General features: G+C 61.6%; 50 protein-coding genes and 3 pseudogenes. 26 read left to right on the top strand and 27 right to left on the bottom strand.

From position 1 onward, the window contains the following. Nucleotides 1-365: 365 nt before the first annotated feature. Nucleotides 366-1,391: a DMT family transporter gene (locus tag AC1DRN_RS22085; RefSeq protein WP_223463534.1), complete on the bottom strand. Its 1,026-nt coding sequence runs from the start codon at nt 1,389-1,391 to the stop codon at nt 366-368. Between AC1DRN_RS22085 and AC1DRN_RS22090 the strand changes: the two genes are divergently transcribed. Beyond that, complete coding sequence (locus AC1DRN_RS22090; RefSeq protein ID WP_223463535.1) at nt 1,386-1,949, top strand: helix-turn-helix domain-containing protein; 564 nt, start codon at nt 1,386-1,388, stop codon at nt 1,947-1,949. The genes AC1DRN_RS22085 and AC1DRN_RS22090 overlap by 6 nt on opposite strands. A 14-nt stretch (nt 1,950-1,963) precedes the next feature. After that, complete coding sequence (locus tag AC1DRN_RS22095; RefSeq protein WP_223463536.1) at nt 1,964-3,370, top strand: FAD/NAD(P)-binding protein; 1,407 nt, start codon at nt 1,964-1,966, stop codon at nt 3,368-3,370. 7 nt (nt 3,371-3,377) lie between these two features. On the opposite strand, the pseudogene AC1DRN_RS22100 reads toward AC1DRN_RS22095, so the two are convergent. Continuing rightward, a pseudogene (locus AC1DRN_RS22100) lies at nt 3,378-3,872 on the bottom strand (hypothetical protein); the annotation flags it as partial. A 280-nt stretch (nt 3,873-4,152) separates the two neighbouring features. On the opposite strand from AC1DRN_RS22100, the gene AC1DRN_RS22105 reads away from it, so the two are divergent. From AC1DRN_RS22105 to AC1DRN_RS22125, 5 genes are all read left to right on the top strand, one after another. Beyond that, nucleotides 4,153-5,598 (top strand): sensor histidine kinase, encoded by a 1,446-nt coding sequence (locus AC1DRN_RS22105; protein ID WP_223463539.1) that lies wholly within the window; start codon nt 4,153-4,155, stop codon nt 5,596-5,598. A gap of 185 nt (nt 5,599-5,783) precedes the next feature. Beyond that, nucleotides 5,784-6,086 carry a hypothetical protein gene (locus tag AC1DRN_RS22110; RefSeq protein ID WP_411740722.1) on the top strand — a complete coding sequence of 101 codons (303 nt, stop codon included), beginning with the start codon at nt 5,784-5,786 and terminating at the stop codon, nt 6,084-6,086. Nucleotides 6,087-6,103: 17 nt separating this feature from the next. Then, the gene (locus AC1DRN_RS22115) at nt 6,104-7,201 is read left to right on the top strand and encodes an SCO family protein (protein WP_223463540.1); all 1,098 of its coding nucleotides are present in this window, start codon (nt 6,104-6,106) and stop codon (nt 7,199-7,201) included. A 102-nt stretch (nt 7,202-7,303) separates the two neighbouring features. Beyond that, nucleotides 7,304-8,797 (top strand): sensor histidine kinase, encoded by a 1,494-nt coding sequence (locus AC1DRN_RS22120; RefSeq protein ID WP_223463541.1) that lies wholly within the window; start codon nt 7,304-7,306, stop codon nt 8,795-8,797. Then, complete coding sequence (locus AC1DRN_RS22125; RefSeq protein ID WP_223463542.1) at nt 8,766-10,208, top strand: sigma-54-dependent transcriptional regulator; 1,443 nt, start codon at nt 8,766-8,768, stop codon at nt 10,206-10,208. The genes AC1DRN_RS22120 and AC1DRN_RS22125 overlap by 32 nt, the downstream gene beginning before the upstream one ends. Before the next feature lie 29 nt (nt 10,209-10,237). Here the strand turns inward: AC1DRN_RS22125 and AC1DRN_RS22130 are convergent, their stop codons facing one another. Further along, complete coding sequence (locus AC1DRN_RS22130) at nt 10,238-10,615, bottom strand: hypothetical protein (RefSeq protein ID WP_223463543.1); 378 nt, start codon at nt 10,613-10,615, stop codon at nt 10,238-10,240. A gap of 171 nt (nt 10,616-10,786) precedes the next feature. On the opposite strand from AC1DRN_RS22130, the gene AC1DRN_RS22135 reads away from it, so the two are divergent. Next, a complete protein-coding gene (locus AC1DRN_RS22135; protein WP_223463544.1) occupies nt 10,787-11,593 on the top strand; it encodes a class I SAM-dependent methyltransferase in 807 nt (268 codons plus the stop codon). Nucleotides 11,594-11,727: 134 nt separating this feature from the next. Here AC1DRN_RS22135 and AC1DRN_RS22140 read toward each other — a convergent pair whose 3' ends face one another. From AC1DRN_RS22140 to AC1DRN_RS22225, 18 genes are all read right to left on the bottom strand, one after another. After that, a complete protein-coding gene (locus AC1DRN_RS22140) occupies nt 11,728-11,892 on the bottom strand; it encodes a helix-turn-helix domain-containing protein (RefSeq protein ID WP_223463545.1) in 165 nt (54 codons plus the stop codon). Between the two features lie 168 nt (nt 11,893-12,060). Beyond that, nucleotides 12,061-12,840, bottom strand: coding sequence for a ChbG/HpnK family deacetylase (locus AC1DRN_RS22145; protein WP_223463546.1), 780 nt, complete (start codon nt 12,838-12,840; stop codon nt 12,061-12,063). Next, a complete protein-coding gene (locus AC1DRN_RS22150; RefSeq protein ID WP_457266165.1) occupies nt 12,812-14,023 on the bottom strand; it encodes a GNAT family N-acetyltransferase in 1,212 nt (403 codons plus the stop codon). Before AC1DRN_RS22150 ends, AC1DRN_RS22145 begins: the two co-directional genes overlap by 29 nt. Nucleotides 14,024-14,027: 4 nt before the next feature. Beyond that, nucleotides 14,028-14,714 (bottom strand): N-acetyltransferase, encoded by a 687-nt coding sequence (locus AC1DRN_RS22155; protein ID WP_223463548.1) that lies wholly within the window; start codon nt 14,712-14,714, stop codon nt 14,028-14,030. Between the two features lie 82 nt (nt 14,715-14,796). Continuing rightward, nucleotides 14,797-16,716 carry a hypothetical protein gene (locus AC1DRN_RS22160; protein ID WP_223463549.1) on the bottom strand — a complete coding sequence of 640 codons (1,920 nt, stop codon included), beginning with the start codon at nt 16,714-16,716 and terminating at the stop codon, nt 14,797-14,799. Further along, nucleotides 16,713-18,017: an oligosaccharide flippase family protein gene (locus tag AC1DRN_RS22165; RefSeq protein WP_223463550.1), complete on the bottom strand. Its 1,305-nt coding sequence runs from the start codon at nt 18,015-18,017 to the stop codon at nt 16,713-16,715. The genes AC1DRN_RS22160 and AC1DRN_RS22165 overlap by 4 nt, the downstream gene beginning before the upstream one ends. Next, nucleotides 18,014-19,012 carry a polysaccharide deacetylase family protein gene (locus AC1DRN_RS22170; RefSeq protein ID WP_223463551.1) on the bottom strand — a complete coding sequence of 333 codons (999 nt, stop codon included), beginning with the start codon at nt 19,010-19,012 and terminating at the stop codon, nt 18,014-18,016. Before AC1DRN_RS22170 ends, AC1DRN_RS22165 begins: the two co-directional genes overlap by 4 nt. A gap of 12 nt (nt 19,013-19,024) precedes the next feature. Next, nucleotides 19,025-20,161: a glycosyltransferase gene (locus tag AC1DRN_RS22175; RefSeq protein ID WP_477786797.1), complete on the bottom strand. Its 1,137-nt coding sequence runs from the start codon at nt 20,159-20,161 to the stop codon at nt 19,025-19,027. After that, entirely contained in the window at nt 20,154-21,122 is a 969-nt protein-coding gene (locus AC1DRN_RS22180) for a glycosyltransferase family 2 protein (RefSeq protein ID WP_223463553.1), read from the bottom strand. Before AC1DRN_RS22180 ends, AC1DRN_RS22175 begins: the two co-directional genes overlap by 8 nt. Then, on the bottom strand, nt 21,119-22,486 hold the full coding sequence (locus tag AC1DRN_RS22185) for an O-antigen ligase family protein (protein ID WP_223463554.1): 1,368 nt from the start codon (nt 22,484-22,486) through the stop codon (nt 21,119-21,121). Before AC1DRN_RS22185 ends, AC1DRN_RS22180 begins: the two co-directional genes overlap by 4 nt. Beyond that, nucleotides 22,483-23,577: a glycosyltransferase family 4 protein gene (locus tag AC1DRN_RS22190; protein WP_223463555.1), complete on the bottom strand. Its 1,095-nt coding sequence runs from the start codon at nt 23,575-23,577 to the stop codon at nt 22,483-22,485. The genes AC1DRN_RS22185 and AC1DRN_RS22190 overlap by 4 nt, the downstream gene beginning before the upstream one ends. Further along, nucleotides 23,574-25,199, bottom strand: coding sequence for a GumC family protein (locus tag AC1DRN_RS22195; protein WP_477786798.1), 1,626 nt, complete (start codon nt 25,197-25,199; stop codon nt 23,574-23,576). Before AC1DRN_RS22195 ends, AC1DRN_RS22190 begins: the two co-directional genes overlap by 4 nt. 15 nt (nt 25,200-25,214) lie before the next feature. Beyond that, nucleotides 25,215-26,246, bottom strand: coding sequence for a polysaccharide biosynthesis/export family protein (locus AC1DRN_RS22200; RefSeq protein WP_223463557.1), 1,032 nt, complete (start codon nt 26,244-26,246; stop codon nt 25,215-25,217). Nucleotides 26,247-26,268: 22 nt separating this feature from the next. Then, nucleotides 26,269-26,916, bottom strand: a complete 648-nt coding sequence (locus tag AC1DRN_RS22205; RefSeq protein ID WP_223463558.1) for a CpsD/CapB family tyrosine-protein kinase — start codon at nt 26,914-26,916, stop codon at nt 26,269-26,271. After that, complete coding sequence (locus AC1DRN_RS22210) at nt 26,917-27,663, bottom strand: sugar transferase (RefSeq protein ID WP_223463559.1); 747 nt, start codon at nt 27,661-27,663, stop codon at nt 26,917-26,919. A 129-nt stretch (nt 27,664-27,792) separates the two neighbouring features. Next, on the bottom strand, nt 27,793-29,145 hold the full coding sequence (locus tag AC1DRN_RS22215; RefSeq protein WP_223463560.1) for a UDP-glucose dehydrogenase family protein: 1,353 nt from the start codon (nt 29,143-29,145) through the stop codon (nt 27,793-27,795). Between the two features lie 356 nt (nt 29,146-29,501). Then, entirely contained in the window at nt 29,502-30,542 is a 1,041-nt protein-coding gene (locus AC1DRN_RS22220) for an AraC family transcriptional regulator ligand-binding domain-containing protein (RefSeq protein ID WP_223463561.1), read from the bottom strand. 357 nt (nt 30,543-30,899) lie between these two features. Next, nucleotides 30,900-31,817 (bottom strand): LysR family transcriptional regulator, encoded by a 918-nt coding sequence (locus AC1DRN_RS22225; protein ID WP_223463562.1) that lies wholly within the window; start codon nt 31,815-31,817, stop codon nt 30,900-30,902. A gap of 97 nt (nt 31,818-31,914) precedes the next feature. Between AC1DRN_RS22225 and AC1DRN_RS22230 the strand changes: the two genes are divergently transcribed. Next, nucleotides 31,915-32,814 carry an AraC family transcriptional regulator gene (locus AC1DRN_RS22230; RefSeq protein WP_223463563.1) on the top strand — a complete coding sequence of 300 codons (900 nt, stop codon included), beginning with the start codon at nt 31,915-31,917 and terminating at the stop codon, nt 32,812-32,814. On the opposite strand, the gene AC1DRN_RS22235 is transcribed toward AC1DRN_RS22230, so the two are convergent. Then, nucleotides 32,815-34,242: a mechanosensitive ion channel family protein gene (locus tag AC1DRN_RS22235; RefSeq protein ID WP_223463564.1), complete on the bottom strand. Its 1,428-nt coding sequence runs from the start codon at nt 34,240-34,242 to the stop codon at nt 32,815-32,817. It abuts the gene before it with no gap. A gap of 200 nt (nt 34,243-34,442) precedes the next feature. After that, entirely contained in the window at nt 34,443-35,462 is a 1,020-nt protein-coding gene (locus AC1DRN_RS22240) for an alpha/beta hydrolase (protein ID WP_223463565.1), read from the bottom strand. 159 nt (nt 35,463-35,621) lie between these two features. Here AC1DRN_RS22240 and AC1DRN_RS22245 point away from each other — a divergent pair, with 159 nt between their 5' ends. After that, on the top strand, nt 35,622-36,518 hold the full coding sequence (locus tag AC1DRN_RS22245; protein ID WP_223463566.1) for a LysR family transcriptional regulator: 897 nt from the start codon (nt 35,622-35,624) through the stop codon (nt 36,516-36,518). A gap of 82 nt (nt 36,519-36,600) precedes the next feature. On the opposite strand, the gene AC1DRN_RS22250 is transcribed toward AC1DRN_RS22245, so the two are convergent. The 3 genes from AC1DRN_RS22250 to gspG form a co-directional block, all read right to left on the bottom strand. Beyond that, a complete protein-coding gene (locus tag AC1DRN_RS22250; protein WP_457266166.1) occupies nt 36,601-37,152 on the bottom strand; it encodes a hypothetical protein in 552 nt (183 codons plus the stop codon). A 155-nt stretch (nt 37,153-37,307) separates the two neighbouring features. Beyond that, nucleotides 37,308-38,495: a type II secretion system F family protein gene (locus tag AC1DRN_RS22255; protein WP_477786799.1), complete on the bottom strand. Its 1,188-nt coding sequence runs from the start codon at nt 38,493-38,495 to the stop codon at nt 37,308-37,310. Nucleotides 38,496-38,509: 14 nt separating this feature from the next. Further along, nucleotides 38,510-38,944 carry a type II secretion system major pseudopilin GspG gene (gene gspG / locus AC1DRN_RS22260; protein ID WP_223463928.1) on the bottom strand — a complete coding sequence of 145 codons (435 nt, stop codon included), beginning with the start codon at nt 38,942-38,944 and terminating at the stop codon, nt 38,510-38,512. A 195-nt stretch (nt 38,945-39,139) separates the two neighbouring features. On the opposite strand from gspG, the gene AC1DRN_RS22265 reads away from it, so the two are divergent. From AC1DRN_RS22265 to AC1DRN_RS22340, 16 genes and pseudogenes are all read left to right on the top strand, one after another. Continuing rightward, nucleotides 39,140-39,748, top strand: coding sequence for a lytic transglycosylase domain-containing protein (locus AC1DRN_RS22265; RefSeq protein ID WP_223463927.1), 609 nt, complete (start codon nt 39,140-39,142; stop codon nt 39,746-39,748). Between the two features lie 322 nt (nt 39,749-40,070). Then, nucleotides 40,071-40,364, top strand: a pseudogene (locus tag AC1DRN_RS22270) (hypothetical protein); the annotation flags it as partial. Nucleotides 40,365-40,391: 27 nt separating this feature from the next. Next, complete coding sequence (locus AC1DRN_RS22275) at nt 40,392-41,048, top strand: SCO family protein (protein ID WP_223463926.1); 657 nt, start codon at nt 40,392-40,394, stop codon at nt 41,046-41,048. Between the two features lie 2 nt (nt 41,049-41,050). Next, nucleotides 41,051-41,353, top strand: a pseudogene (locus AC1DRN_RS22280) (SCO family protein); the annotation flags it as partial. Nucleotides 41,354-41,362: 9 nt separating this feature from the next. Further along, nucleotides 41,363-42,646: an ABC transporter substrate-binding protein gene (locus tag AC1DRN_RS22285; RefSeq protein ID WP_223463925.1), complete on the top strand. Its 1,284-nt coding sequence runs from the start codon at nt 41,363-41,365 to the stop codon at nt 42,644-42,646. Nucleotides 42,647-42,659: 13 nt separating this feature from the next. Continuing rightward, the gene (locus AC1DRN_RS22290) at nt 42,660-42,812 is read left to right on the top strand and encodes a hypothetical protein (protein ID WP_223463924.1); all 153 of its coding nucleotides are present in this window, start codon (nt 42,660-42,662) and stop codon (nt 42,810-42,812) included. Nucleotides 42,813-43,034: 222 nt separating this feature from the next. Beyond that, nucleotides 43,035-43,568: a response regulator gene (locus AC1DRN_RS22295; protein ID WP_223463923.1), complete on the top strand. Its 534-nt coding sequence runs from the start codon at nt 43,035-43,037 to the stop codon at nt 43,566-43,568. An 84-nt stretch (nt 43,569-43,652) separates the two neighbouring features. Next, the gene (locus AC1DRN_RS22300) at nt 43,653-45,359 is read left to right on the top strand and encodes a GspE/PulE family protein (protein ID WP_223463922.1); all 1,707 of its coding nucleotides are present in this window, start codon (nt 43,653-43,655) and stop codon (nt 45,357-45,359) included. Then, nucleotides 45,340-46,143: a hypothetical protein gene (locus tag AC1DRN_RS22305; protein WP_223463921.1), complete on the top strand. Its 804-nt coding sequence runs from the start codon at nt 45,340-45,342 to the stop codon at nt 46,141-46,143. Before AC1DRN_RS22300 ends, AC1DRN_RS22305 begins: the two co-directional genes overlap by 20 nt. A gap of 1 nt (nt 46,144) precedes the next feature. After that, nucleotides 46,145-46,690: a PilN domain-containing protein gene (locus tag AC1DRN_RS22310; protein ID WP_223463920.1), complete on the top strand. Its 546-nt coding sequence runs from the start codon at nt 46,145-46,147 to the stop codon at nt 46,688-46,690. Further along, entirely contained in the window at nt 46,677-47,225 is a 549-nt protein-coding gene (locus AC1DRN_RS22315) for a type IV pilus inner membrane component PilO (protein WP_108218005.1), read from the top strand. The genes AC1DRN_RS22310 and AC1DRN_RS22315 overlap by 14 nt, the downstream gene beginning before the upstream one ends. Then, nucleotides 47,225-47,743 carry a hypothetical protein gene (locus AC1DRN_RS22320; protein WP_223463919.1) on the top strand — a complete coding sequence of 173 codons (519 nt, stop codon included), beginning with the start codon at nt 47,225-47,227 and terminating at the stop codon, nt 47,741-47,743. Before AC1DRN_RS22315 ends, AC1DRN_RS22320 begins: the two co-directional genes overlap by 1 nt. Next, nucleotides 47,740-49,569: a type II secretion system protein GspD gene (locus tag AC1DRN_RS22325; protein ID WP_223463918.1), complete on the top strand. Its 1,830-nt coding sequence runs from the start codon at nt 47,740-47,742 to the stop codon at nt 49,567-49,569. Before AC1DRN_RS22320 ends, AC1DRN_RS22325 begins: the two co-directional genes overlap by 4 nt. A 2-nt stretch (nt 49,570-49,571) precedes the next feature. Next, nucleotides 49,572-50,045: a type II secretion system protein gene (locus tag AC1DRN_RS22330; protein WP_223463917.1), complete on the top strand. Its 474-nt coding sequence runs from the start codon at nt 49,572-49,574 to the stop codon at nt 50,043-50,045. A gap of 4 nt (nt 50,046-50,049) precedes the next feature. After that, a complete protein-coding gene (locus AC1DRN_RS22335; protein ID WP_457266167.1) occupies nt 50,050-50,424 on the top strand; it encodes a type II secretion system protein in 375 nt (124 codons plus the stop codon). Further along, a complete protein-coding gene (locus tag AC1DRN_RS22340; RefSeq protein WP_223464021.1) occupies nt 50,399-50,938 on the top strand; it encodes a type II secretion system GspH family protein in 540 nt (179 codons plus the stop codon). The genes AC1DRN_RS22335 and AC1DRN_RS22340 overlap by 26 nt, the downstream gene beginning before the upstream one ends. 641 nt (nt 50,939-51,579) lie before the next feature. Here AC1DRN_RS22340 and AC1DRN_RS22345 read toward each other — a convergent pair. Further along, entirely contained in the window at nt 51,580-51,753 is a 174-nt protein-coding gene (locus tag AC1DRN_RS22345; RefSeq protein WP_477786800.1) for an integrase core domain-containing protein, read from the bottom strand. Between the last annotated feature and the right edge of the window lie 5 nt (nt 51,754-51,758).

The raw sequence follows: 51,758 nt of genomic DNA on the forward strand, positions 1-51,758 counted from the left end.
ACGGGCGTTGTGCGGCAACACGGCCGCCAAACAGCTGCCTATGAAAGGCAGAAGCAGTAGAACTATCAGGGACAGTAGAACTATCAGGGACATAGGCTTCTAATCTGCGGAAGTTTGTGAAGCATCATACGTGCCAGCTCCCGGATCACCAAACGCCAAGCTGTCGCAGAATCCTACACGGTAGACGGAAAAGCCCTGATTCAGATTGTTTCTGGTAGAGGGTTTTCGCCTGTGCTGACGCCATCGCGAGCAAGCTCGCTCCCACAGGTTTTGAGGTGTACATACAGTTTTGTGCGCAATACAAAACACTGTGGGAGCGAGCTTGCTCGCGATGGCGGCCTATCAGGTAATGCAGAATCCGCGGTTTATCGCTGAGTTTCCTCTTCCAACTCTTCCTCAGCCGTCGCAGCCTTACCCTTGGTCTTCAACTCACTGACTATCACCGCCGCCACAATCAACCCGGCCCCGAGCAGGGCAATCGCCGGCAGGCGTTCCCCGGCGATGCGCCCGACAATCCCGGCCCATACCGGCTCACCGGCATAGATCAGCGTGGCGCGGGTCGGTGACACGCTTTTCTGTGCCCAGTTCATCGCCACCTGAATCGCCGCACTCGCCGCCCCAAGGCCCAGCGCGCTACACAGCAGCAACCACGAGAAATCCGGTATCGCCTCGCTGGTCGGCACCACCATCAGGAACGACAGCACCGAAGTCACCGCCAGCTGCACCGCCGTCACCCGGCGTACATCGACCTGGCCGGCATAGGTGCTGATCAGGATGATCTCGGCCGCAATGGCCACGGCGCTGATCAAGGTAGCGATTTCACCGGGGCTGAAGTTGAACGACGCACCGGACGGCCCGGACAACAGCATCAACCCGGTAAAGGCCAGCATGATGCCGATGCTGGGCATCAATCCCGGTCGCCGCCCCAGCACCAGCCATTGCAGCAACGGCACGAAAGGGACATACAGCGCGGTAATGAATGCCGACTGGCTGCTGGGAATGCTTTGCAGCCCGACCGTCTGCAAGCCGTAGCCGAGCATGATCGCCACGCCGATAAATGCCCCGGCCTTGAGTTCGAACAAGGTCAGGTCGCGCAGTTGACGCCAGGAAAACAGGGCGACGATGCCAGCGGCGGCGGCAAAGCGCAGGCCGACGAAAAACATCGGGCCGCTGACGGTCATCGCATGCTGTACCAACAGGAAGGTACCGCCCCAGACCATCGTGATCAGCACCAGCACGCATTCGGCCTTGCTGAACCTTGTGAAACGGGAGGCAGCCTTTGGGGAGTTCACCGACGTCATGACCTTGCACGCTACTTGAGGGGGACGCACAATGCGCCGAATGTTGCGCAGTATACTGCCCAACCCCACCCAGTGAGCAATATAGTGCACAAAGATTCTACCCAACGGGCTTCGGTCCTCCAGCACGTCAGCCAAAACGTCCGTCGTTTGCGGCATGCCGCCGACCTGAGCCAGAGCGCGCTGGCGGAAAAGTCCGGTGTCAGCCGTCGAATGCTGGTGGCGATCGAGGCGGGGGAAAAGAACGTCAGCCTGACCACCCTCGACCGGGTGGCCGAAGCCCTCGGCGTTGCCTTCAGTGATTTGATCCAGGCCCCCGACGCCCGAGATCCCGGCCGTATCAATGAACTGGCCTGGACCGGCACGATCCCCGGCAGCAAAGCGGTGTTGCTCTCCAAGGCCCAGGCCAGCCGCGAAGTCGAGCAGTGGGAGTGGTGCCTGCAACCGGGCGAGGTGTATCCGTCGGAGCCGGACGCCGATGGCTGGAGCGAGCAGATTTATGTCTTCGAAGGTTGCCTGACCGTTATGCTCGGCGACCAGCCACAGCATATCGCCGCGGGTGAATTCTTCATGTTCGCCAGCAACCAGCCGCACTGTTATCGCAATGACGGGGCGGTGGCGGCGCGGTTTGTGCGTAATGTGGTGATCTGAACAGGGAGAGCACGATGGACCAGACCTTGACCAATGACGCTGACATCCTGATTGTCGGCGGTGGCCTCAGTGGCGCGATGCTGGCGGCGCAGTTGATGCGTTTGCCGGGCCGGCGCCGGGTGCTGGTGATCGAGCCCCGGACCGAGTTGGGGCGGGGCGAAGCCTACAGCGCGGTGGAACTGGGCCATACGCTCAACGGCAACGCGGCGCGGGTGAGTCTCGACCCGGACAACGCCGACGATTTTACCCAATGGCTGACCGAGTACATCGAGGCGGGCGGCTGGCCGGAATCGGATCAGCAGCACGTGCCGGTCAGCGAGCTGTTTGCGCCACGGGGAATTTTTGGCCTGTACGCCCGGCAGCGCCTGGCAGACGCGCAGGCACTGGGCGCATTGAACGGTTCGACGGTCGAGCATGTGCAGGCCGAAGTGGTCGATTTGCAAGCCGATGCAGACGTAGTGCGGTTGACCTTGAGTGATGGCCGAAGCTTGCAGGGCGCTTTTGCGGTCTTGGCCACGGGGGTGTTTCCCGCTGCGCGCACGCCACAAACCCGATCTTGTGGTTTGAACGCTGCAGCCCTTGATCCATGGGACGTGGGGGCTATGCAGCGACTCGACCCGCAATCGACGGTCATGATCATCGGCTCTGGCCTGACCATGGTCGACGCCGTGGTGTCCCTGGATCAGGCCGGGCATCGTGGGCCCATCGAAGTGTTTTCCCGCCATGGCCTGCGCCCCCATGTACGTCGCCAGCCACCGGCCTGGGTGGATTTTCTCGCGCAGGATCAGCACATCCGTACACCTCGCCAGTTGATGCGTGAACTGCGTCGGCACTGTCGGGACGCCATCGCCCAGGGTGTCGACTGGCAGGGGCCACTGAACACGGTGCGGGCACACATCAGCCGCTTGTGGCACCAGGCGACGGACGTGCAGCGTCGGCAGTTCGTGCGGCATGTGCGGCCGTGGTGGGAAAGCCATCACCACCGCTCGCCGCCCTTGAGCGCCGAACTGGTGGAGCGCTTATATAAAGAAGGGCGGTTACGTATTCACGCGGCCTCGTTCAAGGGGCTTGAGCCTTCGTTGAATGGCGAGGTGAGTATCTGCCTTCGACGGCGCGGCGAGGCGCAGACCAGTGTGGTCAGCGGTGCCGCCCTGATCAACTCCAGCGGTATCGAATACGATTGGCGCCGGGTCGCGCGACCACTACCCCGGCAATTGCTCGCCCGCGGCCTGGTGCGGCCGGGGCCTTTGGCCTTGGGCATCGCGGCAGAGGTCGATGGCGCGGTACTGAACGCCGAGGGTCAGCCCGCCCGCCGCCTGTTTGCCATGGGCCCGCCATTGCGCGGCATGTGGTGGGAAAGTACCGCCGTCACCGATGTGGCGAGCCAGGCCAAGGCGTTGGCCGAGCGGCTGGTGCGCTAGCTGCCCCGACGCCGTAGGGGTGGGTGATAACATAGGTGCCGGCAGTGGGCACGTCGATGCGAATACGGATACGGGCGAAGCTGATCTGGTCGCCCTCCAGCGGATCATCGCCACTGAAGGCGGCTTCAAGCGCCGAGACATAGGTCAGGTCAATGCCTCGGGCGGCATCGACGATGGTGGTTTCGCCGGTGGCCCAGAACGCTTCGTCGGGGAAATTGGTCGGGAAGACCAACGGTTGGGTGTCGTCGAAAATGCCGGGATCAGGGATCAACGAACACATGTAAGTCGGGGCGCCTGGCGCGCTGGTAACCCTTGAACTGACAGCTTTTGACAAACACAGGTCAAGGGTTCGGCCGTGGGTGTCCTGATACCAGGCGGAGAAATTGCCATTGGCTGGCAGGTAGGGGCCGGGGTCTACGGCAAACAGCGCTGCCTGGGCAATACCTTGGGCTAGAGCGGTCACGACCAGGGCGGTCGCGGTTTTGCACAGTAAAGGGTGCATGAGTATTCCCTCTATCGAAGTACCTGCCCCTTGGGGACGGGTCAGTTGGCAGGGTGTTTGGCAACTGCCATACCAATCAGCGAAAACGCCCGTGAGAAGCTCGCAGTAAAGGCATTGGCRCAGTCACGGGTGATAGACCGGGAAGTTCGGGAGCGGGCAGCTGTCCCCAACTTTGGGGGGAGATGGGACGGCGGGGCGGGGGGGTATCGCAGTCCCCAGGTTCGGGCAAACGGCCATGAGTGGGCTATAAACCTATAGGGGGTTTCCGGGAACCGTGTCCATGAACTCAATGACCAAAGTGCTTGTGACCGAAAGCGAAGCCCGTTTGAACACGCGCAAGCGGCCGTTTGATCTGCTGCGCTGGTTTTCGCTGGTCAGCATGGTGGTGATCGGCATGGTGGCGGTGGCGCTGGGGGCGGTGACCTCGCGGTTCGTGATTACCGAAAGCGTGCAGCGCGATGCGCTATTGACCTCGCAATTCATTCAGTCGATTGCCTTGACCGAGTTGCGCCATGTGTCGATTCCCAACTCCCCGAGCATGGGTGAGTTGCTCGACCCACGAAATGACAAGTACTTTCCTGACGTCGACCCGCTGTCACGTGCCGATTTCCGTGATGATTTCATCGACCATGTCGAACATTTGCCGGACGTGATCCTGGCCAGCATCTATGCCCCCGACCGCAGGGTGATCTGGTCGACCAACCCGGCCTTGACGGGCACCACGATTTATGGCGACGAAGACCTCGACCGGGCGTTCAGCTCCAGGCTTCCCGTGTCGAGCAGTTACCACGATGTGGACAAATCCCGCATGGAACAGAAGTTCCTGGAACCACCCAAATTCATCTTCATCGAAAACTACGTTCCCTTGTTCGACGCCGAGGGTCGCAACGTCACGGCGATGGTCGAGATTTACAAGGAACCGCAGGACCTGATCAACCGCATGCAGCGCGGCCTGGTGCTGATCTGGCTGGCGACCGCCCTGGGCGGCAGTCTGATTTACCTGGGCCTGTACTGGATCGTGCGGCGGGCGGCGATCCTGCTGGTGACGCAGCAGAAGCAATTGATCACCAACGAAACCTTTGTGGCGCTGGGGGAGGTGTCCTCGGCGGTCGCCCACAGCCTGCGCAATCCACTGGCGAACATTCGTTCAAGCGCCGAGCTGGCGATGGAGTTCGACAGCGGTCCGGCACACGGGAACATCAACGACATCATTGCTCAGGTCGATCGCATGTCGAAATGGGTACGGGAGTTGCTCCAGTCCCTGCGACCGCTCAACGACGAGGCTGAACCGGTGAACCTGGTGGCGGCCCTGCATGACAGCCTGATGGCTTACGAGCAGCAGATCAGCAAGGCCAGGATCAACGTGGTGTTCGAGCCGGACCAGACGCCCATGGTCCTGGGTCAGCAGGTGCAACTGACCCAGATTCTCAACAGCCTGCTGTCCAACGCGGTGGAAGCCATGGACGGCGGCGGCACCCTGACCATCCTGATCGAACCTCACGATGCCCGGCGCGTCAGCGTGAGGGTGAGCGATACCGGAAAAGGCATGAGCGAAGAGCAGCGCGCCATGGCCTTCCGGCCATTCTTTACCACCAAGCAGGGCGGGCTGGGCGTCGGGCTGGTGCTGGTCAAGCGGATCATGGAACGTTTTGGTGGTGCGGTGACCCTGCAAAGCCGTGAAGGCGAGGGCACCACTGTCCGCCTGTTGTTTAATCTGGCCCTCTGAAAATGGGGATGAACTATCCCCCGTTTGTGGGTGCAATCCCCAGCTATCTCCACAGTCATGGCACATCGATGTTGATAAACCGTTGTTTTGGCGAGTGTTAATACTTTTTTATAAAGCAGATACAAAATTGGCGAGGTCCTTGCTACAGCACCATCACCCCGTTCACGACATCGAGGCGGCTGGTGATGGAAAAAAAAGCGCAGCGCAACTTCAAACGGCCAGGACTGTTAGCGCCCCTGGGCGTCCTGCTGACGATGACACTGAGTACAGCGACACTGCGCGCCAGCCCTATCGATGACGAGCGACAGCCAGAACCTTCCGACCCTTTGGCTTATTGCGACGAACCCGCTGATGAACCGGCGGCGCTGAATGCCAATTTGAGCATGCCGGAGGCCAACCAGGATTCTTTCGATTTCGCCAAAACTGTTGATGGTGCGTTATGGGCAACCGGTGATGGCTACTGTCTGAAAGTGACCGTCAAGCAATGAACAGAGAGGGTGTCGACATGAAAATGCATACACCACGCTCACGAGCCTTGGGCATGCACCTGGTGCTGATGGTGGTGACCGGTTTGCTGGCCAGCCAGCTGCTGGTCGCCAGCCAGCCAACGTCGACGCCCACACCTGCTCCTGCATCCACTGCCGAACCCGCTGTCGTTGAAGACAACACCCCCTGGGGTGGCGACTATTTCCCCAACACCCTGCTGACCGACCAGGACGGTCAACAGCTGCGTTTTTTCGATGACATGATCAAAGGCAAGGTGGTGGTGATCAACTTCATCTTCACCTCGTGCAGCGACTCCTGCCCCCTGGAAACCGCGCGCCTGCGCCAGGTGCAGAAACTGCTGGGGGATCGGGTCGGCAAGGACATCTTCTTCTATTCCATCAGCATCGACCCCTTGAGTGATACCCCCGAGGTGCTCAAGGCCTATGCGCAGCGCTTCCAGGTCGGGCCGGGCTGGAAATTCCTCACCGGGGAATTCGCCGACGTCACCGAGTTGCGCAAGAAACTGGGGCTGTTCATCGAAGGCATCGATAACGGGCGCAACAAGGACCACAACCTGAGCCTGATCATCGGCAACCAGGCAACGGGCCGCTGGATGAAATCCTCGCCGTTCGAAAATCCGTGGATTCTGGCCGATCAACTGGCCAATACCCTGCATAACTGGAAACAGCCCAGTGTGGAAGAAAGCTACGTCAACGCACCGGAAATCCGCCCGCCGAGCAATGGCGAAGAGCTGTTCCGCACCCGCTGCGCGTCTTGCCACAGCCTCGGTCCGCTGGACGGGCAGGGCATTGGCATGCGCAGCATCGGCCCGGACCTGATCGGCGTGACCCATCAGCGCGATCCGGCCTGGCTCAGCCGCTGGATCCGCGAACCGGATCGCATGCTCGCGGAAAAGGACCCGATTGCGATGGAGCTGTTCGATCGCTACAACAAGATCCCGATGCCCAACTTGCGGCTGGATGAGCATTCCGTCCGGTCCATCATCGATTTCCTGCAAGAAGAAACTGACCGTCAGCATCCGCCAGTGGTCAGTGGTAATGAGGAGCCTGAGCATCATCATTCGGTCGCGCAACCCGACATGACCCAGGTGCCATAGCGTCGAAATAGTTACGTGGGCCAGTCAATTGCTATCAATGTTACCTACACTGACTTGATACCCGGCTGGAAAGGCTCGATTTCAAAGACTCAGGACATAGCCATGCAGATACTGGAACAACAAAAGGTAGCTGCGCCGCAGGCTCCGGCAGTACCGCGCAAGGGCTGGCGGCCGCAGTTCAATTTGCTGCGCTGGTTCTCCCTGGCAAGCTTTTTCATCATCGCCGTGGTGGCGCTGGGGCTGGGTTACATCTCCACGCGCTTTGTGGTCGATGAAAGCATCAAGCGCGATTCGATGCTGACTGCGCAGTTCATTCAAGCCATTGGCGAGGCCGAAATCCGTCATGAAAGGATTTCGCCGGACAGAACCATAGGCGAAATGCTCGACCCGCGTCTGGACCATGCCGATTCCGACATCAACCCCGAAGCCCGGGCCGACGCGCGCCTTGAGTTTCTCGACCATGTGGAGCATCTGCCGGACATCCTGCTGGCGACGGTGTACGCCCAGGACCGCACCGTGGTCTGGTCGACCAACTCCGAGTTGATTGGCATACGCATCGAAGGCGACGAGGAGCTGGATGAATCCTTCGAAATGAAATCGCCGGTGTCCACCAACTACCACGAGATCGATGAGGCGCGCCCCGAGCAGCGCCTGCTGCGCGAACCGCAATACCTGTTCGTCGAGAACTACATTCCGATGTTCAATGCCGACAGAAGCAAAGTGATTGCCATGGTGGAGATCTACAAGGAACCGGTGGACCTGGTGGAGCGCATCCAGCGTGGCTTCAAGGCGATCTGGCTGGCCACCCTGATCGGCGGGGCGGTCATTTACCTGGGGCTGTTCTGGATCGTCCGGCGTGCGGCGATACAGCTGCAGAACCAGCAGAACCAGCTGATCGCCAACGAGACCTTTGTCGCCTTGGGGGAAATGTCCTCGGCGGTCGCCCACAGCCTGCGCAATCCGCTGGCGAACATCCGTTCCAGCGCCGAACTGGCCCAGGGCATCGCCAGCCAGACCGCACAGAAAAATATTGGCGACATCATCAATCAGGTCGACCGCATGTCGCGCTGGGTCCGTGAATTGCTGGTGTCGTTGCGGCCGATGAATGACGACTGTGAAACGGTCGACCTGGTGCTGGCCCTCGATGACACCTTGAGTGCCTTCGAGTCCCTGATCAAGCGCTCGAACGTCGAAGTGCGTTTCTCTCCTGTCAGCGTGCCACAGGTCGTCAGCCAACAGGTGTTGCTCACGCAGATACTCAATAGCCTGTTTGCCAACGCACTGGAAGCCATGCCCAAGGGGGGCGTGTTGACGATCGAGATCGATTCTTCTGTGCCCGGCGACTTGAGAATGACCCTGGCCGACACGGGCAAGGGCATATCCGAACAACAGCAACAAATGGTCTTCAAGCCGTTTTTCACCACCAAGCAAGGCGGTTTGGGTGTGGGCCTGGCCCTGGTGAAGAGAATAATGGAGCGGTTTGATGGCTCGGTCGAACTGACTAGCCGGGAGCAGGAAGGAACCCGTGTTTGTCTCAATTTCAAAGTGGCAACGGGAGGAGCATATGGAGCACAGCATTCTGCTGGTCGAGGATGACGAAATTCTCGCCGAGAATATTCAGAATTACCTGGAGCGCAAGGGCTTCGAGGTGACCGTTTGCCACTCGGCCGAAGATGCACTGGAGCAATTGGGCTCCTTCGCTCCTGACGTGGTACTGACCGACAACTCGTTGCCGGGCATGAGTGGTCACGAGCTGATCCAGAGGCTGCGCGTCAGCGCGCCGGATCTGAAAGTGATCATGATGACCGGCTACGGCAACGTCGAAGACGCCGTGGTGGCGATGAAAGAGGGCGCCTTTCACTACGTCACCAAACCGGTGGCCCTGCCGGAGCTCAAGCAGCTGCTGGACAAGGCCCTGGCTACTGACCGCATGGAGCGCACACTGTCGTTTTACCAGGAGCGCGAAGCCCAGAAGTCGGGGTTGCAGGCGCTGATTGGCGAGTCGGCACCGATGGTGTATCTCAAGGGCACCATCAGCCAGTTGCTCGACGCCGAACGGCGGATGGCCAACAGTGATCTGCCACCGGTCCTGGTGGAAGGCGAGACCGGCACCGGCAAGGAACTGGTGGCCCGGGCCTTGCACTTCGACGGCTCGCGCGCCAAAGGCCCGTTCATTGAATTCAACTGCGCTTCGATCCCGTCCAATCTGGTGGAATCGGAACTGTTCGGCCACGAGAAGGGCGCCTTCACCGACGCCAAGGACCGTCGCATGGGGCTGGTGGAAGCGGCCGATGGCGGCACGCTGTTCCTCGATGAAATCGGTGAAATGGATCTGCTGTTGCAAGCCAAGCTGCTGAAACTGCTGGAAGACCGGACCATTCGCCGGGTCGGTTCGGTGAAGGAGCGCAAGGTCGATCTACGGGTGATCAGCGCCACCAACTGCAATCTCGAGCAAATGGTCCAGCAAGGCAAATTCCGCCGCGACCTGTTTTTCCGCCTGCGCATCATTTCGATCAAGGTGCCGCGCCTGTATGCCCGTGGCTCCGATATCCTGCTGCTGGCCCGGCACTTCCTGAGGCTGCATGGCAAACGCTACGGCAAGCCGAACCTGCATTTCAGCAATCAGGCCGAAGATTTACTGCTCAGCTACAGCTGGCCGGGCAACGTGCGGGAATTGCGCAACATGCTGGAACAAACCGTGTTACTGGCGCAAAGCGACACCATCGCCGCCCATCAGTTGAACGTCTGCCTGAGCCTGGTGGATGATCCACCGATGTTTCATCCCGAGCCGCAACATTTCAGCGAGCCACGTCCGACCAACGGTAACGGTAACGGTAGCGAATCCACGAATCTGCCGGAAGTGGAGCGTGACATGGTGCGCAAGATGCTCGACAAGACCGACTGGAATGTCACCAAATCGGCACGCCTGCTGGGACTCAGCCGCGACATGTTGCGCTACCGGATCGAAAAACTCGGCCTCTGCCGCCCGGACAAACGGCAGTGGTAGGGAAACTGATTGAGAACGCCCCCTGGTGCTCACTGCAACATCGGGCCTTGCCTCAGGCAGGACAGCACGCAACCGGAGTCCTGGACTTCCTGGTTCACGTAGACGCCATGTTCCGGATCGTAGGTGCGGACAAACACGCGAACCGTGGCGTCGGCCACGGTCGGCAGGCGTGAGTCGTAAAACACGTGCTCGCTTGAAATCGGAATGAACTCCCCGGGCGCGGTCGGGATGTACGAACCCGGCGGCACGGTGCTCATGGACGGTGGTACGGGGTGGGCGAAGGGTTGGTCGGCGCCGTAATAGTTGAATTCACTGCTGTAGTTGGTGGTGGGCATGTCGTCGGCGTGGGCGACAGCGGTGGCGCTCAGGCAAACGGCGAGCAACAGCGTCAGATTGGTTTTGTTCATGGCAACACCTGCGAAATCGGTTTAATCACATGTCCCCAAGGTCATTAACTATAGCTGCCGCCGTGGGCAGCCGTCGGTGCTGTGCGGATTACATGTTCGCAACACCTGCCAGGATGAGGTTGAACTAGACTCCGGCCGGTCAAATCGACGACCCGAACCCTGGAGCGTGCAATGGAACTGCCGACAAAAGAACAAGCCATCGCCAGCAACCGCGAGGCCTGGAATGACTCCGCCCGTCACCACAAAGACTCAAGCGAATGGCAAGCCTTGTTGAAGGACGTGACCCACGCGGATTTCTCCTGCCTGGATGACACCTTGACCGCCTTGCTGACCCAGACAGGTGTCGACGGCAAGGAGGTGGTGCAACTGGGCTGCAACAACGGCCGCGAAAGTCTGTCGCTGTTTGCCCTGGGCGCGCGCAGCGTGGTGGGTGTCGACCAGTCTGAAGCATTTCTCGAACAGGCACGGGAACTGGCGTCCCGCTCGCCCCATGCGCCGCAATTCATCGAAGCGGACATTCACCACTTGCCTGCGCAACTGCAGGAGCGCTTTGACCTCGCGCTGATCACCATCGGCGTCCTGAACTGGATGCCGGATATCAGCGAATTCTTCCGCCATGCGGCGCGCACGCTGAAGCCGGGTGGCGCACTGGTGGTGTACGAAACCCACCCGTTCCTGGAAATGTTCGACCCCGAGACAACCGATCCTTTTCGCCTGGCCAGCTCATACTTCCGTCGCGAACCGTTCGTGCAGCACGAACCGATCGTCTACGAAGGCAAGGTCGAACAGCCGTCGGCGGCGTCCTACTGGTTCGTCCACACCCTGGGCGACCTCTTCAGCGCCGCCATTGCGGCAGGGCTGCAGATCCGTCACTTCAAGGAATACCGGCACTCCAATCGCGAAGAATGCTATGACCGCTATCAGCAGCAGGTGGCGCAGTTGCCGTTGTGTTTTACGTGGGTGGTGGTGAAGAACTGAGTGATGTGTAGCTCGGACTGACGCCTTCGCAAGCAGGCTCGCTCTCACACTGAATCTTTGTCGTACACAGGATTTGTGTATGACATCGGTCAAAATGTGGGAGCGAGCCTGCTCGCGATGGCGGCGACGCGGTTTCAGGTGGACCCGGTTAGAACTGAATAGGCCTCGGTTATGTAGTCGATAGCTCGAGAAAACTCTTCGACATCTCCGTATTTCATTACCTGAAAAAAGTACTCGTTGATGGCCTCGTTGCTATCGAGTATTGCTGCCATGTCGAAGTCTTTTAATTTCTCTTTCATTGGCTCTGACTCCCGAATCCAATTCGAAAGTACTCGCAGATGGTGGTCCAAGGCGAGTCAGGCTGCTCCTTACTGATGTACGCTTTTTCCTAGAAGTATGTGAGACGTTTAACTTCATCGCGAGCAGGCTCGCTCCCACAAGCACGAGGCGAGCTATTCCAGAACGGCCTATGCGCGCTGCAGTACGGTATCACCCGCAGCGGTATAGGCCACCCTTGGCACTCCCGGCAAGCGCTGTTCCAGCAGTGCACTCAAGGACTCTCCCGGTTCCAGGTAGGCATCGCCGAAGTCGGCGCCGAGCTGGTTCGGGTGGGCGACGATTTCCAGCAGCCCGTCGGCTGGCGGCTCCGCGTTGCGCAGATCCACCGGGGTGCACACGTAGTCGGCGGTAGCGCCGGCCAGGTTGCTCAGGCGGCGATTGAGCAGGTCCTTGAACACGCGCTTGGGAAGGCTGAGGTTTTGCCCCAGGTTGCGCGCCAGACGCACCGGCACCCCCTGGCGGGCGGCGAAGCGTGCGACGATCTCGCCGATCGGCCAGATGTTGTGCACGTGCTGATGGGAGTCCAGGTGGCTGGGGCGCAGGCCGTTGTCCAGGCAGCGCTGCCACTGGGCTTCGAGTTCTTCCAGTACGGCGTGGCGATCCCGGCGCCCGAGCCAGAGGCGGGTGCGGGGCAGGTTGAGATCGAACACACCGGCACCGTCGCAAAACGTCGGGCGTTGCACAATGCTCTGGCTCAATGGACGGCCGTAGGTCAGGTTGAAGTGCAGGCCGATGCGGCCTTCGAGCAATGGATGCCGGGCCATGGCACAGGCCGCTTCGAATGCCGGCATGTTGGCCATGGCGGTGGCGGAGCTGATGAGCCCGGCCTGGAACGCGCCCAGGATCACCGCGTTTTCGCAGGCACTGAGGCCGAAATCGTCAGCGTTGACTATCACTTGGCGAGGCATGTTTACCCTCCTTGAGGTTTTCCGTAGGCGCAGGCGTTTTGACGACAGGTGTCGCGCCGGGTGTAGGGGTGGCGACTGCGGCCGCCGCGCGCCGGGCGCGCCATTGCTGCAATCGGGGTTTGAAGCGTTGCCAGACCCGCAAGGCCAGCCCCAGCACCAGGCCGCCTGGACGCCAGGAGTAAAAACTCCAGCGCCAGTGTTCCAGTTGCCCGGTCATGCGTTCGTGCAGTTGATGGCTGGAGTTTTCCAGGCTGACCCGTGACGCATCGATCCACTGCCAGTTGTCTTCCAGGCCCCAGCGAATCCACTCTTCGAGCAACACCCGGCCGCTGCCCAGGTCGGCATATTGCGGCAGGAACGCCAGGTTGTAGTCGTACAGTCGGCCCTGTTCCAGCAAGCCGAGGCGATAGCTGATGCAGCGCCCCTCCAGCTCCAGCACCACCACGCGCACCAGGCCCCGGGCCGCGAGGGCGGTGAAGGCGCGGTCCATCCACTGGCGATGCCGCGCATCGGCAAAGATCCCGACCCCTTCATCGCCTTTCCAGCTCACTGCTTCGACTTCACTGATGTCCTGCAACAGCGGCCCCATGGTCAGGGCGTCAGGAGTAATCCGCCGCACCCGGGCGCCACACGCGGCGATGCGTTTGCGCGCGCGGCGCAGCTTGTAGCGCGGGTCGCCGGAGACTTCCTGATGGTCGGCCTCGCTGATCAGGTGCACCGGCACCCGACAGCTGAGGCGTTGTTCGGCGGTCGAACTCAGTGCCTGCCACGGTGCCAGGGCCTGCGTCGTGGGACCGGCCAGTTCGTTGAGTTGCAGCACGGCATGGGGCAGGTGTTGACGGATCTGCGCCAGCGCGTTGCGCATAGCGTCGCCGTCCAGCCTCGTCAGCAGCGCGAGGCGGTCGGCTAGGGGATAGCCCAAATGATGCAGGACCCGAAACGGCAAACACGCAAAGCGCTCCACGGATGCCACCAGCGGCAGGCACAGCGCCAGTTCGTCACCCTGCCAGCCGAGAAGCACGTGCAACTGCTCGACGGGCTTGAGTGCCAGTTCCGACGCGTATAGCCAGGCCAGGGTGTTGAACGGCGTGTGGTCTGTTACGCGCTGGCGCAACGCTTCGTAAGCCGCTATCGGAAAGTCGTCGGTGCACAGCGAAGTGCGCCATTCGAATCGTGCAGACATAAGATCAACTCGCCTCGGCTGGAACAGGAGAGGGTGCCGGTTTGCGCAAGGCATCCAGGCGTGAACCTCTGTAACGGGTTTCGCGGAAGAAGCGCCAGCCGAACAGGTGGTAGATGTTCATGATCCGCCCCTGCTCGCGATACCCCATGCGGATGTGCAGCTTGAGCGCGGGAATGTTGTGGGACTCGCAGATGTCCACCACTTTGTTGCAGCCCTGATCAGCCATGGCTTTCCACAGGTTCAGCTGGAAATCGACCGACAGCGTGGTGCCCCGGTAGGCAGGAATCTGCTCGAGAGCGAACTCGAAGAACTCACCTGGCTGCACCGGGAACATGCAGCCGTAGTAATGACGGTCGAGATAATCGCGTGTGCTGCCCCAGATAAAGGCCACGGTATCGCCGTTTTCATCCAGGTACATGTGCCCGGTGTACCCTTCGCACGCCAACTCGGCCATGGTGCCCACGCGATCGCCGAAGTGTTTGGCGAACGCCACGGCGTTTTGAGGGGTGATGGTTTCCAGTCGCAGCGGTGTATAGGGCCGAAGGTTGTGTGGCGGTACCGGGCTCACCAGATCGCGCTCCATCCACAACAGTTCTTCGTGGAAAAATACGTAGTGTTTCCACAACTTGCCGACGGTGGCGCGCAGGCCTTTTTGCTTGATGTGATCGCTGAGTTTTTTCAGAACATTCATGTTTTTGATTCCTGACGGTGTTGGCCGTGAGTGGAATGACTCAATGCGCGGCGAATCGTCCACGGGCAAAAATAAATGACGTTCATGAGGCGCTCCAGCTGAGGGCAAACAGGGTTTCTCCCGGCAAATCGAAGCTGATGCGACCTTCCAGGCACTTGAAAGATGCGTCGCGACTGCGGTTGTCGTCGCCGAAATAGCGCAATGATCCCAGGGGCAATGGACATTGCGCGCCGGCCAGGCTCACACGCTGCAAGCGCGAGCCTTTGTTGACGCCCAGCAGGCTGCGTTGGTGCCCGGCAGACATGGCCAGCACGTCAACCTCGAAGGCGTCGTTCTCCAGGCGCATGACATCGCTTAGCCAATGCTGGCGGATGAATTGCTGCGCCAGACCTACGGGCTTGAGCTCGAATTCATCCTTGCCGAGCACGCGGAACATGCCCTTGGGATACTCAGGTTCGTCGTCGGCCTGGAACCAGCCGAGCATGTCGAGCAAGCCGTCCTGGGAAGCATTGATGATGACCGAGGCCCACCATAACGAGGCGTAATGGGTGTCCTGATCGTAAGGGCTGAGGCTGGCCCCGCTGGACATGTTGGTCTGGTCCAGCAACAAGGCTTTGCGCGGTCGTCCCTGGGCGTCGAGCCCCACCAGCTCTGCCGCTTTGCGTACGCTATCGCGGTAGACACGGGTCGCCAGCAGGTCGCGGACCATCCATTCGTGCCACGCCAGCGCATCGATCTTGTCGCCGGACTCGGCCAGCAAGCGTCGGGCCCAGTCGATGCCGCGCTTGTCGGCGGCATTGTCGACGAGCGGGCCATTGACGAACCGGGAGCTGGCCGGCATGGCAATGCGGACGCCGGCTTTGGTGTTGTCCGGGTTGCTGCGCACTTGCCAGGCCATGCTCTTGAAGATGCGCTGGTAGGTGGCGTAGTCCGGGTAGTTGAGGTTCGGTTCGTCGGCAAAGCCGATGTAGTGCGTGCCCTTGCCGCCAAGTGCGCGTGTGGCGGCGAGCCAGGCGTCGAGGCCGGCGTTGCTGGTGGTGTCGGCGCGCAGGTTGGCCTGGCGCTGACGGCCGGCCAGCAGGGTGATGTCCTGAGTGATGCCGAAGCGATCCTGATACAGCCGACGGAACACGTCTTCGTAATGTGGTCGCGTCGCCATGATGTCGACCAGGCTGTAATAGGTTCCGGCCTGTGGTTGCAGGGCATCGAGCACGGCGAAACTGGAGTCCGGCAGTCGCGCATAGGGCAGGGCGATACCCAGGTTCGGGGTCTTGCCGAGCACGTCTTTGTACAGCGTCAGCCCGGTCTGGCCTTCGTCTTCGCGCAAGGGTTTGAGCTGTTGCGGGTTCTGGGCGAACAGGTTGGCCGTGCCGTCGAGCCAGAATGCGACCTTGCCGCTGCCGCGCAGGTGCAGGCGCCAGACTTGATCGGTGGTTGCAACGGGCAACTCGACTTTGTCGAACTGCCAATAGGCGGGGTAAGACTCGAGAGACAGTGAAAGCTGTTGGCCGTCGCTCACGCGCTGCGCTTGTAATGCGTCGACGCCGCCGTGGAATTTACCGGCCAGCACCGCGTGCTCACCGGCCGCGACCTTGAAATACAACTCGTCACCGTCCCGGGACTCGGCGCTGAAATGCACCTTGGCCGGGGCGAACAGTGCGACGGTGTGGTCGTCGTGCTCAACCGTATAACGGCGGAAGCTGTAGCCGGGAATTTCCAGTCGATAACTGGCGGCGCCCGGCGCCAGGTCCCAGCGTTGGCTACCGTGGGGCTCATTGGCGGCAATCAGTCGTTCGCTCTGGAGTTTACCCTGGCCGTCGAGCAAGTAGAGGTGTTCTTCGTTGGCTTCAGTCTGCCACACCGGGGCCCAGAGCACGGTCAGGGTGTCGGGGCGGTCCGTTTGCAGGTACAGGCTGCCGTCGCGGATATCGGCCCAACGCATGGGCGCCGCTTCGGCGCTCAGCCCGAGGCCAAGACTCACCAGCAATAACAGGTGTTTCATGCCGACTTCCGTTGCAGCATCAGCAGCATCGGCGCGATGTCGCCGGGCAGGACGATGAGCGTTTGCCAGGCCGGCACGTGGCTCAACCGGCAATACACCACCAACAGCGCCACGGTCACGGCCAGGTACGCGATAGAGGACGCCGCTGCTGCGCCGACGATGCCGTAGGTCGGGATCAGCAGCACATTGAGCGTCAGGTTGAGCAGGGCGCTAAGGCCCATCAACAACGAAATCGTGCCGGGCCGGTTTTTGCCCAGCAGGTCCAGGCGCAGAATGCTCATGTAGCACAGACCGAACAGGCCTGGCAGCAGCGCCAGCAACGCAGGAAACGCAGGCTGATAGGCCTCGCCAAACAGCGTCACGATCAACCATTCACCGACCACTGCCATGCTCAGGCAAGCGCCGAGCATCACCGTAGCGGTCAAGCGCAAGGCCAGCGGCGTGACTTTTTCGATGCCTTCTTCCTGTTGCAGCAGGCGCTTCATCAGCGGCGTGGTCACCGCTTCCGGAACGATCAGCAGCAACTCGGCGGCCGCGCTCGCCATGGCGTAGTGACCCAGCGCCGTGGTGCCGAGCAGAGCGCCGATGAACAGATAGTCGGAGCGCAGAATCACTTGCTGGAACAGCAGGTCCGGATGGCTGCGGGCGCTGTAGCGCAGCAGTTCGTTCTGACTGGCGCGGTCCCATTGCAGGCTCAGCGGATGCCCGCGCTTGAGCCACACCCACCCGGCCAGCACCACCAGGCTGATCCCCGCCAGCCAACTGATCAGTGCCGCTTCCAGGGCTGCGCTTTTCCACATCCAGAACAGGGCAAGGAACACCAGCAGCGGCGCCAGCGACTCGATCAGACGCAAGGCATTGAAGGCAACCACGCCGCCCGAGGCGTTGTGCAAAGTCAGCAAGCCGCTTTTGAGCACGGTCAGCGGCACCGCCAGCAGCAACAGCCAGGCGAGCAGGCCCAATTGCAGGGTGATGTCCAGTTCTGTGCCGAACTCGCGGGTCAGCGCCACCACCAGCAAGGTCAGCAACGCCGCCAGCAGACAACCGAACAGCAGCACCTGGCTGAGCAGCAAGCCCATCGGTCGTTGCTTGGCCGCCTGATAGCCCACCGCTGAATTCAAGCCGCCGCTGGTGGCAGCGCTGATCAGGTCGGGCAGGGTGTTGAGCAAGGCAAACAAGCCCCGTTCGCTGGGGCCGAGAATCCGCGCCAGCAGTATGTTACGCAGCAAGCGCAGGGCGATCATCGCCAGCTTGGTGCCCATGCTCAGGGCCAGGTGCCTGAGGTAGTTGCTGCGGCTCATGGACGTGCCCCACGGTAGATGCGCCAGGACAGCAACCCGGGATCGCGCGCGGTACGCTGGCTCACGCCGAAGCGTGGCAGGGCCAGAGGATCTTCGGTCCCCCGATAAATGCCGGTGCCGGTGCCCAGGGCAAACGGGAAGTCGTGCCTGGCCACCTGTTGGCGCACCCGCGCATCGTTGTCGCCATTGGGGTAGCAGTAAACCGGCAACGGCCGGTTGCAGCCGTTGAGCAGCGCGTCGCGACTGCGGCTCAGTTCTTCATGCAGGCGTTGATCGTCGAGGCCGGTGAGGATGGCGTGGCTGGCACCGTGGGGGCCGAAGCGCACCAGGCCGGACGCTTCCAGGTGGCGCACTTGCTGCCAGTCCAGTGCCTGGGGCAACGACTCCTGCGGGCAGGCGTCGGTCAGGCGATTGAGGTCCAGCGGTGACAGGTTTTTCAGGCTCTGCAAAAAGTTCAGCAACGCCAGGCTGCGGCGTTGCTGATCCGGGTCATCGCACAGTGTCGGCAACGGGCGCCCCAGGTGCAGCAAGCGTTCGATAAGGTGCCGGCGTGCCGGTTCGCCATGGCTGTTCCACAGGGTTTCGCCGATGCTTTCCCACCAGAACCGCTGGCGGCTGCCGATGAAATCGGTGGACAGAAAGATGCTCGCCGGCACCTGGTGTTTTTGCAGCAACGGGAAGGCATTCAGCGCGTTGTCGCGCCAGCCGTCGTCGAAGGTCAGCGCCACTTTCGGCCGCTCCGAGCGCGCAACCGGTTGCAGAATGTCCATCAGCGGCACGCAGTCGAAGTGTTTTTTCAACCACACCAGCAAATGTTCAAAGGCCTTTGGCCCGACGCACAGTTCATTGCGGTGGGGCAGTTCGGCGGCCTGGTCGCTGGCCAGCACCCGGTGCAGCATCAGGATCACCCCGGCGCCGTGCAGTTGGTTGCGTCCGACCGGGGAGTTCAGGTACAGCCAGCCACTGGTGCGTTTTAACAGTTGTTTGATCGCCACGGCACGCACCTCTCATCGATTTTGCTCAGGGTTCCATTGGGCGTAACGCTGACCGCGCAGGAACTGCCACAGGCCGATGCTCATCCCGGCAAGGGTCACCAGGAGGAACGCGGCCAGGCGAAAGGGTTTGGGCAAGCGGTGTTGCGAATCCAGCAGGCCGGCAATGGCCATCGTGTAACCGAGCAATTGTGCGATCAGGCTCAGGCGATAAAAGCCGTGGTCTTCCCACAGCCAGAAATTGCTCAGCAGCAACGGCAGCAACAGGATCGGCGCCAGCCGCCGGATCAGCTTGTGGCTGATCAAGGCAATCGCATACAGGCCGTGGGCCAGCGGATTCATCAGCTCCCGGCGCTGGGCCAGGCTTTGCAAGCCACCCACCGTGACCCGCTGACGGCGGCGAAATTGCTTGTCGGCTTCGTCCACGCCCTGGTCGATCACCCGGGCCTGGGGCACGTAGACAATCCGCTTGAACGCGACGGGTGCGCAGGTGCTGATAAAGAAGTCGTCGTTGACCTCCGCCGGCACGTTCTGGAACAACTCGCGGCGCAGGGCGAGCAATGYGCCGTCGGCGGAGACCATGCAGCCGGTGCGATTTTCCACGTAGCGCAACCAGCCTTCGTAATGCCGATACAGGCTGTCACCCACGCTCAAGCCCTTGCCGGTCACCGGGATCACCATGTGCCCGGCGCAGCCACCGACCTGCGGGTCGTTGAGCGGTGCGAGCAAATGGCCGAGGGTGTCGGTGGACCATTGGTTGTCGGCGTCGGTGAACACCAGGATCGCACCGCTGCTGATCGCGACCCCGGCATTGAGCGTCGCCGCCTTGCCCTGGCGGGGCAGATCGAGCACGGTGATGCGCGGGTCGTTGACCTTGTGTGCACAGGCCACGGTGTCGTCGGTCGAGCCGTCACTGGCCAGGATGATGTGCAGCGAGCGGGCCTGATAATCCTGGGCCAGCACGGTGCGCAGTTTTTCTTCGATATGCCGCGCTTCGTTGTGCGCGGCAATTACGATGCTCACGTCCATCGGTTGGGCCGGTCCATGGCGCGGTGCCGGGTAAAACGGTGCCAGCAAGGTCAACAACAGGGGATAACCGAGGTAGGCGTAAACCGGCAGCAACAGGCACAACCAGAAAATGAATTCAGCCACGGGCGGGCCTCCTGGCATTCCAATGACAAAGGCTGAGGATGAGCCCGGCGCCCGCCAGGTGCAGGCGCACCCAGTGCAGGCCCCAGAGTTGCAGGGTCAGGAGCGGGTCACGGTGCCTGGCACTCTGACGCAGGCTCAGTGCCAGGGCGGGCAGGATGGTCAGCAGTAGCATCAGCATCGAATGCTGGGGGAAACCGTCGAACAGGGCGGAAATGGCCATGAAATCGATGACCCAGACGGCAATCGACAGCAGCGGAAAGCGCAGCAAGCGCAGGCTCGGGCCATGGGTGCGCAGCAGTTGCAGATGACTGCCCTGGCGCCATAATTCCTTGCCCATCCATTCCCGCCAACTGCCTTCGTAACCCCAATGCAGCGCCACGCTTTGGTTGACCGAGCGCAGCTTGGCACCGGCGTCGACCAGGCGCATGGTCAGTTCCTTGTCCTCGCCGGTGCGCAGTTGTTCATTGAAACCACCGACCTTGTCGAACCAGCGACGGCGCATCAGCAGGTTGCAAGTGGGCAGCCATTGCGCGACATGCAGCGGCTGCGTAGCGGGGCGTAAGGTGCGGCGCTGCCAGGCGTCGGCGTACCACGGCGCCTCGGCCGGGGTGTGCAGGTCCAGGCCGATGACATCGCCCTGGCCGCCGGACTCGAGGTCGAACAACAGCTTGAGCCAATTCTCGGGCATCTCGACGTCGGCATCGATAAAGGCCAGCCATTCACCGCTGGCAATCGCCGCTCCGCGATTGCGCAATGCACCGATGAGCAGGCCGGGCAGGACCAGAACCTGGGCGCCGAGCTGCCGGGCAATGTCCGGGCCCTGGTCGTCGGAGCCGTTGTCGACCACGATCAACTCGCATTCGACGTTGGCCGCCTCGGCGGCATGTCGTGCCGCGAGCAGGGTCCGGGCGATGTGCTGCTCCTCGTTGTACATCGGGATGACGATGCTGATGCGGTTCATGCCTTGACCTCTTTCAGCGGGGCTTCTTCGGCTTTCGTGCGCAGCACGCCGGTCAACGCGAGCATGATCCACAGGTACTTGTGGTTCGGTGCGCTGAGGAACATCAGGAACAACGTCAACGACAGAAAGCTCATGCTCAGGTGGGTCATCAGATCGGCCTGATGCCTGTCTCCTCGCAACAGCCAGGTGCGGCGGGCGCGAATCAGGTTGTACAACCCCAGGGCCAGCATGCCGACGAACATCAGGCCGGCGGGAATCCCCAGTTCACTGAAGATCTCCAGGTAGGTGTTGTGGGCGCGACGGTACAGGTCGTCGGTCTTGCCGCTGACGGAAAAGGTCTTGGCATAACCGGTGGTGGCGTAGTGCAGCGGGAACGTGCCGGGGCCGGTGCCGAGCAAGGGGTTCTCGGCGATCATGGCGCTGCCGACCACAATGTAGGAGGCGCGACGGCCCAGGGACGCGTCCTGACTCTTGGCCCCGGAGCTGAGGATGCTCAGCGACTGGATGCGCGCCACGTAACTTGCCGGCATCGCATAGAGCCCCAGCGCAATCACAATCGCCAGGCCGAGCATGGCAAAGCCCAGGTGGCGTGGACGAATATGTGGTAATTGCGCGCGATAGTGCCACGTGCCGATCAACAGGCTGAGGAGCAACACCACCAGCCCCGAACGGGATTCAGTCTTGGTCATGCCGGCCAGCAGCACGAGGGCACAGCCCCCCCAGAACAACCGGTGCAACCGGTTCGGGCTGCGGACCACCAGCAACAGCGCCATGGGCACGGCGAAGGCGATCATCAGGGCAAATTCGTTCGGGTCATTGAGCATACCGGACGCACGGCCTTCGTCCTGGTATTTGGCTGAGAACATCGCCATGGCGCAGGTCACCGCGACACTGATGGCAACCAGTTTGGCGAACATGTCGAGGTTCAACTCACGCCCGACCAGCAGGGTGATGACAAACAGAATCAGGCCGACGCTCAATTCGCGCAGGTGGCCCAGGGACATGTCCATGTTGTCGGTGTTCAACAGGCTGAGCAGGTACAGAACCATGAACCCGATCAGCAAACGCCAGATATTGCTGCGCAGGCGCTCGGCCGACCGTTGGTGAATCGCCAGTTGCAGCATCAGGATCAGCGCCAGCGAAGCCCCGAGGAACTTGGAGCCCGACAACGCGCTGTCCTTGAACAGGCCCTCGAAAGGCAGGATGGCGACAATGCCCAGCAGGCCCCAGGTCGGCTTGCGGTACAGCACCGCGACACCCACCAGGCCCAGCACCGCTCCCGGCGCCAGGTACGGATAAGGGCTGGCCAGCAATCCGAGGCAGACCAGGCCGAGCAAGCTGACGATCGAGAGCGGAACAATCACGCGCGTGCCTCCCGTGCAGTCCGGATGTAAAGCTGCGACCAGCGTTCGGCCAGGACCTTGAGGTCGTAGCGATCCCGTTGCGTACGTTTTGCGTTATCGATCATCTCGCCGGCCAGGGCCGGATCATCCAGCAGCGCGCCGATCTGGCGGGCGAGGGCGGTGCTGTCGGTGGGCGCGGCCAGCAGGCCGTTGTGGCGGTCCTGCAAGACATCGGGAATCCCGCCGACGCCGAAGGCCACCACCGGCACCCCGGCCTGCATCGCTTCGAGCAGAATCATCGGCGTGCCTTCGGTGCGCGAGCTGATCACCAACGCATCGAGTTGCCGCCACCAGGCGCGCATGTCGGTCTGGTAGCCCGGCAGCGTGATGCGCGCCTGCAATCCGGCTTCGTCTATACGCGTCTGCAGGCTTTCCCGCTCCGGCCCGTCGCCGAGCATCACCGCGTCCAGTTGCGGGTACTGCCGACACAACGGGATCAGCGCATCGAGAAACAGGTCCGGGCCCTTTTCGCTGCTCAGGCGCCCGACGTAGCCGGCCAGCCAGCGTTGACGTGCGCCACTGCGCGGCGGCAAGTCGTTGGCCGCCGGCAGGCCGTTGGGGATCACCTGCAACTTGTCCGTGCGCACATTGGCCTGACGGTGCAGCGCCGCAATGCTTTCGGCGACACACACCACTCGGTCCACCGAGGCCGTGCGGCACAGTTGCAGGCTCAGCCAGGTGTAGAACTTCTGCTTGCGACTGCGCGGGGTGAAGCCGTGCTGGGTGATCACCAGTGGCAGGCGCAACAGCGTGGCGCCGAGCCAGCCGAACAACAGGCCCTTGAAGTTGTGCGTATTGATCAGTGGCCGCTTTTCCCGTCGCTGGCGCAAATGTCCCAGCAATGCGCCCAGGCCTGCACAGCCGAGGCAATCGACACCGGCCTGGCGAAATCGCGCGATCAGTTCTGGCGGCGCATCGAGAAACAGCACCTGGTGCTGCCCCGGCGTCGCCAGGCAATGATCCAGCAGCATCCGCTCGGCGCCATAGAAACCGCCGCTGCTGAGCAAATGAATGATCGGCAGGTCGTGGGCGGTGCCGAGCGGCGCGTTCAATTGCGCACCCAATGCACGAGGGCCGGTACGCTCCAGTTCTTGTGCGGGTTGTTCGGCTGGGTGCTGTGATCATTGATCACCAGCAGCACCGGCAAGCCCAGTTCATGGGTGATTTGCGCAGGGTGCTTGAAGCGGTGGTCGAAGAACTCACGCACATAGACCAGGGCAATCGCCAGCAGCAAACCGGTGAACAGCCCGAACGGAATGATCAGCATCGGCTTGGGGAACGCCGCTTCGGTCGGTTCGAAAGKCGGGCTGAGCACCCGTGCGTTGGACAGGTCGTTGTCCAGCGCGCGCGCCGTGCTGCTTTCAGCGAAGCGCTGGGCATAGGTGGCGAACGCCTTGTGCAACGCGTTGATCTCGGTGTCCATCTGCCGCAGTTTGCTGCGGGTTTCCTGCAACTGATGGATGCGATTCTGGAACTCGGCAATACGCGCGGTTTTCTGGTCGATGACCGAGCTGATCGTCATCAGGTCGCTGGTGCGCTCCTGAATCCGGTTGCTGACAATCTTCAGGAATTGCCCACGGGCCCGGATGATTTGCTCGCGGGCCATTTGCATCGGATCACTGCCGGGCTGCAAGACCGCCAGGTCGTCCATGTAGTGGCTGACCAGGGTCGTCAGTCGCTCACCCAGTTGCTTGATCTCGCGGTCTTCGAAAGCGACGCTGTCGACCGTGGTGGTGAAGGTGTAGGGGAAGGTGTAGTCGTTGAATCTGGCATTGTTGGCGGTCGCCAGGCTGGTTTTCAGGTAATCGAGCCAGCGCTGGCTTTGCAGCAGTCGGTCCTGATACAGGTTGAGCGCCTGCTCCTCGGTGTTGATCGCGTTGAGGCGGAACGTGATTTCTTCCTTGGGGTCGGACGAACCGATGCTTTCGAGCAAGGCCAGGCGATTGGCTTCCAGGCCATCGAGACGCACCTGGTACTGCATTTTCTTGGTCTCGTAGAAACTCTGCGGCAGGTCGATCGATTGCATTTCCTGGCGGGTAACCAGGTAGTTTTGCAGCAGGGCAGTGACGAATCGGGTGCCCTGGGCCGGGTCAGGGAAGTGGTAGACGATCGAGATCACGTTGGAGCCCGGCAAGGTTTCAACCTTGAGGGCAGCGGACGCTTGTTGCGTGAGGGCATCGAGCAGGGTGTCGCGTACCGGATCGGTCTGCAGCCCGAGCAGGCTGCGAACCGGATCGGTCTGCAGCCCGAGCAGGCTGCGAACCGGGTTGATCACGTGTTCGCGAACGGGATTGATCACAAACCGTTTGAGCGGCTGCACCAGCAGTTTGTTGAAGGCGCTCACGGGCTGCGTGTACTCACCCTTTTCGCGCAACTGGCCGATGGTCTGGCGGATCAAGGCCGGCGAACGCAGGATATTGCTCTCGGTCTCCATGTCGGCCAGCGACGGCGGAATGAAGGAAGCGTTTTCCTGAGTGAGGGTGCTGGTGGCATCCCCCTGGGAGATTTTCTTGGACTGCACGATCACCTGGGCGGTGATATCGAAACTCTGCTTGAGCAACAGCGGCAAGACCACGGCGATCACGGCAAAGACCAGGAAGACTCGCTTCACCAACTGCTTGTTGGCGAAGAAGATCCTGAAGAACTCATGCAGGTAGTTTTCCTTTGGATTCATGTGGGTACCTGAGAGTTAGTTGCTGCTGTCGTCTTTGTTGTCGACGCGGTAGCTGAAGCTGAGGCCCATGCCCTGGAACAGCACGACGTCCGCCAGTTGCCGCGCGAGCTCACCGGCGCTGGCCAGTTTGGTCTTGGGCACGTACAGCATGTCGTCCGCTTGCAGGAAGGCGATCTGGGTGGCGTCGCCGGACAAGGCTTTTTCCACGTCGTAACGATGCGCGACCACCTGGTTGCCGTTGCGCCGCATGATCATCACCGAGTCCAGGCGTGCCTTGGCGTTGGAACCGCGGGCCATGGTCAGGGCTTCGAGCACCGACACCGGGCGGCGGATCGGATAGGCGCCCGGCTGGCCGACTTCACCCAGTACATAGATTTCGTTACCGGCGGTGGACTTTAGCAGCACGTCCACGGTCATGCGCCCCGGCAGGGTGGCGTAGCGTTTATTCAGGTAGGCCTGCAGTTGGTTGATGGTCATGCCTTGCAGCGGCACGGCACCGATTTCCGGGAAGCTGGCGTAGCCGTCGGTGCCCACGGTGATTTCCCGGCTCATGCCGGTGGCGGGGTGGTTGAGCACGGACTTGAGGTTCCATTCACTGGCCAGCGGGTTCACCACCATCACTGACAGCTGATTGCGGTTGGGCTGGAACAGCTGTTTGCGATCGTAGGCGCGCTGAATCGCGTCCCGTGCTTCATCGCGGGTCAGGCCCTCGATTTTCACCGTGGTTTGGGCCCCCGGCAGTTCGATGGTGCCATCGGGCAGCACCAACTGGTTGCCGTTGAACTGGCTGGCGGCGGTGAAGTTCAGCGCGATCGTGTCCCCGGACTGCACGCGATAGGCGGCCGAGCCACTGGTGCTGATGTGGAAGATCACGTCCAGCACATCCTGTGGGCGCAGGGTCTGCTCGACCTTGGGCACGTCGGTTGCCTGGGCGTTGGCCGGTGGGGCCGTGAGGATTTGCACCGGCATGCTTTGTGATTCGTCGGAGGAAGTGCTGGAGCAACCTGCAAGGGGCAGCAATAGCAGGACAAGCATCTTGGCGTTCATGGCGTCATCCTTGTCTGACTGCTCACAGGTTTTTGTACAGCCATTCGGGCATGTAGTACTTGCGTCGGTTGAACACGCTGCCGACCAGCTTCGCTCCCGCCTGGCTCAAGCGCTTGGCCGCGGCCTGCGCCACTTCCCAGCGGGTGTCTTCCGCGGGCACGACCAGGACCACACCGTCCACCTGGGTGCCGATGACCAGGGTGTCGGAGGCCGAATACACCGCGTCGCCGTCGATCACCACGAAGCGGTAGCGGATGCCGAGTTGATCGAACAGCGGGCTCAGGCGCTCGGGTGTCAGGTGCTCGTTGCCACGGAAGTAGCGGCCCAATGGCAGAACGTGAAAGGGCAGGCTGGAGACGTCCACCACGCAGTCCTGCAACAAGGGCGGGCTCTGTGTGTTGAACATCAAGTCGCGAAACCCCCGTTCCTTGCTCAGCCCCAACTGTTGCGTGAGGTTGGTCGCCGAATGGCTGGCATCCACCAGCAGCACCAGGCCGCTGCTCATCTTCGCCAGTTGACTGGCCAGCGCCAGGGCGCTGGTGGTGGTGCCCGCGCCGGGGTTGGCGGCGGTCAGGAACAGGATCCGCAGGTTCTGGTCGAGCACGGTCGATGTCAGGTTGGACTCGCTCGGGCTGGCAATGCTGAGGCTTTTAGCCGATGAACCGTCCATTTAACTCGCTCCGTGACCGCTGAACACTTTGAAAGGGGTTTTCAGCAGAATCTTCAAATCAAGCAGCAGGCTCTGCTGGGCGATGTAGGCGAGGTCCAACTCAACGCGCTGGTCGAAGTCGATATTGCTGCGCCCGGAGATTTGCCACAGGCCGGTCATGCCGGGGTAGATGCTCAGGCGCGCGAGGTGCCTGTCCTTGTAGCGGTAGGCGTTGAACGAAGTCGGCCTGGGGCCTACCAGGCGCATGTCGCCGGTCACCACGTTGAACAGGTTCGGCAGCTCGTCGAGACTGGTGCGCCGCAGGAAACCGCCGATACCGGTGATGCGCGGGTCCTTGTCGATCTTGAAGTCGATGGCGTCGGCGCCATGCTTGTTCAGGTGCCGCAGGGAGTCCTTGAGCTCCTCGGCGTTGACGACCATGGTGCGAAATTTGTACATGCCGAACATGCGGCCGCGGTAGCCGGTGCGTTTCTGCACGAACATCACCGGCCCCGGGCTGGTCAGTTTGATGGCCAGCGCCAGCCCCAGCAGCACCGGGGAAATCAGCACCAGGACCAGAACTGCGCCGAAGCAGGCCAGGACGCGGTTGGTGCGCGACAGGGTCCACGACCGGCCACCTTCGCGACCGGTTATCCAGCCACAACCCTGCATGTGGATCGCGGCATCCATGCGCTTGCGTTGCTCGGGGTCCAGGCGCTTGTCCCTACGCATATTGCCAAGGGGCACACTTTTTTCGTGTTCAGACATAGATTCTCCGCAGAGTTAAGCCGTGTGCGGCATGGGCGACGCAGTCAGTCGTAAGTGCAGGACCAGGCAACGAAGCACCGGTCCCTCATTGGGCACCCATAAAACCGGCTGCGGCGGTGACGAGAGTCTTCATGGATGGGCGGCCTCGGGCACGATGTGGTGCAAGCCAATACCGCTGTAGTGCAGGCCGGCGGCTGCCACCTGTTCCGGGCTGTACAGGTTGCGCCCGTCCACGATCACCCGTTCACGCAGTTTGCTCGCCAGCATGTCGAAGTCGACCACGCGGAAGTTCTTCCACTCGGTGCAGATCACCAGGGCATCGGCGTCTTCGAGTGTGTCATCGCGGGTGGCGCACAGATGCAGGTCGTCGCGGTAGCCGTAAAGGCGCCGGCATTCGGACATGGCTTCCGGGTCGTAGGCCTGCACGCTCGCGCCTTCGGCCCAGAGTGCTTCCATCAGGTAGCGGCTGGGTGCTTCGCGCATGTCATCGGTGTTGGGTTTGAACGCCAGGCCCCACACGGCGATGGATTTGCCGGCCAGTCCGCCGGGAAATTGCGCCTTGAGTTTGCTGAACAGAATATGCCGCTGGTGGTCGTTGACGTCGGTCACGCTACGCAGCAATTTCAGGGGCATTCCGGCGTGTTCGGCGGTGTGCAGCAGGGCGCGCAGGTCCTTGGGGAAGCACGAACCGCCGAAACCGCAACCGGGGTAGATGAAGTGGTAACCGATGCGCGGGTCCGAGCCGATGCCTTTGCGCACGGCTTCGATATCTGCTCCCAGCAACTCGGTGAGGTTGGCCAGTTCGTTCATGAAGCTGATGCGCGTGGCCAGCATCGCGTTCGCCGCGTACTTGGTCAGTTCGGCGCTGCGGTTGTCCATGAACATCAATTTGTCGTGGTTGCGGCAGAACGGCGCGTAGAGCTCGCTCATCTGGCTGCGGGCTTGATCGTCAGTGGTGCCGACGATGATCCGGTCCGGGCGCATGCAATCGGCCAGGGCACTGCCTTCCTTGAGGAATTCCGGGTTGGACACCACCCGTACCTTCAGCGAACCTTTGCCGCGGTGCTGCAACTCTTCAACGGCAGTCGCACTGACCTGATCCGCCGTGCCGACCGGCACCGTGGACTTGATGATCAGGGTGCGGTCGGCCTCCATGAAACCAGCAATCTGCCGGGCCACGTTCAGCACATGGCTGAGGTCGGCCGAACCGTCTTCGTCGGCGGGCGTACCGACGGCGATGAAAATCAGCTCGGCGTGCTCCACCGCATCGCTTGCCTGGGTGGTGAAGAGCAGGCGACCGGCCTTGATGTTTTCTTCAAGGGTGCCGGACAGCCCCGGCTCACTGATCGGTGGCACGGCCTGTTGCAGTTGCCGGATCTTGTTCGGATCGATGTCGACACACAGGACGCGATGTCCGACATCGGCCAGAGCCGCTGCTTGAATCAGGCCAACATAGCCCGTACCAAATACGCTTACGTCCATATTAGCGTGCCTCGCAAGACGTGGAGAGTTGCAAAACAAGACTGTCAAAAGGGGTATAGACCAGCCTCGGTAAACCGTGTCAGCAAACCGGCATGTAAAAGGGGCAAGACACTCCCAAATGTGGGGGCGATTGCCATCAAGGTCGCAGCACTATTGGCTTTCCCCCCGATTTTGGCTGTTCAGCGAAAATCTCAAGAAAACGACAGGCGGTCGTAAGCCTTGAAATACAAGGGTTGTAGCTGCTAAGTGTGTCAGGTTTGAGTCACCGGCTTGATGACCATTTTTAACAGAGGCCGCCAGTTCTCACGCACGTATGGCGTAAAGCCAGTGTTAAAAAATGTCCAGCAACCTACTGGTCAAGTGCCTGATCGGGTTCGCCAGGCGCCCGGCGCGCACCCCAGCCACCGCAGGCAGGCACGGTTGAAACTTTGCACATCGCTGTAGCCCAGGCGGTCGGAAATCTCCACCAGCTCCAGGTCTGTCCTCTGCAAAAAGTCTTCGGCGCGATAGCGGCGGTATTCGTCGAGCAACTCCGAAAAACTCCAGCCCAACGCCTTCAAGCGTCGGGCGGCGGTGCGCTCGAGCAAATGCCGGGTGGTACAGAATTGCTGCCAGTTGGCCTCGGCGAGGTCGGTGATCAAATAATCGCAGACTTGCTCCAGCAAGGTCGGTTCGCTGTTGCGTCGGGTCTGCTCCAGCAGTTCGACCAGCATGAGTTCCAGTTCATGATTGCCCGGCGTCAACGGGATCACGAACAGCTGTGGATCGAGGCGGATCGAGTGCTGCGCCTGCCCCCATTGCACCGGTGCGCGAAAGGCTTGTTCATGATCCTGCGGATTGGCCGTGCAGGCACCGGCCAGCCCGACGCCCAGAACCGGATCACGCTCCAGGCCGCTGGCGAGGAATTTGCGCCGCAACATGCTGCACAGGCTGATGAGGATGTAATCGGCGGTTGACGCGCTGGTTTTCACGCTGCCATGGTCGAGCAGGTGCAATTCGACGCGGTCGTCGCCGCGCACGATCCGGGCCTGGAAGTGTCCGTTGAAAAACGGAAAGAAACGCACGAAATACTGGCAGGCGCTGTCCAGTGAATCGGCGACGTCGAACAGGTATGTCAGGCCGTTGGTGGCGGTGGAAACGAATCGCCGACCGGCCGCCAGGCCGATCAGCGGGTCGCCGGTCTGTTCCAGGGCAAACGCCCAGAAGCGCCGCGACATGAACAGCGGAATACGCATGAATGGCGTGCGCAACTCGAACAGGCTGCGTCGCAACAGGCCTTCGATGCATTCGCGGTCCACACCGCGGGCCAGCAACTCTTCGATGGCCGGCAACAGGGTCGGCGCGTAGAACGCGTTGGGTATTGATTGGTCGTGCAGCGGCTGGTCGCTTTTTGTCATGTAGGGCCCACAGCTTGTTGCGGAACACCGGTCAAGCTGGCCGACGTTAAGCGATTTGCCGGAGCAGGACCATGCTTGATTTACGCCTGCTCGATTTGAACCTGTTGCTCGCCTTCGATGCGATTTACCCGTAGCGCAGGGTCACTAGTGCCACCGAGATGATGTGCCTGTCGCGCGCCCTCGGTAAGCGCCGGGAATTGCAGGCTCTGGCGCGGCGTGCATGATGTGGAGGCAGCAACGCCAAACCCTGTGGGAGCGAGCTTGCTCGCGATAGCGGTGTGTCATTCAATAAAGATGTCGACTGACCCGGCCCCATCGCGAGCAAGCTCGCTCCCACAGGGGGTGGTGGCTGCTCGACTAATTCGACGCCAGCAAGCGCCGGTCGACCGTCAGCACCGCATCGACCATCGCCAGCGCGGCCGGTGTCAGGGAGTGGCCGGCGCGGCTGACGATGCCGTAGTGCAATTGCAGGCCGGGATTCTCCTTGGGTACATCGGCAAATTCCAGCAGGCGGACCAGGCCCTGGTCGACCAGTTCGGCCAAGGCCTCCACGGTGGCGATGCCTACCGCGTCGGAGCGCATCACCACGCGGCGGATGGCGTCGAACTGCGCGCATTCCACGCTCGGATTGAAGTCTGCCTCGCCCTGCACGTCGGCGAGGATCTTGCGGATCATCGGCGGTATTCGCGTGCCGACCACCGCGTAGTCGAGCAGGGCGCGCAGGGACAGATTCTGCTGTTGCGCCAGGGGATGACCGACACGGCAAAAGAACCACCCGCGCCGGGGGCGCAACAGCTGTACCTGGTAATGCGGGTCGCCGGTGAAGTACCGCGCGTCGGCCACGAGGAATTCGATCTGCTGTTCACGAAGCCAGACCGCCAGTTGTTCCCAGTCGCCCTGGTGGAAACTGATGCGGACCGCCGGGTGAGCCTGGATGAACTCCGCCAACGCTTCGGGCACCAGCACCTGGGCCGGATACGGGCCGCAGCCGAAGTGCAGCTCGCCACCGGTCAGGCCGTTGTATTGCGTCAGTTCGTTGTGCAGGGCCTGGCTGCCGGCGAGCAGGCGCCGGGCATGTTGCAGCACCAGTTCGCCTTGACCGGTCAGGCGCAATTCGCGGCTGCTGCGTTCCACCAGCACGCAGTCGAGGTCGCGCTCAAGGGTCTGGATGCTGCGACTGAAGGCCGGTTGACTGAGATTGATCGCCTCGGCGGCACGCCCGAAGTTGCGGTAATCGGCCAGGGCGACGAGGTGGCGGAGTTGTCGTAGGTCCATCATGCGTCTCCTGCATTTGGCGGATACTTTTAATGCATTGGATCGATAGCACAGCGGCTGGCATAAGTACACGCCTGTCCTCTCGCCGTAACCTGCCATGACCAGCCAACCGTTTTTTTCCAGCGCCTTCACCCGCACCATTCTCAGCCATGCCCGGCAGTCCGGCCTGTGTCAGGACCAACTGCTGCAACGGGCCGGCATCTGCCTGTCGCTGCTCGAAGGTCAGGACCTGCATGTGCCCGCGCACCTGGTCGAACGCCTGTGGAATGAATGCGAACGTGCGGGCGCGGGCGCATCGTTTGGCTGCGAACTGGTCAATGGCATGGCGACCACCACGCTGCGGGGTTTGAACATTTTGCTGGATTCCGCCGCGACCCTGCGTGCGAGCCTGGCGTGCTTCACCGATTTTCTGCCGCGGGTAACCAACTGCGTGGTGGCGGAACTGGAGGAGTGTGGCGGACAGGCTCGCTTGCACTTGCGCAGTGCCGATAAACAGCTGCATTTTTTCGGCCTCGATGCAGCGACCCTGACGTTGGTGCGCAATATCGCCCGACGCCTGGGGCGTGCCCCGGCACAGGTGTTTGTCGCCGTTCGCCTGACTCCGCAACAGGCTGCCGGGCAGTGGTTGCGTAGTGTTGGTATCGAGGTGCTGGAGGGTTCACATCCGTGTTTGAGCCTGCCAGCGACTAGCCTCGATGAGCCGTTGCTGGGGGCCAATGGATTTCTGCATCAGAGCATGTTGCGGTACTGGCAGACTGCTGCCGCGCAACATACACGCAGTGACAGTCTGGAGTTGGCGCGGCACTGGTTGACGGCAGGTGATCAGCCGATTGAGCGGATTGCCGAGCGGTTGGGGTATCGGCAGCCGAGTAATTTCATTCGGGCGTTTCGTAAGCAGTTCGGGATTACGCCCAAGCAGTTTCGCCTCTGTGATGTATCTGGTCGGCCAGTAGGTCGCCTTCGTCGGAACGCCGCCCGGACCAAGCTCGCTCCTTGATCAACGATTTTGCAACCAGCTCAAAAAACCACCTTTCTTGACCGCCACCGGTTTGGCCATCAACGCCATCCGGCTGTTCTGCTGCCGCACCGCTTGCAGCTTGTTCAACGCCCGGTCGACTTCGCGGCGTTGCTCCATGCAACTGCGGGTCAGGGACTTGTCGAGGCGGTAGATGATGCTTGAGGTCATGGCGGTGAACCGTGCCTGGGACGGCGTGTCGGCAAGAATGCTCTGTTCGCCCATGACTTCACTCGGCCCCATGCGTCCGGCTTCGATCTGCGTGCTGCCGTCGGGGACAGTGGCGCTGACCACGCCGGTGGCGATGACGAACAAACTGTCCGGCACTTCCTCCAGATCCAGCACCACTTCACCAGCCGCGTATTGCTGTGCCACCATGTTCCGGGCCAGGCGATCACGTTCCTCGGCGCTCAGGGAACGGAAGATTTTCACTTCATCGAGCAAGGCCCGTGCGCGGGTCGACGGCTCGATCACGCCATCGGGCTGCCGGGAAATGCCTGCTGCTTCGAGGTGCCGATGGGCCAGGTCGAACAGTTGATTGCGCACTTCGCCCTTTTTGCCCAGTTCGGCGATGAAGCCGCTGGCCACGTATTCGGACATGGTTTCGCCGGTCTCCTTGAGCACGGCTTTGGGCGGTGGGTTGAGCAGCAGACTGCTGCTGCCCTGAAGGGTGCGGTCCAGGGCATCGAGTACCCGACGCGGACGGATATGGTTGGGCACCTGAATGCTGATCGACACGCCGTGCAGGTTGGTCGGGCGGCTGAGGTTGACGATCTTCGCCTTGGCCGCCACCGAGTTCGGCACCACAGCGGTGCTGCCGGCATTGGTCAGCAGGTGGGTGGCGCGCCAGTCGATGTCCAGCACCTTGCCTTCAACACCGTCGATGCAAACCCAGTCATCGACCTGATACGGCTTGGTGGTGTTGAGCACGATACCGGAGAACACGTCGCTCAAAGTGCTCTGCAATGCCAGACCCACCACGATGGCGACGACGCCAGAGGTCGCCAGCAAACCTTTCACTGGCAGCTCCAGCACGTAGCCGGCGGCGGCGACGACGGCAACCAGGAACACCACAGCGCCGATGACATCCTGCAACAGCCGGCCGCTGTGGCCGATGCGTCGCATCAGGACCAGACCGATCACTTCGGTCAGCACCCGCGCGGCGTACAACCACCACAGAATTCCCAGCGCCGTAGCCCCGAGCTGCGCCACGGGATCATCGGCAAACAATGGCGCGTGCAACGGGCTGACGCCGGCGTTGATGATCACCGCGCTGAACAGCACAAACAGCGCAAGACGCACACCGACCCGGCTGACGCGATGCTTGAAAGGCGCAAGGTGCCAGAGCAGGGCGTCGATGGCCAGCAGCAGGGCGCTCAGGGACAGGAGATGACTGAGAAGGAAGGACATGTGGGAGCTCCGGCAGAAATGAGGTAGCCGAGATGCAGGCCGCTTTTGTGGCGAGGGAGCTTTTCTGTGGGAGCGAGCTTGCTCGCGATTGCGGTCTAACATTCAATGAAGATGTCGACTGAAAATCCGCATCGCGAGCAGGCTCGCTCCTACAGAAAAGCCCCTCACCACACCGCAAGTGTGTGGCAAAGGGCAAGGTCTCAGTTCAAGTGAACCTTGAGCTCCAGCGCAGCCTGGCGTACCGCTGCCTTCACTTCGGGAATCTGGCTTAACGGGTTGAGCAGGCCGAAGTCGTGGATCATGCCGTTGTAGCGGACCGAGGTCACTGGCACGCCCGCCGCATCGAGGTGGCGGGCATAACCTTCGCCTTCGTCACGCAGCACGTCGAATTCGGCGGTCTGCACCAATGCGGGCGGCAAGCCTTTGAGCTGTTCGGTACTGGCGTTGAGTGGCGAGGCATGAATCTGCGCGCGTTCGCCGGCGTCGGTGGTGTAGTTGTCCCAGAACCACTTCATCATGTTTTGCGTCAGGAAGTGGCCTTCGGCAAATTGCTGGTACGACGCGGTATCGAACTGTGCGTTGGTCACCGGCCACATCAGTAGTTGAAAACGCAGGGCCGGGACTTTTTGCTCCTTGGCCATCAAGGCCACGACTGCCGCCATGTTGCCGCCGACGCTGTTGCCGGCCACTGCCAGACGTTGACCGTCGACGCCGATCTCTTTGCCATGCTCGGCCACCCAGCGCGTCGCGGCGTAGGCCTGGTTGATCGCGGTCGGGTATTGCGCTTGCGGCGACGGTGTGTAGTCGACGTACACCGCGACCGCGCCGGAGCCCACCACGAGGTCACGAATCAGGCGTTGGTGAGTCGGGAAATCCCCCAGCACCCAACCGCCACCATGGAAGAACATGAACACCGGCAATTCACCTTTGACCTTGGCCGGGCGCACCACTTTGAGGTTGATCGTCTGCCCGTCAACCTTGATCGCCTTGTCGCTGACTTCCACACCGGACAGGTCAACCTTCACCGACGCCTGGGCACCGGTCAGCACCGCACGGGCGTCTTTCGGGCTCAGTTGTTCAAGCGGTTTGCCACCACCGGCGGCGAGGGCTTCGAGGAAGGCCTGGGTGTTGTGTTCGACACCCGGGCTGCCCGCGGCAAACGCGTTGCCGACGGCAAGGGCGAGGAGGGATGCGGTCAGGGTTTTCTGGACGAGGTTCATGGGTAAATCCTTTTTAACCGATGGCGTTGAGTGTCTTGAGATGAGGTCGCTGCCGGCTCTGTGATTCAGGCTTCAGCAACACCGTGAACACAGATTAATAGGGTGCCTGGAAGCGAAAAAGCGGCTATAAAGTGTTTAACTGTCAACCGGGAAGTGACAATGAACCCCTTCGAAGATATGCGTATTTTTTGCCAGGTGATGGACTCCGGCAGTTTCACGGCGGCCGCCGATCAACTGGGCCTGTCCAAGCAGTTTGTCAGCCGCCGCTTGATGCAACTCGAAGAGCGCTTGGGTGTGCGCTTGCTCAATCGCTCGACCCGGCGACTGGATGTCACGCCGCTGGGGCAAAGCTATTACGAGTCAGCCTTGCGCCTGCTCAGCGAAGTCGAACAAGTGGAGCAGGGCATCGCCGGCCAGACCACCGAACCACGGGGGACCATTCGTGTGAGTGCGCCGCTGTCGTTCGCACTGGCGCATCTGGGGTGCCTGTTGCCGGTGTTTTTGCAGCGCTATCGCGACGTGACGGTGGAGATGGATTTGAGTGACCGCCCTGTGGATTTGCTCGGTGAAGGTTACGACCTGGCATTGCGCATTGGCACATTGGAAGACTCGACGCTGATCGCCCGACGCATTGCCTCCATTGCACGGGTGTACTGCGCAAGCCCCGCGTACCTGGTCGAACGCGGCACACCGCTCAAGCCTGAAGATTTGCACGGACACGACTGCCTGCCGTACGGCCATGGTCGTCAGGTGCAATGGCGTTTTGCGGGGCAGGGCAAGCCATTGAGCGTCAATGTCAGCGGGCGGATGCGGGTCAACAACGGTGAACTGCTCAAGGACGCAGCGATCGCCGGGCTGGGGATCACCTATTTGCCGACGTTCATTGTCGGTTCGGCGCTGAAGGATGGAAGGCTGGTGGAAGTGCTGGAGGATTTCAGGCCGGAGCCGCTGACGTTGTCTGCGGTCTATCCGCAACATCGGCAGAGTTCGCGGCCGGTGCAGGCGCTGGTTGAATTTTTGCGCGAACGGCTGGATCGGGTTGAGGGTGGGTTGTAGAAACGCGGAGTACCCGACTCAAACGAACCTGTGGGAGCAAGCTCGCTCCCACAGGGTTTGTGTTGTATGGGGTCAGCGGGGATCAGGTCCTCTTGTCATCGCCGGGCTCGGCATGGGCGCCACGATCATCGCCGGGCTGGGCATGAACGCCACGGTCATCACCGGGTTCGCCATTGGCATGGACACCACGGTCATCGCCGGGTTCGCCATTGGCATGGACGCCACGGTCATCGCCGGGCTCGCCATTGGCATGGACGCCACGGTCATCCCCAGGCTCATCATGGGTGCCGCTGCGTCCTGAGGACGAGGCCGTTCCGGAGTGGCTCGAACCGCTGTTGGCACTGCCATGACCGCTGTTGCTGCCATGGTCGCCGCTATGGCCGCTGCCACCACTACCGCCGCCACTTCCGCCACTTCCACCGCCGCCGCCACTACCGCCACCGCCGCCACTACCGCCGCCACCGCCACTACCGCCGCCACCACCACTACCGCCACTTCCGCCACCGCCACCGCCACTACCCCCTTCCTTGGCCTGAGCACTGGATACCCCGGACAGGCTGTCCGGAATCAATACGGTAGACGCCGACAGAACCGCGCCAATAGCTACTGCCAGTAAAAGCTTATTGATGAGCATGTCGTTCTCCGTCTTCTAATTCAGATTGGAACGTGGATGAACATTGCAATGTGCTGCTTTTTTCCCATGGGAACTTGTTAAACACCTCGACGGACTGGTTTATTCAATGGGAGGTTGAAAAGATGCAACGGGCAGCGCGGCCCTGCTCCATAAGGTCAGTGAATGCTCGAGGCCAGTTCAAAAATCGGGATGTACATCAGGATCACGATCACCCCGATCAACAGGCCGATGAAGGTCATGAGCAGAGGTTCGAACAGCCGCACGAACCATTCGATCCAGCGGCCGATTTCTTCGTCGTAGAAGTCGGCGCTGCGCTCCATCATTTGTCCGAGGTTGCCGGACTGTTCGCCGGCGCGCAGCAGGCGCAGGGATACCGGAGTCACCAGGTGATTGAGTTCCAGCGCGGTAGAAAGCGATTGCCCTTCGCGCACCCGGTCGCAGGCCTGGTCCAGGCGCGCGCGGGAGGCGATGCTGAGCAAGCCACGGACCATGCCCATGGCGGTGACCAGGGGAATGCCGCCTTGCAGCAGTATGCCTAGCGAACGGTAGAAGCGCGCCAGTTCATACATGAAGATGCGCTGGTGCACCGCGGGGAGTTTTTCGATCAGGCGGTCCAGCCCCCGACGAAAGGCCGGTTGGCGCTGGAGCAGGGCGAGAGCGACGATGATGGCCAGCAAGCCACCAAAGAATTCGCCCTGGTGGGTGTGCAGGAACATGCCGCTGCTCATCAGGATTTGCGACATCCACGGCAGGTTCGACCCCAGCCCTTCGAATACCAGGCTGAAGCGCGGTACGACGTAGCCCATCAAAAACAACACCACGCCACCGCCCACCACCAGCAACAGCATGGGGTAGATCGATGCGCTGACGATCTTCTGGCGAACCTCGTCCATGCGCTGGCGATAGCTGACATACCGGCCCAGGGCATCGCCCACGGCGCCGGTCTTCTCACTGGACTGCACCAGCGCCACGTACAAAGGCGGGAAAACGGCCGACATCTGGCTCAGGGCCTGGGAAAACGATTTGCCCTCGTACAGCAAGCRCACCAGCTCGCTCAGGGTCTTGCGGGCTTGTGGCGCGTTTTCCTTTTCAGCCAGGCTTTCCAGCGCATCGATCAACGGCAGGCCGGCGTTGAGCAATGTGGTCAGTTCCTGGCTGAACAATACCAGGTTGAAGGTCTCGCGCTTGTGCAGGCGCAAGGCCCGCCAATGTCGCTCGGCGTGCAGGCTGACGACTCGCAGGCCCTGGTCTTCGGCGATGCGCCTGGCTTCGCTGTGCCCCGGCGCCTCGACGGTCATTGAGACGACACCGGCCTTGCCGACGGCTTTGAGATGAAAGCGCATGGTCGCCATTCCCGTCAGTTCCAGTTGGTGACTTCGGCGTTCTCGCCTTCGCCGCCGGGCTGTCCGTCCTTACCCAGGGACAACAGGTCGTACTCGCTGTTTTCACCGGGATAGCGATAGCTGTAGTTGTGGCCCCAGGGGTCTTGCGGGATTTTTTTCTGCAGGTACGGGCCGGTCCAGCGCGGTTCGTCGGCAGGGGCGGTGACCAGCGCCTGCAAGCCCTGTTCGGTCGACGGGTAGTGGCCGACCTCCAGGCGGTAAAGGTCCAGGGCTTTGCTCAAACCTTCTATTTGCGCCCTGGCCACTTTCACTTCGGAGCGACCCAGTTGGGCGAAATACTTCGGCGCCACGATGCCGGCCAACAGTCCCAGCACCACCAGCACCACCAACAGTTCGAGCAGGGTGAACCCAATTTGGGGGCGCCGGGCATAACGCAGTCGCTGATGCATGATGACCTCCCTCAGTCGACAGCAGAGTCTCTATACAGGCGCATGCAATTGCCATGCACATGACTGGACATCCGTCTGCACCCCCTGTGCTACGGGCCTTTTCACTTACGGCACAGTGCTTGCGTATGGCTATTTTACTACCGGCCATTGGGGCAATACCCCCATTTTTCGGGGCCGGGCAGGGGAGGCAAAACAATGAAAGCCATCACCGCAGGATTGCTCGGATTACTCGCGCTCGCCAGTGCCGCACAGGCTGATGTGTTCGTTTCCCTGGACGCCAAGGGCAACTATGTCCTGTCCAATGTCCATCGCCCCGGACGCCACTATGAACGGGTGATCCATGAGCCTGATGCGACGGTGGTCAGCCTCGACCAGCAACCGCAGATGATCGCCGCGCAACCCTACGCCGAGCTGGTGTTGGCGGCGGCCACGGCCAACGAACTACCGGCGGCGCTGCTGCATGCAGTGATCAAGACTGAGTCCGGCTACAACGCCCGTGCTACCTCACCCAAGGGCGCTCGCGGACTGATGCAGTTGATGCCCGCCCTCGCCCGCGAAATGGGGGTGACCAACGCCTACGACCCCAAGGCCAACATCCAGGGCGGCGCCCGCTATCTCAAGAGCCTGATGACGATGTTCGACAACGATATCCGCCTCGCCGTGGCGGCCTATCACGCCGGCCCGCAAGCGGTGATCAGCCGGGGCAACAGGATCCCGCCGTTCGCCACAACCCAGCGTTATGTGCCCAACGTGCTGAACCACTATCGGCTTTTACAGGGGTTGTCCGCGGATGCGCCGCTGTGATCGAGACCCAGAGGGTGGTTTTCCCCAATAGTGGGGAGTGGTGGTCCCGGCGAGGAAATGGGGGTTCGGGTGGGGAATATCCCCCGTTTATCAAATCGTGAATGTATCCAGCTGATTAATAAGGTGATTTTTTATGGCATGCGGATTGCTGCGGACAACTTGTCGAGAGGTGTTCCCTGATAACCCGCAATGAGGCCCGAGTTCATGATCGGCATATCCCACGCTCCGTCCCTGATTGATTTGCTTACCCCCCTGTGGGAGCAAGCTCGCTTCCACAAGGGTCGGGCAAGACAGGAACAGATCGGTAGAGAGGAGTGTTGTTATGGACAGGACCACCACAATCGCTGGCAGCGCGGTGATGCTCGGGATGGCCTTGATCGGGTTCGGGGTATGGCGGACTGCGCCCCCGACTGCGCTCAACGAAATCACCTTGCCCGACACCTGGAGCGCCCGGACGCTGGAACGTGACGGGATTTCGGTGGCCCTGGATGTAAAGCCCCTGGCCAAGGACGGCGTACTGCGTGAGGGCGGCATTGCCGACGTGCAATTTCGAGTGTCGGACAAAGCCTCCGGTCAACCCTTGTCTGGCGTCGCGCCGGGTGTTCGGGTCATTCCCGGCGATACCCACTGAGAGGAAGCTGACATGAACCGATACGCGCATCGCAGTCTGCTGACGTTCGGCCTGTTGGCCTTCGGTATCGGCCAGGCGCTGGCTCACTTGGCGGACGAGCACACCGGGCACGACATGGCGGCCAAAAAGGCCAACCCGGAGACCGCCCGGATCAAGTTTGCCGACGTGACCCTGCTGGACCAGGACGGCAAGGTCGTCAGCCTGGAAAAAGACCTGGTGAGCAACAAGATCGTGGTCATGGGCTTCATCTACACCAGCTGCACCACGGTCTGCCCGGTGGTGTCCTCGATCATGGGCAAGGTGCAGAAACAGTTGGGCGCGCGGGTCGGCACCGAGGTACAACTGGTGTCGATCAGCATCGACCCGCAGCGTGATGATCCCCAACGCCTGAACGACTACGCCCGCACCTTCCAGCAGGGGCCGGGCTGGAGCTGGCTGACCGGCTCGCCGCAGTCGGTCACTGCCACCCTCATGGGCCTGGGCGCTTACAGCGGTGACATCGAGAACCACTCGCCGCTGATTCTGGTGGGGGACGGCAACAACCGTTTCTGGACCCGCTACTACGGTTTCACCGACCCGACGGAGCTGGCCCGGGCCGTCGAGAAGCTCAGTGGTGAACGCAACGTCCACGCCAAGCACACCGCCATCGCCATGGAGCATCAGCCATGAGCGGCATCACCTTTATCTCCCTTACCAGTGATCCGCTGCGGGACACCCCGGCGGTACTCAAGGCTTACACCTTGAAACAGGGCGTCGATGAGCCCCACTGGTTTTTTCTTACCGGCGACAAGGCGCAAATGGACCTTGTCTTGGGTCGTATCGGCCAGATCGTGCCGGCCCCCGAGCAACACTCCACCCAGTCGATCGTCGGTGACGTGGCGAACAAGCGCTGGAGCAAAATCCGTCCCGATGCTCCGGCAGCCGCCATTGTCCAGCGCTTGCAGTGGCTGACAATGCCCGTGGCCGGTCGCTGAGCCACGGCCATGAATACTGCCCTCGTCCTTGGCCTGCTGCTCTTGGGCAGCATCGCGCTCAGTGCCCAGGCGCTGCCGCTGAGTCTCAGCGAAAGTGCCGGCAAGCGGTTGTACCGCGAAGGCGTGTCCGCCAGCAGCGAACCGATCATGGCCTGGGGCGGCGCATCGAACAGGGTGCTGCCGGCCAAGCGCCTGGCCGAAGACCGCGATCCGGGCCTGACTCCCGACAGTCTGTACCTGGGTACGTTGTTGCCGGCCTCCGGGCCATTGAGCGAGGAGGGTGCCACGGTGGCGGCGGTGCTTAACGGCTGCGTGGCGCGTATCAACGCGGCGGGCGGCATTCATGGCCGGCAGTTGCGCCTGACCATCCTCGACCCCGGCGCCGACCGCGTCAGTGCCGAAAAGGCGCTGGACCGGTTGATCGATGAAGAACAGGTATTTGCCCTGATTGCACCGCTGGCGCCGGCATTGGATGTGGACCTCGCCGTACGTCTGGAGCGGGCCGGCATCCCTCTGATCGGGCCGCTGTCCTTGCAGGGCACGCCCCACACCAGCCGGCAGATATTCGAACCGCTGCCGGGGCTTCGCGAGCAATTGATCGCCCTGGCCGACTACGCCGGTGCCAGCCTGCGGGTTCTGCAGGGGCCGACGCTGATCGCCTATCCGGACGACTCCGGCCAACGGCTGGCGGCGCAGGAACTCAGCCAGTACTTGCAGGGGCACGCCTGGCAAAAGGTGCGTCTGCAAGCCTACGACCCGACCAGGGATGATTTGCCCTTGGGCTCGCGCTCGGTGTTTTACCTGGGCAGCAGCAGCGGCTTCAGTCTACTGGCCGAGCGCTTGCAAACGGCGGGGCAGGTACCTTACCTGTTCGCCGCCTCGAACCAGGTGGCGGGCAATCTGATGCAGGTGCCCGACGGATTTTCCCGGCGGGTGTTCCTGGCCTATCCGTTCGTGCCCAGCGACTGGACCCTGGCCGGGCGCCTGGCCTTGACCCGGTTACGCGAACAGCAGGGTCTCGGCGGCCAGCACGCGGTGCTGCAAGTGGGCGCGTTCAGCTCGATGATGCTGCTCAGCGAAGGCATGAAGCAGGCCGGTCGGGATGCCAGCCGCGAGAAACTGGTCAGTGCCCTGGAAGGCCTGCATGACTTCGATACCGGGCTGACGCCACTGATCAGCTTTGGTCCTGGCCGGCGCCAGGGATTGAGCGGTGCCCATATCGTCACGGTGGATCTGCCGGGCCAGCGTTTCTATCTGGTCGCCCCCTATAAACCCGTTGCTGCAACGCCCTGACCGGAGGCCGATCATGAAACTCAACACTTTGCAGGTCCCGCTGCCGTTGTGGGTGCCCGGTGCAGACACTTCCACTGTCGAAGCCGCGCGGCTACGCTTAACCGGGACGAAGTCATTGGCGCCATTGCGCTTGCGCAATCGAATCGAGCGAATTGACGATGAATAGGGGTTTTCCCCAACGTTGGGGAAAAAACGACAATACCAATCCGGTCGCTTTCCCCGTTTTTGGGGGATGGAATGACTGTACAAGAAGGCATTGTTTTTAAATTCAAGGACATGAAGACCTGAAAATACCGGCGCCCAGCCTGGCGTGAAGTGTGCATAAGCCCTGTCAAGGCGTGCACTCAGCCAGGTTCAAACCCGGACCTGAGGTTTCAAGGAGTCCACCTTGTTAAACAAAGTACTGGTTGTTGATGACGAACAGTTGCTGGCGGAAAACCTCCAGGGTTACCTGCAGGCGCAAGCGCTGGAAGTCCGGATTGCCCACGACGGTGCGCAAGGAATCGCTGAAGCCGACGATTTCGCACCCGATGTGATGGTGTTCGATTACCGCTTGCCCGATATGGAAGGCTTTCAGGTGCTCGATGTCGTCCGCCAGAACAGGATTTGTCATTTTGTGCTGATCACAGGGCATCCCACCGCAGAAGTCTGCGAGCGGGCCCGGCAAATGGGAGTCAGCCATATCCTGTTCAAACCCTTTCCATTGGCGGAGTTGGCCCGTGCAGTGCTTGATCTTCTGGGCCGGCGGCGCGACCCCAAATCGGGTGTGAGCACTTGCGAAGGGTTCGTCGAACGACGCCAGAGCAAGACCGAAAGTTTCCCGCTGCAGTTGTACGATGGTAGTTGGGTGCTTGCAGATCGCCGAAAAAACACATCGGCCTCCATGGCACCGGACGACGAACAATTGCTCACCGGGGAGTAGTGGCGCGACAGGACGTTCCGGCCCCCGCCGAAATGGCTCGCCGCGCCGACAGGGCTCAAAGCCCCGGGCGTTGGAGAGCAAGCCATGGACCGTCTATCCCTTGCAATAGAACCGGCGCAACCGGAATGTGTACCGACTCGCTTCACCAGTGAACAACTGGCCCAGGCCCGGGCCCTGGCGACCAGTTCCGGCGAGCGGATGCTCGATGCCCTCGCAGCGTCGAGTGAGCTGGCTCCCATGCCCTTCATCCAGTGCCTGGGCGTCACCTTGCACTATCCGGTGCTCGACACCGACAGCCTGTTCAAATCCACGCCGGTGTTCGACCGGGTGACCCTGGCCCAATGCCTCAAGCGCGAATTCATCCTGCTGCGTCATAACGATGCGGTCATCGGTGCGTTCGCCGACCCCTTCGACAGTGCGCGCCTGGCCTGGATCGATGAATGCCTGCAAGGCGCGCCGCTGTACCTGGTGCATGCCGATGACCTGAAGGCCTATCTGGCGCGTCACGAAGAAAGCTTCCATGCGGTGGAGTCGCTCAACGCCCAGAGCGACGCCGGCGCCGAGATCGATAACCTGCAAAGCCTGTCCCTGACCAGCATCAGCGAAGATTCCAGCGTGGTGGTCAAACTGGTCAACTCGACCCTGTACGACGCGCTGAAAATGCACGCCAGCGACATCCACCTCGGCACCACCGGCAGCGGTCTGGTCATCAAGTACCGGATCGACGGCGTGCTCAACAACATCAGCAAGATCCAGGGCAGCGAGTTCGCCGAGCAGGTGATTTCCCGGGTCAAGATCATGGCCGAACTGGACATCGGCGAAAAACGCGTGCCTCAGGATGGTCGCTTCAAGATCGGCATCAGAGGCCGGCAGATCGACTTCCGGGTGTCGATCATGCCGAGCATTTTCGGCGAAGACGCGGTGCTGCGGGTGCTCGACAAACAGGACCTCGCCGACAAGGTCTGTGGCGTGCAATTGCAGGCCCTGGGCTTTGAAGAAGAAACCCTGCGCCAGCTGCGCCGGCTGGCCGCCGAACCCTATGGCATGGTGCTGGTGACCGGGCCTACCGGTAGCGGCAAGACCACCACCCTGTACGCGATGATCACCGAGATCAACCACGGCGTGGACAAGATCATCACCATCGAAGACCCGGTGGAGTATCAACTGCCGGGCGTGCTGCAAATCCCCGTCAACGAGAAGAAAGGCCTGACGTTCGCCCGGGGCCTGCGCTCGATCCTGCGCCATGACCCGGACAAGATCATGGTCGGTGAAATCCGTGACCCGGACACCGCACAGATCGCCGTGCAATCGGCGCTCACCGGTCACCTGGTGTTCACCACCATTCACGCCAACAACGTGTTCGACGTGATCGGCCGTTTCACCCAGATGGAAATCGACCCCTACAGCCTGGTCTCGGCACTCAATGCCGTGTTGGCCCAGCGGTTGATCCGCCTGGTCTGCACCAGTTGCAGCAGTCCTTACAGCCCGACAGAAGAAGAGCTGGAGGTCTCGGGGCTTGATCGGCACAAGGTCGCTCATTACCGGTTCGTCCACGGCAAGGGCTGCGGGCATTGCCGGGGCACCGGTTATCGCGGGCGTAGCGCGATTGCCGAGCTGCTGCACCTGGACGACGAACTGCGGCAAATGATCGTCGAGCGCCAACCTATTTCGAAAATCAAGGCCCATGCCTGCAAACGTGGCTTGCGCCTGTTGCGCGAGTCGGCGCTGGAGATGGTGGAACAAGGCCGGACCACTCTCGAGGAGATCAATCGTGTCACTTTTGTCTCGTGAGCAATTCGTCGCCGTGCTTGGCGCCAGCGGTGTTGGTCTGGGACAACGGCAAGGCAGTGCAACCCGTTGGCTGGGCAGCGTCGGTTACATCGACGAAGGCTTCCAGGCCTGGACGGTGGCTCTGGACACCCTCGACCATTTGCTGGCCGATCACACCGTTGCCAGGGCGGAACTGACCGTGGTGATCTCCGGGCACTTCAGCCGCTATTGCCTGGTGCCCTGGAGTGAGCAGATCAGCAGCCCGGCCGAATTGCTCGGCTTCGCCCAACTGTGTTTCGAAGACCTCTACGGTGCCCCGACGCAACCCTGGAGCCTGGTGCTCTCGCCTGAGCCCGCCGGTTACGACCGCATCGCCACCGCGCTGCCCCAGGACTTGCTCGAACGCCTGCGCACCCTGGTCAGCGCGCGCGGATTGCGCCTGCGTTCGGTGCAGCCGTACCTGATGGCGGCGTTCAACCATTTCGATAAAAGCTTTGATGCCGGGGACTTCCTGTTCGTGGTCGCCGAACCGGTACGCAGCGTTTTGCTGCTGGCCCGGGAAGGGCGCTGGGCCTCGGTGCGTTCGGTGGGCAGCAGCGACAGTGATGCCGCGCTGACTGCGTTGATCGGCCGTGAAAACCAGTTGCAGGCTTGCTCGAGCGAACGACCTTTGAATGTCTACCTGCATGCACCGGCGCGCATTGATTCGCCTCCCGACGTGCCCGGTGTGCATCTGCGCAACCTCGAAGAAGACCGGACAGCCGTTCGCGATTGCCTGTACGTCATGTCTCGGGCGGTGGCCTGACATGCGCCCCCTGATGCTCGACTTTCAGCCGCGCCGTCGCGCAGGTCCCTTGGGCTGGAGCCTGCTGGCGGGTGGCATGGTGCTGACACTCACGTGCATTCTGGTGCAACAGCACCTGAGCAACGAGGCCGAACAACAGCAAGGCCACCTGCAAACCACGCAGCGGGTGCTCACCGGCGATACCGGCAGCAAGCTCAGCCTGACCCCGGCGCAAATCCGCGAGCAGGCGCAGAACCTGGCCGAAATGCGCAAGGTCTCCCAGCAGTTGCGCCGTCCCTGGGAACGTTTGTTCGCCACCCTCGAAGCCATGCCGCGGGACAACATTGCCCTGCTGACCCTGACCCCGGACGCCCGCAAAGGCCAGGTGCGGATCAGCGCCGAGGCGCTGGACCTGGAGGCCATGCTCGATTTCCACCGCCGTCTCGAAGCCAGCGACGAGTTGTCCGACGTGTCGCTGCTGAGCCACGAAATTGTCGCCAACGTGCCGGAACACCCGGTGCAGTTCAACCTGTCGGCTACCTGGGAGATCGGCGATGCAAATCCATAAATTGATCGTCCACGAATACCTGCAAGGCCTGGGCGTTCCGGGGCTGGCAGGGTTGGCCATGCTGGTACTGGCGCTGAGCTATGGCCTGGTCGGGTTGCTGCCGGACTGGGAGTCGCTGCAAAGCCTCAGCCAGCAGACTCGCGAGGCTACCGAGTATCTGGCCAAGGTCGAAGACGGCACCGTGGCTGCGCCGGTGGTGCCGCAGCGCCAGCTCGACGATTTCCGCAGCAAGTTGCCGTCCCAGCCTCAGGCCACCGTGGCCATCGACAAGATCTACGCCCTGGCTGCTCAGGAGCGCATCACCTTGTCCCGGGGTGAATACTCTCTGGGCGTGGACCCCAAGACACACCTGGCCCGTTATCAGATTCTGCTGCCGGTACGTGGCAGCTATCCGCAACTGCGGCGCTTCCTGCACGCCTTGCTCGGCCAGTTGCCGGCGGTGGTACTGGAGGATGTGGAGTTTCAGCGCAAGAAAATCGCCGATACCGAACTGACCGGGCGGATCCGCATGACCCTTTACCTGTCGAGGTCATGATGAATACCAAGCGAGTGGTGGGTTGGGTCGCGTTCTTCGCTGTAGCGGCAGCGCTGGCCTGGTTCCCCGAATTCTTAAAACAGGCTGACGACAGTGACCCTGTGGTGGCCACCGTAGCCACGCCAGCCAAGGGCAATGCCCCAGGCGCATCGTCGGCTGCATCGAGCGCCGCGGCGCAAGCGCCGATCAAGGACCTGAGCCCGGCAGGCGATTTGTTCGCCGCCCGCAGCTGGAAAGCGGCGGCGGTCCCGGGCACCGTCACTGAACAACCGGTCGTCGCGGCGCCGGTGGTGCAAGTCCCCACTGCACCGCCGTTGCCCTTCCAGTTTGTCGGCAGGCTGGATGACCGTTCCGATCTGCAGGTGTTTTTGCAGAACGGCGAAAAAATATACGTCGTGCGCAAAGGGGATGTCATCGACGAAACCTGGCGGATCGAGCGGATTTCCGATGAGGAACTGAGCCTGGTCTACCTACCTCTGCATTTAGTGCAGACCTTGTCTGTGGGGAGTACGGAATGAACAAATCCCGTTTGCTGATGAGCCTGTGTCTCTGTGCAGGGCTGGCCGCGTGCAGTTCGGCGCAGATCGCCAGGGACGAAGCTTCCGCCCTGATGGAATCCGGCCAGTACGAAGCCGGTCTGGCCCGCATCGAACAGGGATTGCGTGAAAACCCTCGCGATACCGATTTGCACATGGCCCTTAACAGCGGTCGGGCCCGCGCCGTGACGGCGCTGCTGACCCAGGCAGACATGGACCGGGCCCAGCGTAATTTCGCCGGGGCCCGCATGACTTACAGCCGGGTCTTGAACATTGAACCGAACAACCGCCGTGCCCAGGATTCCCTGCGTCAGCTCGACTACCTGCGCAGCATGGACGAGAAACTCGAACTGGCCCGTAGCGACCTGCGTCGCGGTGACATCTACGGTGCCGACCGCCAAGTCAAACAGATTCTCGAACTGGACCCGAAGAACGACGGCGCCCTGGAACTGCAAGACAGCATCCGCCTGGTGCAGAGCCGCAACGTGGTGCCGTACCCGCAGTTGCGTACACGCCTGGACCGGCCGGTGACCCTGGAATTTCGCGACGCCAACCTGAAAACCATTTTCGAAGTGCTGTCCCAGGTCGCCGGCCTGAACTTCATCTTCGACAAGGACCTGCGCCCGGACATGAAAGCCACCATCTTCGTCCGTGAGGTGCGTATCGAAGACGCCGTGGAACTGTTGCTGCAACAGAACCAGTTGCATCAGAAAGTGGTGAATGAAAACACCTTGCTGATCTACCCGGACTCACCACAGAAGCTCAAGGACTATCAGGAGCTGGTGATGCGCACCTTCTACCTGACCAGCATCGATGCCAACACGGCGCTGAACATGATCAAGACCATGCTCAAGACCCGCGACGTGTTCGTTGACGAGCGCCTCAATACCCTGACCATGCGCGATACCGGTGACGCGGTGCGCATGGCGGAAAAGCTCCTGCAATCGCAGGACCAGTCCAACCCGGAAGTGGTGCTGGAAGTGGAAGTGATGGAAGTCGCCCGCCAACGCATTCTCGACCTTGGCCTGCAATGGCCCAACACCTTCGGTGTGATCAACAGCGACGGCTCGCCAGTGACCATTCTCGATCAGCTCAAGGGCATCAATTCCGGCCGGATTACCATCTCGCCATCGCCGCAGGCCCAGATCAACGCCCAGGACAAAGACGTCAACACCCTGGCCAGCCCGGTGATCCGGGTGAGTAACCGCGAACAGGCGCGTATCCACATCGGTCAGCGTGTGCCAATCATCAGCGCCACCTCGGTGCCTTCGACCCAGGGTCCGGTGATCACCGAAAGCGTGACCTACCTCGACGTCGGTCTCAAGCTCGAAGTGCAGCCCATCGTGCACCTGAACAACGAAGTGGCGATCAAGATCGCGCTGGAAGTCAGTAACGCCACGCCGCTGACGCCGACCGCTCAGGGCACCATTCCGGTCCAGGTCGATACCCGCAACGCCCAGACCACCTTGCGTCTGCATGACGGCGAAACCCAGATCCTCGCCGGGCTGGTGCGCAACGACCACGGCGCCACCGGCAACAAGATCCCGGGCCTGGGCGACATTCCCGGCCTGGGTCGCCTGTTCGGCAGCAACAAGGACGACGTCAGCAAGTCCGAACTGGTGCTGTCGATCACCCCGCGGATCGTGCGCAACCTGCCGTACCAGAGCCCGTCCGACATGGAATTCCCGACCGGTACCGAAACCAGCATGCACATCCAGGCACCGGACCGCTCGATGAGCAGCACGACGGTTCAGACCGGCCCCATGAGCGCACCGATCGCCACCACCGTTACTGTTGGGAAGCCTTGATCATGAACGCCTCACAACGCGGTTTCAGCCTGATCGAAGTCGTGGTGACGCTCGCCCTGGTCAGCCTGCTGGCCGGCATGGCCGCACCGCTGACCGAGACGGTGGTACGCCGGGGCAAAGAGCAGGAACTGCGGACCGCGCTGTACCAGATCCGCGATGGCATCGATGCCTACAAACGCGCCTTCGACGCCGGCTACATCGAGAAGTCGCTCGACAGCAACGGCTACCCGCCGAACCTGAATGTGCTGGTCGATGGTGTGCGTGACGTGCGCAGCGCCAAGGGTGCCAAGTTCTATTTCCTGCGGCGCATCCCCCGTGACCCGCTGGCAACCGTCAAGCGTGATGACGGAGGTGGCTGGGGCCTGCGTTCCTATGACAGTTCCGCTGAGAGCCCGCGGGAGGGCCAGGACGTCTATGACGTTTACTCCAAGGCCCGGGGCAAGGGTCTCAACGGCATCGCCTACCGAGAGTGGTGAGCCTATGCGTCGGCAAAAGGGTTTTACCCTCATTGAACTGATGGTGGTCATGGCAATCATCGCGACCCTGATGACGATCGCCTTGCCACGCTACTTCAACAGCCTGGAGGCCTCCAAAGAGACCACCTTGCACCAGAGCCTGTCGTCCATGCGCGAGGCGCTGGATCACTACTATGGAGACACCGGGCGTTATCCGGACTCCATCGAACAGCTGGTCGAACTGCGCTACCTGCGAAGCCAGCCGCTGGACCCGATTTCCGAGCGCAAGGACACCTGGGTCATAGTCGCGCCACCGGATGGCGTGGCGGGCGGGGTGGCCGATATCAAGAGTGGGGCCGGCGGGAGGGCGCGAGATGGCAGCCTTTATTCCGAGTGGTAAGCCATCGGGTCAGGATGGCTTTACCTACCTGGGTGTGCTGTTTCTGATCGTCGTGATGGGCCTGGGCCTGGCCAGTGCCGGCGAATTGTGGGCCACCGCTGCGCGCCGCGATCGCGAAAACCAGTTGCTCTGGGCCGGTACGCAATATGCCCAGGCGCTGCGCAGCTATTACCGCAGTTCGCCCGGTGTGGCCCAGTACCCGAAAGAGCTGGCGGACCTGTTGCAGGACGAGCGTTTCCCGACGGCCAGGCACCATATCCGGCGGTTGTACCCGGAGCCGATGACAGGTGGCGAATGGGAGCTGATACGCGGTATCGACGGACGGATCAGCGGTGTGTACTGCCCGTCCACAGAGAAGCCGCTCAAGCAGGTGAATTTTCCCAGCGAGTGGTCGGACTTCAACGGCATGGCCAGCTACAAGGACTGGCAGTTCGTGGCCGAGAAAGTCTCCCTCGAAGATTCCGGCGGGCCGCCGAAAGACCCGTCCACCTCGCCTCAGGCATTGCAGCCTTGAATGGCCTTCGCGAGCTTGCTCGCGAAGGCGGCCTGACAGCCGACCTATGTTTTGCTGACTGAGTACATATCCATTCCTGCGGTAACGGCCGCTTAGGGTTTCGCTCTGACGGCGGGTCCCTTTTGTCAAACGCACCGAACGACACAAAAGGAACCAAAAAGTCTCGCCCCTTACGTCCGGCCCCTCGCTGAGGCTCGGGGTTCCTTCGCTCCGGCATTCATCCGGGGGCATTGCCCTCCGGTCGGCATCGCTTCGACCTACATGCAATGAGTTCGACTGCGTCGAACGGCGCTGCGCGCCAATCCCCGGATGAACACCTCCACTCAGCCTCCCGAGGGGGCGGGTGGATCAAGATCAAAAGCTGCAGGCGAGCTAACGCTCGGCCTGTTGAGTGGTGAAGAGCGTGGATGTACGCCGATCTGCTTTTGCTCTTCTGTGGGAGCGACGGTGCGGCGATCCGACTTGCTCGCGATGGCGGCCTGCCAGCCGACCAATCTCTCGCAGGCATACCCGGATCAACTGTAGGAGCGAGCCTGCTCGCGATGGCGGCTTGATAGCCGACCAGAGTTTTACGGATGTCCCCGGTCCCTGTGGGAGCGAGCTTGAACTGGTCAACTAATTTTGGACACCAGTTACGGTTTTCATGCCGCCAGTTTTTCCATAGCTACCGGTGAACGATAGCCGTTGTAGCTATGGAGCCTGACGTTGTTGTAACGCATCACGTAGCGTTGCACGTCTATGCGGGCTTCATGCTCAGAGTTGTAGCCATCTTCTGGCACCCACTCTGATTTAAGGCTCCCAAAGAAACGCTCCATCGGGG

Source organism: Pseudomonas sp. P5_B3 (assembly GCF_056400405.1).

Excerpts from the sequence above, each read along its gene's own strand:
- AC1DRN_RS22235 (WP_223463564.1), bottom strand. The coding sequence starts at position 34,242 with ATGTCCTTCCTTCTCAGTCATCTCCTGTCCCTGAGCGCCCTGCTGCTG.
- AC1DRN_RS22145 (WP_223463546.1), bottom strand. The coding sequence starts at position 12,840 with ATGCCTCGCCAAGTGATAGTCAACGCTGACGATTTCGGCCTCAGTGCC.
- AC1DRN_RS22345 (WP_477786800.1), bottom strand. The coding sequence starts at position 51,753 with ATGGAGCGTTTCTTTGGGAGCCTTAAATCAGAGTGGGTGCCAGAAGAT.
- AC1DRN_RS22230 (WP_223463563.1), top strand. The coding sequence starts at position 31,915 with ATGACCAGCCAACCGTTTTTTTCCAGCGCCTTCACCCGCACCATTCTC.
- AC1DRN_RS22225 (WP_223463562.1), bottom strand. The coding sequence starts at position 31,817 with ATGGACCTACGACAACTCCGCCACCTCGTCGCCCTGGCCGATTACCGC.
- AC1DRN_RS22315 (WP_108218005.1), top strand. The coding sequence starts at position 46,677 with ATGCAAATCCATAAATTGATCGTCCACGAATACCTGCAAGGCCTGGGC.
- AC1DRN_RS22150 (WP_457266165.1), bottom strand. The coding sequence starts at position 14,023 with ATGTCTGCACGATTCGAATGGCGCACTTCGCTGTGCACCGACGACTTT.
- AC1DRN_RS22140 (WP_223463545.1), bottom strand. The coding sequence starts at position 11,892 with ATGAAAGAGAAATTAAAAGACTTCGACATGGCAGCAATACTCGATAGC.
- AC1DRN_RS22205 (WP_223463558.1), bottom strand. The coding sequence starts at position 26,916 with ATGGACGGTTCATCGGCTAAAAGCCTCAGCATTGCCAGCCCGAGCGAG.
- AC1DRN_RS22300 (WP_223463922.1), top strand. The coding sequence starts at position 43,653 with ATGGACCGTCTATCCCTTGCAATAGAACCGGCGCAACCGGAATGTGTA.
- AC1DRN_RS22275 (WP_223463926.1), top strand. The coding sequence starts at position 40,392 with ATGAACCGATACGCGCATCGCAGTCTGCTGACGTTCGGCCTGTTGGCC.
- AC1DRN_RS22215 (WP_223463560.1), bottom strand. The coding sequence starts at position 29,145 with ATGGACGTAAGCGTATTTGGTACGGGCTATGTTGGCCTGATTCAAGCA.
- AC1DRN_RS22325 (WP_223463918.1), top strand. The coding sequence starts at position 47,740 with ATGAACAAATCCCGTTTGCTGATGAGCCTGTGTCTCTGTGCAGGGCTG.
- AC1DRN_RS22240 (WP_223463565.1), bottom strand. The coding sequence starts at position 35,462 with ATGAACCTCGTCCAGAAAACCCTGACCGCATCCCTCCTCGCCCTTGCC.
- AC1DRN_RS22335 (WP_457266167.1), top strand. The coding sequence starts at position 50,050 with ATGCGTCGGCAAAAGGGTTTTACCCTCATTGAACTGATGGTGGTCATG.
- AC1DRN_RS22285 (WP_223463925.1), top strand. The coding sequence starts at position 41,363 with ATGAATACTGCCCTCGTCCTTGGCCTGCTGCTCTTGGGCAGCATCGCG.
- gspG (WP_223463928.1), bottom strand. The coding sequence starts at position 38,944 with ATGCATCAGCGACTGCGTTATGCCCGGCGCCCCCAAATTGGGTTCACC.
- AC1DRN_RS22245 (WP_223463566.1), top strand. The coding sequence starts at position 35,622 with ATGAACCCCTTCGAAGATATGCGTATTTTTTGCCAGGTGATGGACTCC.
- AC1DRN_RS22250 (WP_457266166.1), bottom strand. The coding sequence starts at position 37,152 with ATGCTCATCAATAAGCTTTTACTGGCAGTAGCTATTGGCGCGGTTCTG.
- AC1DRN_RS22310 (WP_223463920.1), top strand. The coding sequence starts at position 46,145 with ATGCGCCCCCTGATGCTCGACTTTCAGCCGCGCCGTCGCGCAGGTCCC.
- AC1DRN_RS22290 (WP_223463924.1), top strand. The coding sequence starts at position 42,660 with ATGAAACTCAACACTTTGCAGGTCCCGCTGCCGTTGTGGGTGCCCGGT.
- AC1DRN_RS22340 (WP_223464021.1), top strand. The coding sequence starts at position 50,399 with ATGGCAGCCTTTATTCCGAGTGGTAAGCCATCGGGTCAGGATGGCTTT.
- AC1DRN_RS22125 (WP_223463542.1), top strand. The coding sequence starts at position 8,766 with ATGGAGCACAGCATTCTGCTGGTCGAGGATGACGAAATTCTCGCCGAG.
- AC1DRN_RS22115 (WP_223463540.1), top strand. The coding sequence starts at position 6,104 with ATGAAAATGCATACACCACGCTCACGAGCCTTGGGCATGCACCTGGTG.
- AC1DRN_RS22160 (WP_223463549.1), bottom strand. The coding sequence starts at position 16,716 with ATGAAACACCTGTTATTGCTGGTGAGTCTTGGCCTCGGGCTGAGCGCC.
- AC1DRN_RS22110 (WP_411740722.1), top strand. The coding sequence starts at position 5,784 with ATGGAAAAAAAAGCGCAGCGCAACTTCAAACGGCCAGGACTGTTAGCG.
- AC1DRN_RS22135 (WP_223463544.1), top strand. The coding sequence starts at position 10,787 with ATGGAACTGCCGACAAAAGAACAAGCCATCGCCAGCAACCGCGAGGCC.
- AC1DRN_RS22210 (WP_223463559.1), bottom strand. The coding sequence starts at position 27,663 with ATGTCTGAACACGAAAAAAGTGTGCCCCTTGGCAATATGCGTAGGGAC.
- AC1DRN_RS22105 (WP_223463539.1), top strand. The coding sequence starts at position 4,153 with ATGAACTCAATGACCAAAGTGCTTGTGACCGAAAGCGAAGCCCGTTTG.
- AC1DRN_RS22155 (WP_223463548.1), bottom strand. The coding sequence starts at position 14,714 with ATGAATGTTCTGAAAAAACTCAGCGATCACATCAAGCAAAAAGGCCTG.
- AC1DRN_RS22180 (WP_223463553.1), bottom strand. The coding sequence starts at position 21,122 with ATGAACCGCATCAGCATCGTCATCCCGATGTACAACGAGGAGCAGCAC.
- AC1DRN_RS22265 (WP_223463927.1), top strand. The coding sequence starts at position 39,140 with ATGAAAGCCATCACCGCAGGATTGCTCGGATTACTCGCGCTCGCCAGT.
- AC1DRN_RS22130 (WP_223463543.1), bottom strand. The coding sequence starts at position 10,615 with ATGAACAAAACCAATCTGACGCTGTTGCTCGCCGTTTGCCTGAGCGCC.
- AC1DRN_RS22200 (WP_223463557.1), bottom strand. The coding sequence starts at position 26,246 with ATGAACGCCAAGATGCTTGTCCTGCTATTGCTGCCCCTTGCAGGTTGC.
- AC1DRN_RS22120 (WP_223463541.1), top strand. The coding sequence starts at position 7,304 with ATGCAGATACTGGAACAACAAAAGGTAGCTGCGCCGCAGGCTCCGGCA.
- AC1DRN_RS22095 (WP_223463536.1), top strand. The coding sequence starts at position 1,964 with ATGGACCAGACCTTGACCAATGACGCTGACATCCTGATTGTCGGCGGT.
- AC1DRN_RS22165 (WP_223463550.1), bottom strand. The coding sequence starts at position 18,017 with ATGAGCCGCAGCAACTACCTCAGGCACCTGGCCCTGAGCATGGGCACC.
- AC1DRN_RS22330 (WP_223463917.1), top strand. The coding sequence starts at position 49,572 with ATGAACGCCTCACAACGCGGTTTCAGCCTGATCGAAGTCGTGGTGACG.
- AC1DRN_RS22220 (WP_223463561.1), bottom strand. The coding sequence starts at position 30,542 with ATGACAAAAAGCGACCAGCCGCTGCACGACCAATCAATACCCAACGCG.
- AC1DRN_RS22320 (WP_223463919.1), top strand. The coding sequence starts at position 47,225 with ATGAATACCAAGCGAGTGGTGGGTTGGGTCGCGTTCTTCGCTGTAGCG.